This is a genomic window from Aeromonas sp. s12 (genome assembly GCF_040907925.1).
In the GTDB taxonomy this organism is placed as follows: Bacteria; Pseudomonadota; Gammaproteobacteria; order Enterobacterales; family Aeromonadaceae; genus Aeromonas; species Aeromonas veronii.
In genome coordinates this window covers 1-53,266 of record NZ_JBFOCT010000036.1, presented here as the reverse complement: position 1 = coordinate 53,266, position 53,266 = coordinate 1, and the positions used below count along the sequence as shown (strand labels likewise).

Genomic DNA, 53,266 nt, shown 5'->3' with positions numbered 1-53,266 from the left:
TGCCTGAGATCAGGCAAGTGGCTTCGCAGAAAAAATAGGCAACCCCTGGTGAATTCTTCCCAAACGCTGGATCTGGTTCGTGTCGCTGTCCCGGTACCGTTACGCCGTCACTTCGACTATCTCTCTCCCCTGCCGTTACCTGCCCCCGGTTGCCGGGTCGAGATCCCTTTCGGTCCCCAGACCCTGGTCGGGCTGGTGGTGGATCATCCGGCCGACAGCCAGGTGCCCCGCAACAAGCTCAAGCCCATCAAACGGGTATTGGACACGGCTCCGGTGCTGGGGCCGGATATTCTGGCGCTGATGAACTGGAGCGCCAGCTACTACCAGCATCCGCTGGGGGAAGTGCTGCCCCATGCCCTGCCGGTGTTGGTGCGCAAGGGGGAGCCAGCCGCCTATCGGGAGCTGGAGTTCTGGTTTGCCACCGAGGCGGGCATGGCCATCGACCTTAACGAGCTCAAGCGGGCGGCCAAGCAGCAGCAAGCGCTCGCCCTGCTGCGCAAAGGACCGCAGACCCCCTCCGCCCTCAAGCAGGAGGAGATCCAGAGCGCCGCTCTCACCGCGCTGGAGAAGAAGGGGCTGCTGGAGAAGCGCTCGCTGGAGCCAAGCCATGACGGCGACTGGGCCGCCCGTTTTGAACCGGGGGAGGGGCTGCGCCTCAATGGCGAGCAGGCGCTGGCTGTCTCTGCCGTTACCAGCCAGAGCGACAAGTTCGGTGCCTTCCTGCTGGATGGCATTACCGGCTCCGGCAAAACCGAGGTGTATTTAAGCATCCTTGAGCCCTTGCTCAAGGCGGACAAGCAGGCGCTGGTGATGGTTCCGGAGATCGGTCTCACCCCGCAGACCATCAACCGCTTCCGGCGCCGCTTCAACGTGCCGGTGGTAGCGATGAACTCCGCCATGAACGATCGGGAACGGCTCGACGCCTGGCTCGCCTGCCGCGACGGCGGCGCCGCCATCCTGATCGGCACCCGCTCGGCGGTGTTCACCCCGTTTCACAACCTCGGCATCATCATCATCGACGAAGAGCACGACGGCTCTTTCAAGCAGCAGGACGGTTTTCGCTACCACGCGCGGGATCTGGCGGTGATGCGGGCTCATCGTGCCGGTATCCCCATTTTGCTTGGCTCGGCTACCCCGTCGCTGGAGACGCTGCACAACGCCCGCACCGGTAAGTATCACCATCTCACCCTGACTCGGCGTGCCGGTAACGCCCAGACCGCCCGTCAGGTGATCCTCGATATCAAAAACGTGCGGTTGCAGGCCGGGCTTTCCCCCCAGCTGGAGCAGCTGATGGCAGAGCATCTGGCGGCGGGCAATCAGGTGATGCTGTTTCTCAACCGCCGTGGCTATGCCCCGGCTCTGATCTGTCACCAATGTGGCTGGAGCGCCGCTTGTGAGCGTTGTGATGCCTGGTACACCTGGCATCAGGCCGGACGACGGCTGCACTGCCATCATTGCGACAGCGTGCGCCCCTTGCCCCACCACTGCCCCGAGTGTGGCAGCAACGAGCTGATCGGGTCGGGAGTGGGCACCGAACAGCTGGAACAGCTGCTCACCACGGTGTTCCCGCAATATCCGGTGGTGCGCATCGATCGGGACAACACCCGCCGCAAGGGGGAGCTGGAGACTCACCTCGGCGACATCAAGGCGGGCAAGTACAAGATCCTGATCGGCACCCAGATGCTGGCCAAGGGCCACCACTTCCCGGACGTGACGCTAGTGGGTCTGCTGGATGTGGATGGTGCCCTGTTCAGCGCCGATTTTCGCGCCGCCGAGAAGCTTGCCCAGCTCTACACCCAGGTGGCGGGTCGCGCCGGTCGCGCCAGCAAACCCGGGCTGGTGGTGCTGCAGAGCCACCATCCGGAGCACGCCCTGCTGCAGGATCTGACCCAGAATGGCTACGGCCACTTCGCCGACACGGCGCTGAAAGAGCGCCGCCTGCTGGGGTTGCCGCCGTTCAGCTATCAGGGACTGTTTCGGGCCGAGGCCAACGGCCGTGACGAGGTGCAGCTGTTCCTCGCCCGCCTCGCCGATACCCTGCGCAGCGCCCGTTATCCCCATGTTCAGGTGCTCGGGCCCATCAGCGGCTTTATGGAGCGCAAGGCGGGCAAGTTCCGCATGCAGTTGCTGGTGCAGGGGCCCAACCGGGCGCCACTGGCCCAGCTGCTGGATTGGGCGGTGAAGGAGCTGGAGGGGTGGCCCGAGACCAAGCGGGTACGCTGGAGCCTCGATATCGACCCCACCGAGCTGAACTGAGTCAGATTCCGGTCGCTGACGGGCTTCGTCAGCGACCGGGTTTGCCATGCGGGTGCCGGGTTCAGACCCGCAGATCGATCTGCTGCACCCAGCCGCCCTTGCCCTGTTCGGTTACATAGAGACCGGACTGGCGCAGCACCCCCTGATTGCCGCTCTCCCCCAGATGGTTGAAGGGGGTGTCGAGGGGATGGAGCAGGATGGCGCCGATCCCCAGCTCCACCAGAGCGATGGGGGATTGCTCCGGCTGCCAGAACTGCAGCGCCGAGAACTGGCTATCCCGCTCGTCCAGCACCCCGTTGCCATCCTCATCCAGGGTCGCCAGCTCGCCAAAACCGTTGCCGGAGCGGGCCCCGAACAGCTCGCCGCCGTCATCTATGGTGCCGTTGCCGTTGCGATCCAGCGCCACGAAGCCGCTGCCTTCACTCAGGCCCGGCAGGCTGTCCTCTTTGCCATCCTGATCGATGTCGAACTTGACCCGGGCGTCGGTCAGGCCGGCTATCTTGCCGTCCAGGCTGAGCACCAGCGGATCCTTGAGGGCATTGAGGGTGGTGCGCCGCTGGCTCACCTCCAGCTGGCGCCAGTCGAGCACAAAGCCGAGATCGAGCTGAATAGTCTGACCATCCCGAGTCGCTACGCTGGCCGATGCCACCACGTTGAGCTGCTCCTGTTGCAGCAGGGTGTCTGTCACCTCCACCAGTTGATCCGGCTCGGCGGCCTGAGCTGCTGCTTCTCCTTGGGTCACCCCTTCGCCCCCCTCTTCGGTGGGCTTGATCGGCTTGGGCAGCTCGATTTCGTGGCCCAGCATCGCCTCAATCATCAGCTTGATCAGCCGCTGGCGGTTATCCAGCCCATCGTCGGGAATGCCATCCTGCTCTTTGCCGACTTCCGCTGCGGGCGGGGCGGGAGGTGTTGCCGCTTGCTGGCTGGCGGCTGATTGCCTCGCGGTTTGCAGCGTCAGGGCGCTGGTGAGGGTCAGAGTGCTGCTGCGTTCGCCGGCCACTGCCGTGTTGTTGCCCTCCGGTGGATTGACGGCGGGTGGCACTGGCCCGAGGTTGCGCACCTTGCGGCTCTGGGCCTGTTGTTGCCGGTATTGCACCTCCCCCTGGAGGTCGTAGTGATCGATGCGCATACATTCGCCCTCGGCGCTATACATCTGGTCAGTTATCGACCGGTTAGTGAGCAGGGCTTAACACCAAATCGGACTAATCAGGGAGGTGGTTAGTACTAGGTTGCAAGGTGGTGGCGTGGCAGGATGGCAAGAGACTGGATGGTGGCGCTGTAGTTGAACATTTTCAGGTAACGCGGCGCACTCTGGCTGACAAGCGGCATCGGTGAGGATAGGGAGAATTACATGAGAAATTGTCTGGTGATGGACGTGGCGGGCTATGGTGGATTCCTGTCTGGCGCCCCTTGCATCAATGATGTTGAGGGCTTCACTCATGCGTAATTGTCTGGTGATGGGAGCGGCGGGCTATATAGGCTCCTATCTGGTGCCCCACCTGCAAACCCTGGGCTACAAGGTGATTGCCGGGGCGCGCCGTCCCTGCCGCTTGCCTGAGGGAGTCGAGTTTCGCCTCGCCGACAGCCTCAAGCCCATCACTTTGCTGCCTGCGCTGGCGGGCATAGATACCGTTTTCTATCTGGTGCATGCCATGGGGGCGGGGGCCGATTTTCACCGGCTGGAGCAGCAGGGGGTGAAGAACTTTGCTGCCGCCGCCCGCGCCGCCGGGGTGCGCCGCATCATCTATCTCGGGGCAATCCAGCCGGAGCATTGCAACAGTCGCCATCTCAACTCCCGCCGCCACTGTGGCGAGCTGTTTCGCGAATCCGGTGTGCCTACGGTGGAGCTGCGTGCCGGCATCATTGTCGGGCCCGGCTCGGCGGCGTTCGAGGTGATGCGGGATCTGGTGTTCAACCTGCCGCTGATGGTGACACCCAAATGGGTGCGCTCGCGTACGCCGCCGATTGCGCTTTCCAACTTGCTGCACTATCTGGGTGGGCTGGTGGAAGCCGACGAGGTGGATGGCCGCATCTTCAATGCGGTCGGCCCAGAACTGCTCAGCTATCAACAGCAGTTGCAGAAGTTCGCCGCCCATATCGGCAAGCGTTGCCCTATCATTCCCATCCCGTTTTTGAGTCCGCGTCTCTCCGCCTGGTGGCTGCAGTTTGTCACCTCGGTGCCGCAGCCGGTGGCCAAGGCGCTGGTGGGCGGTCTCAAGCACGATATTCCGGCCGATGACGGCCCGCTGCGTGCCCTGCTGCCACAGACCCTGCTCAGCTTCGACGAGGCGCTGGCGGAGAGTCTGGCGCTGGAGCAGAAGCTGGGTGCCGAGCAGCAGGGGCAGGAGACGCCGCTCGGCCTGCGCTGGCGCCATCCCGAATATGGTTTCTACGACCGCACCGCCAGCGGCGATGCCATCTGCCTCGCCTCGCCCGAGGTGGTGTGGCAGGTGTTGCAGCAGCTGGGGGGTGAGCAGCGCTACTTCTACATGAACCAGCTGTGGGTGGTGCGCGAATGGATGGATCATCTGATCGGCGGCCCGGCCCGCACTCGTGGTCGCACCAATCCGGATCGCTTCGTGAAGGGTGACATGCTCGACTCTTGGCAGATCCTCGGGGTGGATGAGGGGCGCAGGCTCGATCTCTTGTTCAACATGAAGGCCCCGGGCGTCGGGCGGCTGGAGTTCAACATCCTGCCGGAGGAATCTGGCCTGACCCGCATCCGGGTCACAGCTCACTGGCACCCGCAGGGCGCCTGGGGGTTGGCCTACTGGCTCGCCATGTTGCCGTTCCACCTCTTCATTTTTCAGGGGATGACCGAGGCCATCGCCCGTCAGGCTGAGGCGAGGGCAGGTATCCCGGTGATGGATTAACCCCTATTCACACCATCCCCGCTGATAGAGTGCCCCGTTCGGGGCACTTTTTATGCGGCGGCCATGCCCGGTTATGGCAGATAGTGGTAGGCGTCTCATGGCAAAGGCTGGCATCATGCCGCGGTCTTGTTTACCGCGGATAGATAATCAGTCAGAAAAAGAAGGGATTATGAAGAAAAAACCGTCAATTTTGGGGGGCGCCTGCATCATTGCCAGCGTCTGCGTGGGAGCTGGCATGCTCGGTCTGCCGAGTTCGGGGGCGGGGGCCTGGACCCTCTGGTCGGTGCTGGCGCTGACCGTCACCATGGTGATGATGACCCTCTCCGGCTGGATGCTGCTGGAATCCTTCCAGCACCACGACATGCGGGTCTCCTTCAATACCGTGACTCGCGAGCTGCTGGGGGAGAAGCTCAATCTCCTCAACAACCTCTCGGTCTACTTTGTTGGCGGCATTCTGCTCTACGCCTATATCACCTCCTCCGGTGCCATCCTGCAGGGCATTCTGGGGATCGACAGCAAGCTCGCGTCCGTGCTGTTCGTGGCGCTCTTCTCTGCGGTGGTGTGGCACTCGACTCGCGCTGTTGACCGTATTTCGGTGGTACTGATCGCCTTCATGATCCTCAGTTTCGCCCTCGGGGTGGCCGGGCTGCTCGGCAGTATCAAGCTGCCGACCCTGCTCGATCTGGCGGGCAGCGAGAGTCGCTACGCCCCCTATGCCATGGCGATGCTGCCGGTGGCGCTCACCTCGTTTGGTTATCACCACTCTGTTGCCTCCCTGCGTGCCTACTACCAGAACGAGCAGCAGGCCAGATGGGCCATTCTGGGGGGAACCCTGATCGCGCTGGCGCTCTACGTACTCTGGCTGTTGGGGATCTTCGGCAACCTGCCCCGTCAGGATTTTGCTCCCGTGATTGCCAAGGGGGGTGACGTGAGTGTGCTGCTTTCCGCGCTTTCAGGGGTGATCGAATCGGAGAAGGTGGCCAGCGCCATCAACGGCTTCTCCATGGCGGCCATTCTCTCCTCCTTTATCGGGGTGGGGCTCGGGGTGTTCGACTATCTGGCTGATCTGTTCAAGTTCGACAACAGCCGCGCCGGTCGCTGCAAGACCTGGGCGGTCACCTTCCTGCCGCCGTTGGTGCTCTCCCTGCTCTTCCCGTTCGGCTTCCTGCTGGCCATCGGCTATGCCGGTGCCGCCGCCACCATCTGGACCTGCATCATCCCGGCATTGCTGGTGCTGCGCACCCGGGCGCGGGCCGAGCGGGGCGAAGTGACACCCCACTTCGTCACCCCCGGCGGCAAGCTGATGGCCTGGCTGCTGATCCTGTTCGGATTGGCGACCGCGCTGTTCCACTTCCTGTCGATGGCAAATCTGTTGCCGGTCTATCTGGGCAACTGAGTCAGGTCTACAACTCTGACAGAAAGGGCGGTAAGGCCAACTTGCCGCCCTTTTTGCGCCATTTTTACCCCACGCAGCAGGATCTATAACTAAAGTGGTATGTGTGGGTGGGGTAAGGTGCTGAAATAACTGGTCTGATCTGGCTGATGGCAGCATGATCTGCTGGGCATGTCCACCGCTTTCTTTTATGATCCCCGCCCTTCTGCGTGCCCCCTGTCGGCACCTCATTTGCACCAACCACATCGGGGTCCCCCATGTCCGATCTGCGTCAAGAAGCACTCGATTACCACGCCCAGCCCGTACCGGGCAAAATTGCCATCGCCCTGACCAAGCCTGCCGAAACCGCCCGTGATCTGGCGCTGGCCTACAGCCCGGGTGTTGCCGAGCCGGTGCGCGAGATCGCCGCCAACCCGGCCGATGCCTACCGCTATACCGGCAAGGGCAACCTGGTGGCCGTCATCTCCAACGGCACTGCCATTCTGGGTCTGGGCAATTTGGGGCCGCTGGCCTCCAAGCCGGTGATGGAGGGCAAGGCCCTGTTGTTCAAGCGCTTCGCCGGTATCGACGCCATCGACATCGAGGTGAAGCACGAGACCAGCCAGCAGTTTATCGACACGGTGGCGGCTATCGCCGATACCTTCGGTGGCATCAATCTGGAAGATATCAAGGCGCCGGAGTGTTTCGAGATTGAAGAGGCGCTGATCGCGCGCTGCGACATTCCGGTGTTCCACGATGACCAGCACGGCACCGCCATCGTCACCGCCGCCGGGCTGCTCAACGCGCTGGAAGTGCAGGGCAAGCAGATCAGTGACAGCCGCATCGTCTGCATGGGGGCGGGGGCTGCCGCCACCGCCTGCATGGATCTGCTGATCAAGTGTGGCGCCAGAGCACACAACATCTTCATGCTGGATCGTCAGGGTGTTATCCACACCGGCCGCAGCGATCTCAACAAGTACAAGCAGCGCTTCGCCAACGAGACTCCGCTGCGCACCCTGATGGATGTCATCGAAGGGGCTGATGTATTTGTCGGCGTCTCCGGCCCCGATGTGCTGCCCGCCGAAGCGGTCGCCCTGATGGCGCCCAACCCGGTGATCTTCGCCTGCTCCAACCCGGACCCGGAGATCAAGCCTGTGCTGGCCCACGCCGTACGCAGCGACCTCATCATGGGCACCGGCCGCTCCGACTACCCGAACCAGATCAACAACGTGCTCTGCTTCCCCTTCATCTTCCGCGGCGCCCTCGACGCCCGAGCCAGCCGCATCAACGATGCTATGAAGATTGCTGCGGTCGAGGCGATCCGTGCGCTGGCCAAGGAGCCGGTGCCCGCCGAGGTGCTGACCGCCGCCGGGGTGAGCGAGCTCGCCTTCGGCAAGGATTACGTCATTCCCAAGCCGATGGATGCCCGTCTGCTGCCGCGCGTAGCCCGCGCCGTGGCGCTGGCAGCGGTGGCCTCCGGCGTTGCCCGCATCGAGCTGCCCGCGGACTACATGCTGTAATCCGGCGTTGCAAACGGCCCCATAGCGGGGCCGTTTTTATTTCTGCTTCTGGCGACAGCCAGAGACGCCAGCCGGGCGACAGGTTGGGGCATATGGAGGCAAATCGGGTGCAAAGGTGGTCAAACAGCGCTCTCCTCTGACACAATATTGCCACTATGACGCTAACGAGAATCAAGATGCAGCAGCCTGTCAGCGGCCGTTTGGCCCACGCCCTCTCCTTCTTGCGCCATGATGGCCGCCACTTTGCCCAGTTTGTCTGGGGCCGTTTCCAGCAGGACAGATTGACGGTTACCGCCGGTTATCTGGCCTATGTCACCCTGCTTTCACTGGTGCCGATGATCGCCGTGGTCTTTGGCATGATGTCCGCCTTCCCGGTGTTCCAGAGCCTCAAACAGGCGATGGAGCAGTTCGTCTACCACAACTTCGTGCCGACCGCGGGCGATATGCTCAAGGAGTACATCGACGGCTTCGTCGCCAATGCCACCAACACCACGGCTGTGGGGATTGGGGCGCTGGTGGTGGTGGCGCTGATGCTGATCTCCGCCATCGACAAGAACCTCAACTACATCTGGCGCTCGACCCAGGGCCGCCCGCTGGCGCAGGCCTTTGCCATGTACTGGATGATCCTCACCCTGGGGCCCGTGCTTATCGGGGCCAGTATCGCCATCTCCTCCTACATCTTCTCGCTGCGGCTGTTTGGCGCCGAGAGCCTGTTCGGCATCGGCTATCTGCTGTTGCGCGGCTTGCCGTTCCTCTTCTCGGTGCTCACCTTCCTGCTGGTCTATACCGTGGTGCCGAACTGCAAGGTGCGGCTGATCCACGCCTTTATCGGTGCGCTGGTAGCGGCGACCCTGTTCGAGCTGGCCAAGCGCGGTTTTGCCATCTACATAACCAACTTCCCCTCCTATCAGGCAATCTACGGCGCGCTGGCCACCATCCCGATCCTGTTTGTCTGGGTCTATCTCAGCTGGCTGGTGGTGCTGCTGGGGGCTGAAACCACGGCCTGCCTCGGTGAATATGAGAAACCGGCGAGTGAGGAGCTTGGCTAAGCCATCGCCTTGGCCACCGGTTTATTGGTAGCATCGACGACCGCCCCTGTGAGGGGGCGGTCGTTCTGTTTTCAAAGGAGAGGGATGTGATTGCATTGATTCAGCGGGTCAGCGAGGCCAGCGTGACTGTCGAGGGGGAGGTGACCGGCGCCATCGGTCAGGGATTGCTGGTACTGCTCGGGGTAGAGCAGGGGGATGACGAGGCCAAGGCCGACAAGTTGCTGCATCGGGTCAGTGGTTATCGCATCTTTCCGGATCAGGAGGGCAAGATGAACCTCAATGTCAGCCAGATCGGCGGCAGTCTGCTGGTTGTCTCCCAATTCACGCTGGCGGCGGATACCAAGCGAGGGATGCGTCCCAGCTTCTCCTGCGGTGCTCACCCGAGCGAGGCCGAGCGCCTCTATGACTACTTCGTGGCCAAGGCCGCCGCCAGCGGCATCCCGACCGAAACCGGCCGTTTTGCCGCCGACATGAAGGTGGCGCTGGTCAACGAGGGACCGACGACCTTCTGGCTACAGGTCTGAGGATATTTCGTCCCGCGGTGTGACGTGGACGATCACGTTGATAAGCCCCGCAACCGGATAGGGGGTGGCGGGGCCAATCCACTGTTCTATCAGTGTCAGGGCGTGGGTTAGCTCCAGTTCGGTGCGCGGCAGCAGGTTGATCACCAGAGTGCCGCAGAGGCGGGGAGCCAGCGCCCGGTAGAGCCGCTCCTGAAACAGCAGCAGCGGGTTGCCATCCTGACTGAAGAGATCGAGCAGGATGAGGTCGTACTGCTGCTCGCTCTGCTCGAGAAAGGCGAGGGCATCGGCCTGATGGAGTGCCGGAGCGGCGCGTTCATCGCTCTCCTGATGCTGGAAAAACTGCTGATAAACGGTCAGCACCTCGTCGTCGAGGTCGACGCACTCGTGGCGAGCATCGGGCCAGCGTTGGCAGAGATGGCGAGTGAGATCGCCGCCACCCAGCCCCAGTTCGAGGATCTGCTCAGCCCGCTCCGGCAGCAGGCAGGCGATGAGCCGCTGATGGGGCAGACAGAGGGTCGCGGGGTCGGCGAGCGACATGGCGGATTGCACCACGCCGTCTATCTCCAGCCAGCGGTGCTGGTCATTTTCCTGTACCGTGAGGCGGCGCTGGGGTTTGACGCTGAGGTGCAACAAGTGATCGGCTTGGTACGCTTGCAGATTGAAGTCCATGAATTTGCACGGCAAGATGGTTTCCGACCAGTGTAACTCAAGGATGAAACTATGTACCGGGTAGTCACCCCTCAGACAGTCGCCGAGCTGGATGCCTACTACCAGTTGCGCTGGGAACTTCTGCGTAAACCCTTCAATCTGCCCGTCGGTTCCGAGCGGGACGAATACGACACGGTCGCCATTCACCGACTGATGCTGGCACCCGATGGTACCCCTATTGCGGTGGGGCGCCTCTTTATCGGCGGCGACGAGGCGCAGATCCGCTTTATGGCGCTGCGGCCCGAATATCGCGGCCAAGGGCTGGGCGCCCGAATGGTGGAGGATCTCGAGGAGCTGGCCCGCAGCGAGAAGGTGAAACGGCTGGTGATGAACGCCCGTCAGGAGGCGGTGGAGTTCTATCGCAAGTGCGGCTTTCTCGAAGTGGGGGGCGGCCCCGTCTCCTTTGGCCGGATTCCCCATCGCCAGATGATCAAATCCCTGAGCCCGTTGCAGACTATCCAGTATCGGCCGGAGTGGTGTCAGGATCTCACCACCCGCTGGTCGCGCGGGGTACCCATCAGCGAGAAGATGGGGATGCACATCAGCCACTACGACGGCCAGACCTTCCACCTCAAGGCCAATCTGGCGGCCAATTTCAACGTGCATGGCAGCATGTTCGCCGGCAGTGTCTACAGCCAGTGCGTGCTGGCGGGCTGGGGGCTGATCTGGCTGCAGCTTAAAGAGGAGGGGCTGGTGGGCGAGCCGGTGCTGGCCGAGAGCACCATCAAATATCATGGCCCGGTCGATGAGGAGCCGGAGGCGCGAGTGGCCCGCGAGGGGATGCCCGCCGTGCTGCAGCCGCTCAAACGGGGGGAGCCTGCCACCTTCAGCCTCAAGATCCAGCTGTTCAGCGGCGGCAAGCTGGCGGCGGAGTTCTGCGGTCACTACGTGGTGCAGCCGCCTCGCCGTCCGGGCCAGTAATCGCGTCGTTTCCCCATCAAACAACAAGGCCTCATCATGAGGCCTTGTCTGTTTTTACCCTTGTTGGCTATCGCTTGTCTGCCCGGCTTGGGTCTGCACTTGGGCCTGGTTTTGGGCTTTCGGTGCGGGAGCCGGTCGCCAGAGCGGGGCGCTGTTGCCTTGCGGCGGATAGCGTACTCCTACTTCCCAGCCGCAGGCGTCCTGCTTCTGCGGGAAGCTCCAGGCCAGTGTGGGTTCCGTCAACGGCCCGCGCCACTGGCCGAGCAGCTCGGCGCAGCGGTTGCCGTTGAGGATCCCCAGATCGAGCTGCCATTGCTCGTTGACCAGATCGATCCCCCCTTGCAGCGCCAGCAGATGGGTGATGGTGGAGGCGCCAGCCTGCTCGATCTGCAGTTGCCCCTTGTCGATCTTGCCCTGCAGCTTGATGCGGTAGAAGGGGGTGTCGCCCTCCTGCATCGCCTGCCACAGCTGATCCGGCGTCAGGGTGGGTGGGGTCGCCCCCTTGAACCACTCATCCAGCAGCGGGTCTATCTTCACCTTGTCCCAGAACGGCTCGTCGGCATCGAGGGCAAAGCTGCCTTGCAGGGTCTGGCGCCACTCGCCCGCCGTTTTGCCATGTTCGGCTTGCAGGTCGGCACTCACGTCCGCCTTGCCGGCGAAGGAGACCGGAGAGTGGAATATCTTGCCCCACTGCACCAGATCCAGCTTGGTCGCCTGCAGTTGCAGGCGGCTGCTCTGGCCCGGTTCGCGGCCCCACTGGCCACTCAGGCTGAAGGTGCCCTCATCCGGCAGCGAGCTGGTGAGTTTGCCCAACTGCCACGAGCTGGGGGTCAGTTCCCCATCCAGCTCGCCGTTGCGGGCGCTGAGGCCATCCCACACCAGCTCGAACCACTTGCTCTCGATACGGGCACGGCCGAGCAACGGGCCGGGCTGGTTATCGCGTAGGGCGAGATCGCTCAGATAGAGCTGCCAGCCGGTCAGCGACAGGGGCAGGGTATCGTCGAAGGAGAGCACCTTGAGCCTGTCGAACGCCAGCTTGCGGATATCGACCTGCTGCGGGCGCCAGCTCTGCCAATCCTGCCACCACCCCTGTGGCAGGCTGATATCCATGCCGCTCAGCGCCACGTCTTTCAGGGTCAGCTTCTGCTGCTGGCTATCGAGGGAGAGCTCGACATTGAACTCCCCTTCATAGGCCTTGCCCTGCAGTTCGCCGTCGATCTGCTGGGGCGAGAAGGCGAGCTTGCCCTTGATCTCCTCCAGCTGGAACAGGCCACGACCCATGTCGCCCAAGGTGCCGCTCAGATAGCCGGTGGGCTGGTTGCCCGCCTGCCAGTTGAAGGCGGTGAGCTGGCCGCTGAAGTTGTTGAAGGAGAGCTCCTGATTGATGTCGTTGAGGCTGACGCCGTCCAGCTGACCGCGATCCAGCGACACGCTTTGCAACGGGAAGCGCTGCGGGAAGCCTTGCTGTGTCAGATCCCCCAGCTCCACCCGCATGCCGCGCGCCTTGAGATCGTGCAGTTGCAGGGTTCGAGCGGGCCAGTCCAGCACCATGCCGGTCTCCAGCAGACCGTCGAACAGGTTGGTCACCAGCTTGTCGGTGCGCAGCACTTCTCCTTCAAGCTTTCCTTGCAGGCTGAGACGGGCGAAGGTGAACTGCGGAGTCTCCAGCTGGCCGATATTGAGGCTCAGGTTGGCCTGTGGTTGCCGTTTCGGGTCGATCAGCTCCCAGTCACTCAGGGTGGCATTGAGGCCGCGCAGGGTCAGCTCGGGGCTCTCCAGACTGAGCCGGTCTATGGTGCTGTCACTGATGGTGAGGGAGTGCACCGGCAGGTTCGGCAGCTGGTTGGGCAGCGGCAGCTTGATGGCGGGACGAATGAGATCGAGATGGGCGATGCGCACGTCGCGGCTCAGCCAGTCGATGCTCTCGATCTCCAGATAGATCTTGTCGAGGGAGACCGCATCGCCATAGCGTACCTGCTCTGCCAGCAGGGTGTAGGGGTGCAGCGGGTTGAATACCAGCCGTCCTATGGTGACCGGCACACCGGTCTGCTGGCTGATCCAGCTGGCGATGGGGCCTTTGGCTCGCTCGGCGTCGAACAGGCCGAGGGCAACCCAGACAAACAGCAGCAGGAAGGCGAAGGTGTAGAGCAGGCCGCGTAGCCAGGAATTCATGGTTGCTTTCCTCCTGTTTTGGGATGTGTTGTCAGGCGTTTGAGTAGTGGTCTCGCAGACCGAGCCAACGGCGAATCAAGGGTTCGACATGACTCGGGTGCCTATCCATGAGGAAGCGCGCCATCTTCTGCACCTGTGGAATAAGCGGCTGATCCCGCACCAGATCGGCGATCTTGAGATCAGCCAGACCGGTCTGGCGGGTGCCGAGCAGTTCCCCCGGGCCGCGCAGTTCCAGATCGCGCTGGGCGATGAGGAAGCCGTCGTTGGTCTCCCGCAGCACCCCGAGCCGGCTCTGGGCCGTCTTGGACAAGGGGGCATGATAGAGCAGCACGCAGTGAGAGGCTACCGCACCCCGGCCAACCCGGCCGCGCAGCTGGTGCAGCTGCGCCAGCCCGAGCCGTTCCGGGTTTTCGATGATCATCAGGCTGGCGTTGGGCACATCCACCCCCACCTCGATGACGGTGGTGGCGACCAGCAGTTGCAGTATGCCCGCCTTGAACTCCTCCATCACCCGCTGTTTCTCCACCGGCCGCATCCGGCCGTGCACCAGCCCGATATGCAGACCGGGCAGCAGGTTCTGCAGCTCGGCGGCGGTATCCTCGGCGGCCTGGCACTCCAGCACCTCCGACTCCTCGATCAGGGTGCAGACCCAGTAGGCCTGCTTGCCCTCGGTGCAGGCGAGCTTGACCCGCTCGATCACATCGCCGCGACGGCTGTCGGGCAGCGCCACCGTGGTGATGGGGGTGCGGCCCGGCGGCAGTTCGTCGATGATCGAGGTGTCGAGGTCGGCATAGGCGGTCATCGCCAGGGTGCGGGGGATGGGGGTGGCGGTCATGATGAGTTGATGGGGATGCACCCCTTCCCGCTCCCCTTTCTCGCGCAGGGCGAGGCGCTGATGCACCCCGAATCTGTGCTGTTCATCGATGATGACCAGCGCCAGGCGCTGGAACACCACCTGCTCCTGAAAGATGGCGTGGGTGCCCACCACCATCTTGACGCTGCCATCGGCGATGGCGGCCAGCGACTCTTCCCGCGCCTTGCCTTTCTGTTTGCCCGCCAGCCAGCCGACTCCAATGCCGAGCGGCTCCAGCCACTTGGCAAAGTTGATGGCGTGCTGTTCCGCCAGCAGCTCGGTCGGCGCCATCAGCCCCACCTGACAGCCGTTGCCGATGGCCTGCAGGGCCGCCAGCGCCGCGACCAGCGTCTTGCCGGAGCCCACATCCCCCTGCACCAGCCGCATCATGGGGTGGCTCTGTTGCAGATCCTTACTTATCTCGGCCACCACCCGGCTCTGGGCACCGGTGGGCTTGAACGGTAGGGCGCCGAGCAGCTGTTCGACCAGCTCGGGCGCCGGTTTGAGGGCGCGAGCCAGCTGGGTTTGTGCCTGAGCACGAACCTTCAAGACCGAGAGGTTGTGAGCCAGCAGCTCCTCCAGTACCAGCCGCTGCTGGGCCGGATGCTGGCCGCTTTCCAGCAGCGGCAGCGCTACCGAGGGGGGCGGGCGATGCAGCAATTTCAGGGCGGCGGCCAGCTCAATCTGGTGGGGATAGAGGCCGGCGGGCAGCAGCTCCTCCACGCCATAGAGGTCGAGCTGGGCCAGCGCCTGATCGGTGAGGTTGCGCAGGGTGAGCTGGCGCAGCCCTTCGGTAGTCGGGTAGACGGGGGTGAGCGCCTCTTCGGTCTGACCGGCCTGCTCTTCGCCGAGCAGCTTGTACTCGGGGTGGGCCATCTCCAGCCCGTATTTGCCGGGGCGCACCTCGCCAAAGCAGCGGATCAGACGGCCCGCCGCCAGACTGTTTTTCTGGGCGGCGGTGAAGTTGAAAAAGCGCAGGGTGAGGGTGCCGGTGCCATCGCTGATGCGACAGACCATCATGCGGCGGCGCCCCATCACCAGCTGAGTGTCCTGGATTTCGCCCTCGACAGCGCCGTGCAGCCCGGGCGGCAGATCGCCGATGGGCCACACCTGGGTGCGGTCCTCGTAGCGCAGGGGGAGGTGGAACAGCAGATCCTGTACCGTGGCCAGTCCCAGCCGCTCGAGCTTCTCCTGCATCTTGCTGCCGACACCCTTGAGGCTATCGAGAGGAATTTTATCCAATTTCATCAATTAGATGCCCGAAAACACTGTAAATATGTCCAGATGATAGGGGTTGTTGAGGGGCCGATGCAAGCCGAGTTGCTGCTGGCAGGGCCGTCAAGGCGGGGGAAACGGCGGATATAACAAAGGCCTGCCGAAAGCGGGAGGCCTTTGTGCGGCTGCCAACAGGCAAGGTGCAGGCGCATGGCGCCCAAGGTCAGATGATGCGTTTAAGCAGCAGATGGGCCTTGACCCGGTGGATCCGTCCCAGCAGCTTGCGCACCTGTTCCGGGTAGTCCTGGATCTGTTCCACCTGATCGAAGTGGCTGATCCGCTTGGTGTTGGTCAGGATGTTCTCCCGCTCCGCATTGAACTGGGGACGCAGCAGGTGGCGACGATCGTGTACCAGCAGGCCGTTCTCCAGATCCAGCGCCCAGGCGCGGGGGTTGAGGTTGTTGCCGGTGAGCAGGGCCCACTCGTCATCCACGAAGATCCCTTTGAGATGGTAGGAGTTGCGCTCGCAACACCAGAGCATCAGGTTGAGGCGGCCGTCGTCAATGTGACGCTGGTTGCGCTCGGCAAACTTGCGCAGGTTGGTCTCGTAGAGATAGGGTAGGCCACCGATAGTGGAGAACTTCTCTTCCGGCGGAATGAAGAAGTCGTTGGCGGTCTTGTCGCCCACTACGATGGTGACTTTGCAACCGCGCTGCAGCAGATCCTCGATATCCTTGCTCAACTCCTTGGGCGGGTTGAAGTAAGGGGTGCAGATGAAGATCTCCCGCTCGGTGGCGCGCACCAGATTGCGGATCATCAGGTTGAGCTGATTGTTGCGCTTGCCCAGACCCACCATGGGGGTGACGGCCACTTCCTGAGTGTTGACCGGCATGGTGCTGAAGCGGTACTGGCTCTGGCGCAGGTTCTGCTTGAAGCGGCGGATCGGCCCCTTCAGCTGCTTGGCGCTGGGGATATCGCTGTGATCCAGTCGCTGCACCGCATCGCTCTTCACGAACAGGTCATCCACATAGTTGACCATGCTGCGGGCCAGCTCCGGGCTGGTGATCTGGTGATAGCGATCGAAGCGGTAGCGATCCTGCTGGTGCAGGTAGATGTCGTTGAGGCTGGCGCCGGAGTAGAGCACCACATCATCAAAGATGAAGCCCTTGAGGTGGAGCACACCGAGTAGCTCGCGCCCCTTGACCGGCACGCCGTAGATTTCGATCTGGTGCTCGTGTTCGGCAGCCATGGCCTGATACATCAGGTGGTTGCCGCCCTGCTTGCCTTTGCCGATCAGGCCGCGCTGGGCACGGTGGAAGTCGACGAACAGCTTGATGTCGAGGGCCGGATTGCGCTGCTTGGCGGCGTAGAGGGCGGAGAGGATCTCCCGGCCTGCTTCGTCATCCTGCAGATAGAGCGCGACCAGATAGATGCGCCGGGTGGCACTGGCGATAAGCGCAAGAATGCGGCGTTTGAAATCCTGGGCGCTGTAGAGCACTTCAAACTGATCCGCTGCGACGGCGATCTGGGGCAGGCGCGCCAGCAGTTGTCGATAATGGGCCGATGAATGCATAGATAAACCTGAAATCACGGGGTTAAGCGTTCCACTCGGAGCGATGAATAGGCGATTCTAGCAATCTCGCCCTCTCAGCCAAAGAAAGAATCATCAGAAAGATGAAAAAGGCCTCACGAGTGAGGCCTTTTTGTCAGTATTTCGCCCTTGTCAGAGGAAGCTATAGATGATCATCGCCATCACGCCGCCGGTGGTGCCGATGATGGTTTCCATCACGGTCCAGGTCTGCAGGGTTTGCTTCTCGGTCAGGCCGAGGTAGCGGTTGGCCAGCCAGAAACCGGAGTCGTTGACGTGGGAGAGCACGATGGCACCGCCGCCGATGGCGATGGTGACGGCCGCCAGCTGGGCTCCGTTCAGGCCGAGGGGTTCCAGCATCGGCAGCACCAGACCACAGGCGGTCAGCATGGCGACGGTGGCAGAACCCTGAATCACCCGTACCGCGGCGGCCAGAATGAAGGCCAGCGCGACGATGGGCAGACCGGAGTCGGCCAGCATGTTGCCCAGCGCGGCGCCTACGCCGGAATCAACCAGCACCTGCTTGAACACGCCACCGGCACCGGTCACCAGGATGATGACACCGGCGGGCTGGATGGCGCTGTTGCAGACGCTCATCACCTCGTCACGGGACATGCCGCGGCGAATACCCAGCAGGTAGAAGGCGGCCAGACAGGCGACCATGATGGCGGTGAAGGGGTGACCGATGAACTCCAGCCAGTTGTGCAGGGTAGAGCCCGCCTCGACGAAGCGGCCGACGATAGTCTTGAGGCCGATCAGCAGCAGTGGCAGACCGATGAGACCCATGGCCAGCCCGAAAGAGGGCAGGGATTTGCTGTCATCGTGGATACTGTTCTGGGCATCGGCAGGCAGCGGCACATCGACGATCTTGCTGATGAAGTCACCAAACAGCGGGCCAGCAAGGATCAGCGCCGGTACGGCAGCAATCAGACCGAACAGGATCATGTAGCCGAAGTCGGCACCCAGCTGGGATGCCACCAGGATCGGGCCCGGCGCCGGGATAAGGAAGGCTTGGCAAGTGGCGATACCGGCCAGCAGAGCGATACCGATCTTCACCACGCTGCCGCCACCACGACGGACGATGGCGAAGGCGACGCCGATCAGCAGCACCACGGCCACGTCAAAGAAGAGCGGCAGGGCGCAGACAAAGCCGGTCAGGGCCATGGCCCAGTTGGCGCGCTTGACGCCGAACTTGCCGAGCAGGGTGTGGGCTACCCGGTCGAGGGCTCCGGTCACTTCCATCACCTTGCCGAACATGGCGCCCAGCGCCACCACTACCGCGACGAAACCGAGGGTGCCACCCATCCCTTTCTGGATGGTGTTGGCGATGTCGGCCGGGTTCATGCCAGCGGCAAGACCCGCCACCATGGAGACCAGGATCAGGGCTACCACGGCGTGGAGCCGGGCCTTCATCACCAGGAAGAGCAGCAGCACAATCGAGCCGGCGGCTGTCATGATCAGGGAGAGGTCAGACATTGTTATGCGTTCCTTTTTCCAAGTTCAGTCGTGACACCTTGCCGATCCGTCGGCAAACCATATCTTTATGATTTATTTAGATTTATGGCAAGGGCTCAACATCATATGCCCAGGTGACTATGGGTTTGCTCAGTCTGTGGCAGACTTCACATTTTTAATCGTTACCGGTAACATGTTACCGGTAACGTGTTAGATTAGAACCCATCAACAGCTGGTTTTTTGAAAAGTGGGACAGAGGTCAAATTATGGCGGGTAAGTGCATTATCGTGATGGGTGTGTGTGGTAGCGGCAAATCCAGCGTGGGTCTGAAAGTGGCCGAAGCGCTGGGCGCCAAGTTCATCGATGGTGATGACCTGCACCCCAAGGCCAACATCCAGAAGATGGCTGGCGGCAACCCCCTCAACGATGAGGATCGTGCCCCCTGGCTGGAGCGGATCCGCGACGCCGCCTACAGTCTCGAGCAGAAGAACGAGACCGGCATCATTGTCTGTTCCGCCCTCAAAAAGAAGTACCGCGACCAGATCCGCGAAGGCAACGAGTCGGTCAGCTTCATCTTCCTCGATGGCAGCCAGCCGCTGATCCTCGAGCGGATGCGTGCCCGCAAAGGCCATTTCATGCGTGAAAGCATGGTACAAAGTCAGTTCGATACTCTGGAGCGCCCGGATGGCGAAGCCGGTGTATTCCACATTGATATAGACGGCACCTTCGAACAGGTGGTTGACCGCGCCGTCACAGCATTGGAGCAAGCCCAATGATTCATCAGGTAATTTCCGACGTCACCGCCCGCATCCGCGAGCGCAGTGTCGCCCGTCGTCAGGCATTTCTGGCCCGCATCCAGCGTCAGGCAGAGCAGGGCAAGACCCGCGCCGCGCTGGCCTGCGGCAACCTGGCCCACGCCGTGGCCGCCTGCAGCAGTGACGAGAAGGGTCGCATTCTCGATATGACCCGCGCCAACGTCGGCATCGTCACCGCCTACAACGATATGTTGAGCGCACACCAGCCCTATCAGGGCTATCCGGATCAGATCAAGACGGTGCTGGCCGAGCTGGGCCACAGTGCCCAGGTCGCTGGCGGCGTGCCCGCCATGTGCGACGGTGTGACTCAGGGTCAGCCGGGGATGGACATGTCCCTCTTCTCCCGCGACCTGATCGCCCAGGCGACCGCGCTCTCTCTTTCTCACAATACCTTCGACGCCACCCTGCTGCTCGGTATCTGCGACAAGATCGCTCCGGGTCAGATCATGGGGGCCCTCTCCCACGCTCACCTGCCGACTGCATTTGTTCCTGCTGGCCCGATGGCGAGCGGCATCAGCAATGACGAGAAGGTGAAGGTGCGCCAGAAGTACGCCGCCGGTGAAGTGGGCCGTGATGCTCTGCTGGAGATGGAGTGCGGCGCCTACCATGCGGCGGGCACCTGCACCTTCTACGGCACCGCCAACACCAACCAGCTGGTGTTCGAGGCCATGGGCCTGATGCTGCCGGGCTCCGCCTTTGTGCACCCGCATAGCGAGCTGCGCCGCGCCCTGACCGCCGAAGCGGCCCGCCGCATCAGCGCCATGATCCCGGGTTCCCCGGCCTATCGCCCGCTGAGCGAGGTGCTGGACGAGCGCTCGCTGGTCAACGGTCTGGTGGCCCTGCTCGCCTCCGGCGGCAGTACCAACCACAGTATCCACATGGTGGCGCTGGCCCGCGCCGCCGGTCTGGTGCTGACCTGGGATGACATCAGCGATCTCTCCGACGTGGTGCCGCTGCTGGTTCGCATGTACCCGAACGGCCCGGCCGACGTAAACGCCTTCGAACAGGCAGGCGGCGTGCCCGGCCTGATGCGCCGTCTGGCGCAAGAGGGGCTGATCCACATGGACGCTACTCCGGTCTTTGGCGAGATGCAGGATTACCTCAGTCGTCCGGCACTGGTCGATGGCCAGCTGGTATGGCAGCCGGTGGGCGAGAGCGGCGATGCGAGCGTGTTGTCACCTTCCGGAAGCGTATTCCAGGCCACTGGCGGCACCAAGCTGCTGGCGGGCAATCTGGGCCGCGCCGTGGTCAAGGTCTCCGCCGTGGCTCCCGAGTATCGGGTTATCGAAGCGCCAGCGCGGGTCTTCTCCTCCCAGCATGCGGTGGAAGCGGCCTACAAGGCGGGCGATCTCAATCAGGATGCCGTTATCGTGGTGCGCCACAATGGTCCGGCCGCCAACGGCATGCCGGAGCTGCACAAGCTGATGCCGGTGCTCGGCAACCTGCAGAAGGCGGGTTACAAGGTGGCGCTGGTCACCGATGGCCGTCTCTCCGGCGCCTCCGGCAAGATCCCGGCCGCCATCCACGTCACCCCGGAAGCGCTGCACGGCGGGGCCATTGGCCTGCTTGCTGACGGCGATCTGCTACGGGTTGACGCGGTAAACGGCAGCCTCGACTGCCTGACCGATTTGAGTGGCCGTACCCAGGCCGAGATTGACCTCACTCTGGAACAAGAGGGGTGGGGCCGTGAACTGTTCAGCGTGATGCGTCGCGCGGTATCGAGCGCCGAGTGTGGCGCTACCATCTTTGACTAAGGAAGAGCTATGCAGAACTGGAAAGTGACCCCGGCCGAGGTGTTTGCCGCCTCCCCGCTGGTACCCGTGATGGTTATCAACGAGCTGGATCAGGCCCTGCCGATGGCCAAGGCGCTGCTCGACGGCGGCATCTCTGTCTTCGAAATCACCTTGCGCACCCCGGTGGCGCTCGATGCCATCGCCCTCATCGCCAAGGCGATGCCGGATGCCATGGTCGGTGCCGGTACCGTGCTCAACTGCGAGCAGTTTGACGCCGCCGTCGCTGCCGGTGCCCGTTTCGTCATCTCCCCGGGGATGACCCCGGTCCTGCTGGCCCACGCGGCCAAGAGCACTGCGCCGCTGATCCCGGGCGTGGCTACCCCGTCTGAAGTGATGCAGGCGCTGGAAGCGGGCTACGACCACCTGAAGTTCTTCCCGGCCGAAGCGAACGGCGGTACCAAGGCGCTCTCCGCCATCGCGGCGCCGCTGCCCCAGGTGAAGTTCTGCCCGACCGGCGGTATCGGCCCGAAAAACGTGGCTGACTATCTGGCGCTCAAATGCGTGGCCACCGTCGGCGGCTCCTGGATGCTGCCGGCCGATGCGGTCAAGAGCGGCAACTGGGAAGAGTTGACCCGCCTCTCCCGCGAAGCGGTTGAGCTGGTTAAACGTTAAGCCTCCGTTGTGCAGAAAACCAAACAGGCCACCCTCGGGTGGCCTGTTTGTTATCGGCGTGACTTAAGTGGGTGAGGGAAGGGATTACCCCAGACTCTCCCCGACATAGAGGGAGAAGCCGATATCCTTGCGGGTGTCGGGTTGGGATTGGCCGTTGAGACGTGCCAGCAGCAGGGTGGCCGCCTCCCGACCTATCGCTTCCCGCGGGGTGGCGATACTGGCCAGTTTGGGGGTCATGGCGTGGCCGATGTCGAGGGCGTTGCAACCGGCGATGGCGATCTGCTGGGGTACCGGGATCCACTTGGCCTGACACTGCAGCAGGGCGCCCACCGCCAGGTCATCGTTGGTGCAGAACAGGCCGTCGAGGTCGGGATAGCGCACCAGCGCCTGATCCAGCAGCTCGCCCCCCAGAGTGAAGCTGGAGGATTGTTCGGTCAGCAGATGCTGGCCGGTGAGGCCGAAGTCGGTCATCGCCTGATAGTAACCCTCCATCCGCAGCTGGGTGCGCACGTCGAGCCGCGCTCCCAGATAGACCACCTTGCGTCGGCCCCGGTGCAGCATCTCTGTTACCATGGCCCGGGCCGCGGCTCTATGGTCCATGCCGACCACCATGTCGATGGGGGTTTGTGGCAGATCCATGGTCTCCACCACCGGAATGCCAGCGGTGGCGATCATCTTGCGGGTGCGCTCGGTGTGCTGGCTGTCGGAGAGGATCAGCCCATCCACGTGATAGGAGAGCAGGGACGCTACCTGCTCCTCTTCTCGCTCCGGGCTGTAGCCGTAGTGGGCCAGCAAGGTCTGGTAACCGGCCGGTCGGGTTACCGACTCGATGCCATGAATCACTGCCGAGAAGACCTGGTTGGAGAGGGAGGGGATCAGGATGCCGATCGCCTTGCTGGTCGCGTTGGAGAGAATATCCGGCGCCCGGTTGGGGATATAACCCAGCTCTTCCACCACAGCCGCGATCCGCTCGCGGGTCCCCTCCGCCACGGTCTGCGGGTCGCGCAGATAGCGGCTGACAGTCATCTTGGTCACGCCGGTCTGGTCGGCGATATCTTGCAGGGTGGGGCGGCGCTTGCGGGTGGGGCTCATAGGGGTGTCCAGCGTGGATGTTACATGTAACATTACCGTTTTTGGCGGATAAAGTCAGCATATGAAGCCGTTTTTGCAGGAGTTTTCCGATGATCAGAGGCAAGCAGTTCGTGGATGTCCGGTTCGAGCAACAGGATGTGGAGGGGGAACAGTTCTCGGAGTGCCGCTTTATCGGCTGCAACTTCTCCTGGCTGGATTTGAGCGATAGCCGCTTCATCGACTGCAGCTTCTACGATCGGGAGAGTGAACGGGGCTGCCTGTTGCAGGGTTGCGAGCTGCGCGAGGCCAGCTTCCTGCGCTGCGATCTCACCATGGCCGACTGCAGCCGCAGCCAGTGTCTGGGGCTGGAGATGCGCGACTGTCAGGCGGTCGGCATCAACTTCGGCCACGCCAGCTTCGCCAACCAGATCACCGCCAAAAGCTACTTCTGCGAGGCCCATCTGACCAGCAACAACTTCAGCTACGCCAGCTTCGAGGGCTGCCTGCTGGAGAAGTGCGAGCTGACCGGCAACCGTTGGCAGGGGGCCAATCTGTTCGGCGCTTCGCTGGCGGGTTCCGATCTCAGCGGCTCCGAGTTTGGCCAGATTGACTGGACCAGCTTCAAGCTGCAGGGCTGCGATCTGCGCCAGTGCGATCTGCCGGGGCTGGATCTGCGCCGGGTCGATCTGCAAGGGGTGCAGATCAACGAGGATCAGCAGCAGACCTTGCTGGAGCAGATCGGTCTGGTTGTCTTCCCCTGAGCCGAGCGAAAAATTAGGTAATTTTTCATCAAATTAAGCCGACAGTGGGGAGGGCGCTCCTGAAACGACAAAAGCCTGCGTGATGCAGGCTTTTGCTAGTGAGCGTGTGATGCGCTTGTCGGCCGGGTTGACTCAACCCTTGGCTAGCCATTTGGTCGGGTTGATCGCCTCGCCCTGATAGCGAATTTCGAAGTAGAGGCCCGGTCTGTCCTGACCGCCGCTGTCACCGACCAGTGCTACCGGTTCACCCTGTTCCACATTCTGGCCAACCTGACGCAGCAGCGACTGATTGTGACCGTAGAGGCTCATATAGCCTTTACCGTGGTCGATCACCAGCAGCATACCGAAGCCGTCGAGCCAGTCGGCGTAGACCACTTGTCCCGGTGCAACCGCCTTGACCTGGGTACCTTCGCTGGCGCCGATCAGGGTGCCTTTCCACTTGAGCTGGGCGGTGCGCGGCGAACCGTAGGAGATGAGGATCGGCCCCTGTACCGGCCAGCGCAGGCTGCCATTGGTCTTGAGACCGCTGTAATGACCGGCACTGCTGATGCCCGAGCCGCGCTCCGGTTTGCTGCTGGCCACCTCTTCGACCGGTTCTGCCGGTTTGACGGTTTTATTCTGCTGGGCGGCGAGTCGTTGTTGCTCGGCGCGGCGCTGTTCGGCCAGCTTGCGCTGACGCTCCTGCTCCGCTTTCAGCTTGGCCAACCGCTCCCGCTCGGCCCGTTCACGGCGCTCCTGCTCTTCACGCTTGCGACGCAGCTCTTCCAGCCGGGCTTTCAGCGCTTTCTCCGCCTTGACCAGCTTGGTGAGCTTCTGCTCGTCATCCTGTACCGATTGCTGCAACTGGTTGCGCACCTTGGCCCGGCTCTGCTGGCTGGCCAGCAGGGTCTGGTGATGCTCCTGCTGTTCGGCAAGCAGGGTCTGCAGTCTGGTCTCGGTCTCTTTGGTGGCCTGCTGGTTTTTCGCCAGCTTGTCACGGGTGGCGCGCAGGGCGTCGATGGCCTCGATGCGGGCCTTGTTGAGGTAGTCGTAGTAGTCGAGGGAGCGGCTCAGTTTGGCCGGATCCTGCTGATTGAGCAGCAGTTTGAGGTAGTCGTGGTTGCCCGCCTGAAAGGCGCTTTCCGCCTGCTTGGCCAGCAACTGCTTCTGATGTTTGGCTTGAACTTCCAGCGCCAGCTTGTCTTTTTGCAGGGTCGCCAGCGTCTGCTGGTTCTGCTTCAACTGCTGCCTAGTCTGGTTGAGTTTGGCGGCGGCGGCCGAGATGGCCTGCTCGTCAGCCTTGAGCTGGGTATTGAGCTTGGCAAGCTCCTGCTTGCTGAGCTTGATGGTCTTCTGTTGCTCTTTGATCTGGGACTGCATGGTCCCCAGCTGCTGATTGGCGGCCAAAGCCGATGTGCTGGCGCCAAATGACAGGCAAAAAAACAGCGCGCCGGCCAACAGGCCGACGCGACTGGTTTTCTGTGAAATAACTTCGCATCCCCGCATGGGGAAGGATTATTTCAGAATCATCAGGGGCTTGCCAGTCATTTCCGGCGGCACCGGCAGACCCATCAGGGTCAGCATGGTGGGGGCCAGATCGGACAGTTTGCCACCTTCAACTACCTCGGCTTTGCGACCGAAATAGATGAGCGGAACCGGCAGATTGGTGTGGGCGGTGTGGGCCTGACCAGTCTCTTCGTCCAGCATCTTCTCGGCGTTACCGTGGTCGGCAGTGATCAGGCACTCGCCACCCACTTCGGCCAGGGCGTCGGTCACGCGACCGATGCAGTGGTCAACGGCTTCACACGCTTTGACGGCGGCATCGAACACACCGGTGTGACCAACCATGTCGCCATTCGGGTAGTTACAGATGATGACGTCGTACTTGCCGCTCTTGATGGCCGCAACCAGCTTGTCGGTCAGCTCTTCGGAGCTCATTTCCGGCTGCAGGTCATAGGTCGCCACTTTCGGGCTGGCCACGATCTCGCGATCTTCGCCGGTGAAGCAGGACTCTTCGCCACCGTTGAAGAAGAAGGTGACGTGAGCATACTTCTCTGTTTCGGAGATGCGCAGCTGGGTTTTGCCCTGCTTGGCCAGCCACTCACCCAGGGTGTTGACCAGAGCGGTCGGCGGGTAGGCACAGGCAGTTTTGATGTCGGCCGCGTATTCGGTCAGCATCACGAAGTTCAGCTTTGGCTCGACTGCACGGGCGAAGCCGGTGAAGTCGGTGTCAACGAAGGCGCGGGTGATTTCACGGGCACGGTCGGCACGGAAGTTCATGAAAATCAGCGCATCGCCATCTTCCATCGGTGCCGCTTCACCGATGCGAGTGGCTTTGACGAACTCGTCGTTCTCGTCGCGAGCATAGGCGGCAGCCAGTGCTTCGGTGGCGCTCTCGGCGGTGAACTCGCCCTTGCCCTGGGTCATCAGGTCATAGGCTTGCTGCACGCGATCCCAGCGGTTGTCACGGTCCATGGCGAAGTAACGACCGATCATGGAAGCGAAACGACCCTTGCCCAGCTTGGCGAACAGGGCGTCGAACAGCTCGATGGAGGACTGGGCGGAGCGTGGCGGAACGTCGCGGCCATCCAGGAAGGCGTGCAGGTAGATCTTCTCGGCGCCACGCTTGGCAGCCATTTCGATCATGCCCATGATGTGCTCTTCGTGGCTGTGTACGCCACCCGGGGACATCAGGCCCATGATGTGAACGGCTTTGCCGTTGGTCACGGCAGCGTCAACAGCCTTGGCCAGCTCGACGTTCTGGAAGAATTCGCCATCCTGGATGTCTTTGGAGATGCGGGTCAGCTCCTGATAGACGATGCGACCGGCACCGATGTTGACGTGGCCCACTTCGGAGTTGCCCATCTGGCCATCCGGCAGACCGACGTCCAGACCGGAGCCGGAGATCAGGGTGCTGGTGTAGTCACGGGCCAGACGGTCGAGGTTGGGAGTCTTGGCGGCAGCGACGGCGTTGTGCTCTTGCTTGGTGCTGTAGCCCCAACCGTCCATGATGACCAGAACCAAAGGTTTCTTAGCTGTTGACATAAGACTATGTCCTCTCGGATTGGAAAAAATGCGGGAAATGAAACTAGCGTAATATTACTACATCTGCCGAAATAGTCACCTGATAGCCAAGGGGCGCTCCCGCGGCCCCGCAAGCCACGCCTTTCCTGCCATGCTCGCTGCCCAATGATGATGGGAGCCTGCTCGCGCTTTGCCGCCAAGATGGCTGATCTTATCAATACCCCCATGTATACTCGGGCCCTTGTCTTGGTCCCTGGATAGTAGAAGATGCAAGAGTATTTGGATTTTGCGGCCCGTAACCCGCTGCTGACCGCAGCCTGGTTGGGTCTGGCTGGCACCCTGGTTTACACCACTGTGCGTGCCCGTTTGTCACCGGTAAAAACCGTCAACAATCACACCGCGACCCTGCTGATCAACCGCGAGAATGCCACCGTGGTGGATATTCGCAGTCAGGAAGAGTACGCCAAGGGCCATCTGGCCGGTGCCCAGCACCTGCCGCTGACCCAGATCCAGAGCAATAATCTGGGCCCGGTTGAAAAGCATAAAGATGCCCCCATCATAGTGGTGTGCGAGTCGGGAATGACTGCGGGCGGCGCGGGCCGTCAGCTGAGCAAAGCTGGCTTCAAGCAGGTTTACGTGCTCGGCGGTGGCATGGCCCAATGGCGTGCAGAAAATCTGCCGGTAACCAAGAAACGCTGATTTAAGCAGGGCCTGAGCCCACTTATCCATATAACAAGGAATCAAACGAAATGGCTGACGAGATCAACAACCAGGAAGTACAACCGGAATTCCACATCCAGCGTGTTTACACCAAGGATGTCTCTTTCGAAGCGCCGAACACCCCGCACATCTTCCAGAAAGAGTGGCAGCCGGACGTCAAGCTGGATATGGATACCAAGACCAACATCCTGGCTGAGAGCGTGTACGAGGTTGTCCTGACCCTGACCGTAACCTGCAAACTGGAAACCGAAACTGCCTTCCTGTGCGAAGTACAGCAAGCCGGTATCTTCACCATCGGCAACCTGCCGGAGCCGCAACTGGCCCACTGCCTGGCTGCCTTCTGCCCGAACATCCTGTTCCCGTATGCCCGCGAAGCCGTGGCCAACATGGTGAGCAAGGGTTCCTTCCCGCAGCTGAACCTGGCACCGGTCAACTTCGATGCCCTGTTTGCCCAGCACATGGCGCAAGCACAGGCCCAGCAGGCGACTGCGGAAGCCTGATAATGGCTGACCAGATCGCTATCTCGGTCTTGGGGGCGGGGTCTTATGGCTCCGCCCTTGCCATTTCTCTGGCGCGCAACGGTCATCCGACCCTGCTGTGGGGTCACGACCCCGCTCATGTCGCCGAGCTGGAACAAGACCGCTGCAACAAGGCATTTTTGCCTGATGTCCCTTTTCCCGCCGATCTGCAGCTGACTGCGGATCTGCAACGTGCGGTACAGGCTGCCCCCGTGCTGCTGCTGGTCGTGCCGAGCCATGTATTTGGCGATGTGCTGACCCGGATCAAACCCTTCCTGCGCCCCGATACCCGTATCGCTTGGGCCACCAAGGGTCTGGAGCCGGACAGTGGCCGTCTGCTGCAGGACGTGGCCCGTGAAGTGCTGGGTGACGAGATACCGCTGGCGGTGATCTCTGGTCCCACCTTCGCCAAGGAGCTGGCTGCCGGTTTGCCGACCGCCATCTCGGTCGCCTCGACTCACGACGAGTTCGCCGACGATCTCTCCCACCTGCTGCACTGTGGCCGCTCATTCCGGGTCTATACCAATCCGGATTTCGTCGGTCTGCAGCTGGGTGGGGCGGTGAAGAACGTCATCGCCATCGGTGCCGGTCTCTCCGACGGGCTCGGGTTTGGCGCCAATGCCAGAACCGCGCTCATCACCCGGGGTCTGGTGGAGATGCAGCGTCTGGGTGCGGCGCTGGGTGCCGATGCCAAAACCTTTATGGGGATGGCGGGGCTCGGGGATCTGGTGCTCACATGTACCGACAACCAGTCGCGCAACCGTCGCTTCGGGCTGGCCCTCGGGGCTGGCAAGGATGTGAACACCGCCATGACCGAGATCGGTCAGGTGGTGGAGGGGTATCGCAACACCAAAGAGGTGCATCTGCTGGCGGCCCGCTGCGGCGTCGAGATGCCCATCTGCGAGCAGATCTTCAAGGTGCTCTACGAGGGTAAAAACCCGAAAGAGGCGGCCATCGCCCTGCTGTCGCGAGACAAGAAGGACGAGTAATCTGCCGATTGCCCATGCAAAAGGCCCCGCCAGATGGCGGGGCCTTTTCTTTGCTGCAAGGGCTGCAAATCAGTAGTAAGAGTGGTCGCCGCGCTGGTGCTCGGTGGCGTCTTTCACACCGTTGAGCTCACCCGGGAACTTCTCCAGCAGCTGCTTCTCGATCCCCTCTTTCAGGGTGTAATCGACCATGGAGCAACCGTTGCAACCACCGCCAAACTGCAGGATGGCCAGTTTGTCTTCAGTCAGCTCGACCAAGGTGACCTTGCCACCGTGACCGGCCAGCATAGGGTTCACTTCGGACATCAACACGTACTCGATGCGCTCGATTAGCGGCGCGTCGTCGGCCACTTTACGCATCTTGGCGTTCGGTGCTTTCAGGGTGAGCTGGGAGCCCATCTGATCGGTCACGAAGTCGATGGTGGCATCCACCAGGAAGGGGGCGCTCAGGGGATCGACCATGCAGTCGAAGCCGCTGAAGGGCAGGTGTTGATCTTCCGGGTCCACGGCATCGGGCGGGCAATACGATACGCCACACTCGGCATTCTGGGTTCCCGGATTGACCACAAACACCCGGATATTGGTGCCATCAGGCTGTTTTTCCAGCAGTTTACGGAAATGGGCCTGGGCGGCGTCGGAAATGCTGATCATCACTATCCTCATAAACCTGAGTGTACGACTAGGGTATTCATGATAACGCGGTTATTAATGCTTGGGTAGCATGCCGATGGCTACTTGTTGTGCCGCAGGGTTCGACAGATTGCCCATACTTCTACCTTTGTGATGCCGCTCTCATGGAGCAAACGGCTGAGCTGCCCAGCGGTGGCGCCTGTGGTCACGACGTCATCGAGCAGGGCGACATGGCGATAGTGGTGGGGGCGGATCCGGAATGCCCCGCGCAGATTGCGCCGTCGCTGCCCGGCGCTCAAGGTTGTTTGTTGCGGGGTCGCCTTGATGCGTTGCAACAGAGTGTTGTCGCAGAGAATACCGGTGAACTCGCCAAGGGCTTGTGCGATCTCCTCCGCCTGATTGAACCCACGCCGCCACTGCCGCCACCAGTGCAGGGGAACCGGAATGATCGCCTCCGGCGGCTCGCGGCTATCCAGATGATCGGCCAAGAGGCGTGCCAGTAGCGGCGCCAGCAGGATCTGGCCGGAATATTTAAGCCGGGGGATCAGCATGGGGTAGGGGGCTCGGTAGTCGCCAATCACCTGCAACCGCTCCCAAGGGGGAGGTCTGCGCTGGCAGCGACCACAGACCGGTATGTTCTCTTCTATATAGTCAGCCAGCGGTGCGGCGCAGAGGTGGCATCTCGGCTGTGACTGGTGCAGCGCCTGCCGACACCAGCTGCAGAGCAGGGGCTCGTGGTCGCAAGGCTGATGGCAGAGCAGGCAGCTCCCTTGCCAGTCGCCGTGGCTGCCGAGCAGCGGGCTTGCTTTAGCGAGCAGTCGCTTTAACATGCTGACCCCAAGAGCATGAACAGGGATCTTGAGTCTAGATGAGCATATCGGTAGAGCAGTTTGGCCAGGGGCCCGATCTGGTGCTGTTGCACGGTTGGGGGATGAATGGTGCGGTCTGGCATGGCGTTGCCCAACAGTTGGCGTCCCACTATCGGGTTCATCTGGTGGATTTGCCCGGCTTTGGCAATAGCCTGCTGGATGACGAGGTGGATTACAGCCTGCCCTGGCTTGCCGAGCAGGTGGTCGCGATCTTGCCGCAGAAGTGTCATCTGCTTGGCTGGTCGCTCGGCGGTCTGGTGGCAAGCCAGTTGGCGCTGACGCATCCCGATCGGTTGCACTCTCTGATCACCATGGCCAGCTCCCCCTGTTTCATGGCCCGTGATGAGTGGCCGGGGATCGCCCCCAAGGTACTGACCGGCTTCAACCAGATGTTGGCGGGGGATTTTCGCCAGACCATAGAGCGCTTTCTGGCGATCCAGGCCATGGGCAGCGAACATGCCCGGGATGATATCCGTCAGTTGCGCCACTGGCTGGCCGAGCGCCCGGCGCCCCAGTTTGCCGCACTCGAGGCCGGGCTGACGCTGTTGGCCGACATTGACCTGCGCGAACAGCTGCGGGAGCTGGATCTGCCCTGGTTGCGGATCTATGGCCGACTGGATTCATTGGTGCCCAAGGCGGCCATTCCCCTGCTGGATGATCTCTACCCTGCCAGCCGCAGCGTGACCCTCAATAAGGCCTCACACGCACCTTTTATCTCCCACCCTGACGAATTCATTGAAATCGTTCGAGATTTTGTTGGCTAAAAAACAGCCGGCAAGCTTCATTAATCCTCTGGTCTGGCGGATAATTAAGCTGTGACCAGAGGAGTAACATCATGCGTATTGATTCTGCTTTCAACAGCGGGGTTCAGGCATTTCAGCGAGCCGAGCAGATTGCCGACAAGGCATCCAATCAGATCGCCCGCCTCAACACCCCCAGCGGGGATCAGGTGCAAGTGACCGATGAGCTTGTCAATCTCAAGGTGGCCGAGCAGCAGGCTGGTGCTTCTGCCAAGGTAGTGCAGACCGCCAGCGAGATGATGGGAACCCTGATCGACATCCGGGTGTGAGATGAACATCAATGTCAGTCTGCCTCCCCTTATCCCGACACAGCTGCAACCCCAGGTGGAAGCGGCGAGGACGGATAATCGCCGGGCAGAACTGATCCCGCAGGCCCGGGCGGGCCAAGCCTCCGTTGCAGAATCCGAAGTCGGCTCCCAGAAAGAGAAATCCAAAGCCGGTCAGGCCTCCAGCAATCAGACCTCCCAAAACAGCCGTGAAACCGGGCAATTAGCGCCGACGACACTGCCAGACAATCGCTTTGTCGAGGCAACCGGTGAGGATGGGCAGCGCAAGCAGCAAGATCCCAAACAACAGGAGCAGCAACAGCGGCAAGAGCAGCAGGTTCAGGATCTTGTCGAGCGTGACAAGGAGGTGCGCACTCACGAGCAGGCGCACCAGTCTGCGGGTGGAGAGTACGCCAGCTCGCCCACCTATCAGTTTACGCAAGGGCCGGATGGCAAGCGTTATGCGACGGGTGGCGAAGTCCAGATCGATACCAGTGTCGTACCCGGTGACCCTGCCGCTACCATCGCCAAGATGCAGCAGATCCGCTCTGCAGCGCTGGCGCCTGCCGAGCCTTCCGCGCAGGATTTGGCCGTTGCACGCAGCGCCGCCGCGAGTGAAGCCAAGGCGCGCAAAGAGCTGATGGCCGAGCAGAGCGCGAAGTCGGGCGGTGTGCTGAGTGCCTATATGGACAAGCGCAACAGCGTCATCGCTGGCCACTATCGACAGGCTGTCAGCCCGGCTTCTACCCAGTCCCTCAGTCTGCATATCTGAATCACCCTCGCCAAACTTTCAGCTCCTTTGCCTGTTTTGCAACTAACCTGAAGATCAGGCCCATTCCAATTTCACAGGAGCTGTCATGCATTTCGATGAAGTCAAAGCGGAAGATTTCACCACCTTCTCCCGTGTACCGCCTCCCCACCTGCAGATGGAGCAGTTTCTGATGCAGCTCGGGGGAGGGGGAACTGAAGGAACCAGTTTCAAGAAGAAAGTGATGCTGGCGGCTGGCTGGAGCCACACCGGCGTTGTCTCTTACGGCAAGTATCCGCAAGAGGCCTGCAAGGCATTCAATCGACTGCGGGAGGTGCTGGCCCAGCATGGAGAGCCCGAGAGCATACTTGCTGCCCTGACGCAGTGATCCTGAGCTTCGCGTGTAAAAAAGCCCCTTGTGGGGCTTTTTGCATTCAGAGGTGTTCTGGAAGGTGTCGCTACTTTTTCGCTTTGGAGAGCGCTGCCGCGAAAGCGTTGCCCATGGCACCACCAATAGGGGGGCTTTGGCGCGGCTCATTTCTTGGTTTGGTGTTGCCAGCACTGCTGTTGCGCGCTTCAGCCGGCTTGCGGGCGGGTTGCCCTGCCTTTTCGTCGAGACGCATGGTCAGACTGATCCGCTTGCGCGGGGCGTCCACTTCCAGCACCTTGACCCGGACAATGTCGCCCGCCTTGACCACCTCACGGGGATCCTTGACGAAACGGTCGGTCAGGGAGGAGATGTGCACCAGACCGTCCTGATGAACACCGATATCGACGAAGGCGCCGAAGTTGGTGACGTTGGTGACCACCCCTTCCAGTACCATCTCTGGCACCAGGTCGCTGATCTGCTCCACACCTTCCTTGAAGGTCGCGGTTTTGAACTCGGGGCGCGGGTCGCGACCCGGCTTGTCCAGCTCGCCGATGATGTCGGTGACGGTAGGTACGCCGAATTGCTCATCGGTGTAATCGGCCGGTTTCAGGCTGCGCAGCAGGCTGCTGTTGCCGAGCAGGCTCTCCACGGTCTGCTCCAGCTTGGCGAGGATCCGCTCCACCACCGGATAGGACTCCGGGTGTACCGCTGAGCTGTCGAGGGGATTGCTGCCGCCGCGAATGCGTAGGAAGCCGGCGCACTGTTCGAAGGCTTTGGGGCCGAGTCGGCTCACTTTCAGCAACTGCTGACGGCTCTTGAATGCGCCGTGCTCATCCCGGTAGGCGACGATGTTCTGGGCCAGCGTCTGGGAGAGGCCGGAAACCCGGTTGAGCAGGGCGACCGAGGCGGTGTTCACATCCACCCCGACCGCGTTTACGCAATCCTCGACCACCGCATCCAGCCGGCGGGCCAGCTGGCTCTGGCCGACGTCGTGCTGATACTGGCCCACCCCGATACTCTTGGGGTCGATTTTGACCAGTTCGGCCAGCGGGTCTTGCAGGCGGCGGGCGATGGAGACGGCGCCACGGATCGAGACGTCGAGATCCGGGAACTCCTGGGAGGCGAGTTCGGAGGCGGAGTAGACCGAGGCTCCTGCTTCGCTCACCACTATCTTCTGCGCCTTGGCGGCGGGGTAGCGCTCGAACAGGTCGCTCACCAGCCGGTCGGTCTCCCGCGAGGCGGTGCCGTTGCCGATGCTGATGAGCTCGACCTTGTGTTTCTGACACAGCTCGCTCAGGGTCTTGAGGCTCTGATCAATCTGGCGTTTCGGTTCGAACGGATAGATGGTGGCGTGATCGACCAGCTTGCCGGTGGCATCCACCACGGCAACCTTGACCCCGGTGCGGATGCCCGGATCCAGCCCCATGGTGCAGCGCATGCCGGCCGGGGCCGCCATCAGCAGATCCTTGAGGTTCATGGCGAACACCTTGATCGCCTCCTCCTCTGCCGACTCGCGGATACGGCCGATCAGCTCTGTCTCCATCTGAAGCGACAACTTGATCTTCCAGGTCCAGCTCACCACCCCTTGCAGCCATTTGTCGGCCGGGCGGTTCTGCAGATTGAGCTTGAGGTGGTGGGCAATGATCCCTTCGCAGGGGCTGGCACTCTCATCGTCACCGGTGACCAGCGCCAGATTGAGGATCCCTTCATTGCGGCCGCGCAGCATGGCCAGCACCCGGTGGGAGGGGGCCTTGTGCAGGGGTTCGTCGTGTTCGAAATAGTCCTTGAACTTTGCCCCTTCCTGCTCCTTGCCTGCCACCACGCGGGCGCGCAGGGTGGCATTTTGCCACAGGTAGTCGCGCAGCTTCTCCAGCAGGTCGGCCTGCTCGGCGAAGCGCTCCATCAGGATATAGCGGGCGCCGTCGAGGGCCGCCTTGCTGTCGGCAATGCCCTGTTCGGGATTGAGGAAGGTGGCTGCAGCTTGCTCGGGATCCTGCATCGGGTCGCTGAGCAGCAGGTTGGCAAGCGGCTCCAACCCGGCTTCGATCGCCATCTGCCCCTTGGTGCGGCGCTTGGGCTTGTAGGGGAGGTAGAGATCTTCCAGTCGGGTCTTACTGTCGGCGCCGTTCAATTCGCGCATCAGCTCGGGGGTCAGCTTGCCCTGCTCTTCGATGGAGCGAATGATCACCTGACGGCGATCTTCCAGCTCACGCAGATAGCCGAGGCGGCTCTCCAGAGTACGTAGCTGGCTGTCGTCCAGACCGCCGGTCACCTCTTTACGGTAACGGGCGATAAAGGGCACGGTCGAGCCTTCATCCAGCAGGCGCACCGCGGCCTGCACCTGCTCGGGGCGAGCATTGAGCTCACCGGCAATCTGTCTCTCTATGGTTTGCATCATGATGTTGTTGAGGGCCTCTGTGGTCGAGTCCGCGCCATCAGGCGCCAAGTGTGAGCACTATATGGGGTCGTGTTGCGGGATGCCACCCTGCGCCGGGGTCTGCACCCGTCAGACTGATAAAGTCGCAGGGGAGGGCGTTTATCTTGCCATTGCACCTGTGACTCAGGTTGTGCCTGTGGCAAGCAGTCCGGCTATTTGGGGTAGCTGATCTCGTTGATATACCAGCAGACGTCACCAACTGGCGTACGGACGATGGCCTCATCACCGACCTCTTTCTTGAGCAGGGCGCGGGCCATGGGGGAGTCGATGGAGATGTAATCCTTGCGCTCGAAGATCTCGTCATAGCCGACGATGCGAAAGCGCTTGGTCTCGCCCTCATCGTTTTCCACCTCGACCCAGGCGCCGAAGAAGACCTTGCCCTCCTGCGCGGGGGCATAGTCGACGATCCCCAGCTCTTCGAGGCATTTGCGCAGGTAGCGCACCCGCCGGTCGATCTCCCGCAGCCGCTTCTTGTTGTACTGGTAGTCGGCATTTTCGCTGCGATCCCCCAGGCTGGCGGCCCATGCCACCTTCCTGGTGACCTCGGGGCGCTCCTGGCGCCAGAGGAAATCGAGCTCTTCTTTCAGCTTGTTGTAGCCTTCGCGAGTGATCAGCTTTGTCTTCATGGTGATCCGGACCTGGTCAAAGAGGGGTATTCATCGCTAACTGCTCGGGAATATTAGCTTTTGTCCTCTTGCTGTCGAGGGAAATCGTGATGGCTCGGCTGGCGCCATTCAGGGAGTAGCTGGCCAGCGCAGTGACTTGATGGCCGTCACGCTCTCGGGATGGGTAATAACCGGTAACATATTTGTGCTTTGCTCCCGCTATATCCCCCCCTAGTATTGGGGGCAGCTAAAGAATGAAGAGGCAAAGCAATGAGTCAGCAGCAATACAAGGTCCTGGTCGTGGACGATGACCTGAAATTACGTTCCCTGTTGGAACGCTATCTCACCGAGCAGGGATTCGTAGTGCGCGGCGTGGCTAATGGCGAGCAGGCCGATCGCTTGCTGACTCGTGAAAACTTCAGCCTGATGGTGCTCGACCTGATGCTGCCGGGGGAGGATGGACTCTCCATCTGCCGCCGTCTGCGCGAGGCTGGCAACCAGATCCCGGTGCTGATGCTCACCGCCAAGGGGGATGAAGTGGATCGCATCGTCGGGCTCGAGATGGGGGCTGATGACTATCTGCCCAAACCGTTCAACCCCCGCGAACTGCTGGCGCGGATCCGTGCCGTGCTGCGCCGCCATACCGTCGAGCTGCCGGGGGCACCCTCTGCTGCAGAGAAAGTGGTTAACTTCGGTGCCTTCCAGCTCAATCTGGCGACCCGCGAGCTGAGCCGGGATGGTGAGCCGATGGCGCTCACCAGCGGTGAATTTGCGGTGCTCAAGGTATTGGTCAGCCATCCGCGCGAGCCGCTCTCCCGCGACAAGCTGATGAATCTGGCCCGTGGCCGCGAATACACCGCCACCGAGCGCAGCATCGACGTGCAGGTCTCTCGCCTGCGCCGCCTGCTGGAGCAGGATCCGGCCCAGCCCCGCTATCTGCAGACCGTCTGGGGTCTGGGGTATGTGTTCGTGCCAGATGGTGACGGTGCATGAAAAAGGTCGGCAGCATGTTCTCGCGCATGCTCTGGTTTCTGGCTGCCGTTCTGGTGGTCTATCAAGCAGTCTCCTACGTCACCTTCTATAACTATCTGCTGGCGCCAACCGTCAAGCAGATCAGTCACTTGCTGGCCAATCAGGTCAAGCTGATCTTTCCGGTCAACACTGAACAACTGGCGCTGAGCGAAGATGCCGAGGCGCTGGTCTATGTGACGACCGGTACCGATATCTATACCCAGAGCGAGGCGGTGCAGCATGGCTTCAACGAGGCCAAGCCGTACCCCTATCTGGAGGAGAACATCAGTCGCGAACTGGGTGGCCCGGCCAAGGTGCGGGTCGAGATCCAGGATCACTACATCATCTGGATCCAGCCGCCGCAGGCCAGCAAAATCTGGGTGCGGATCCCGCTGACCGAGATTGAAGATGACGATATCGAACCCCTCATCATCTATCTGAGCGTGCTGCTGGTGATCACTCTGTTTGCGGCCTGGCGCTTTGCCCGGCAGCTGGTGCGCCCGCTCGAGGATCTCGAAGCAGGCGCTGTTGCGGTGGCCAGAGGCCATTTCCCAGAGGCGCTGGGGGAGCTGGGATCACGGGAAGTGCGGCGACTGACCCGCACCTTCAACCATATGTCCCACTCCATCAAGAGCCTGATCGAGGAGCGTAACCTGATGATGGCGGGGGTTTCCCACGATCTGCGTACCCCGCTGACCCGCATCCGGCTGGCGACCGAGATGATGTCCTCCGGTGACGAGTACCTCAAGGAGAGCATCAACGCCGACATCGATGAGTCCAATGCCATCATCGATCAGTTCATCGATTACATCCGCCCGGATGAAGGCCAGGATTTGGAACCGATCGATCTGACCCAGCTGGTGCACGATACCTTGCTGATCTACTCGGAGCAGGGGCTGGAGGTCGATCTGGCGCTGCCGCAAGAGGCGGTGCGGGTGGCCTGCAATCCGGTCAGTATCCGGCGGGTGTTGAACAACCTCTCAAGCAACTCGCAGCGCTATGGGGCGAGCCGCTTGCATGCCGAGCTCAAGGACGATGGGCACTGGGTACGCCTGCGCCTCTCCGATGATGGCCCCGGTATTCCAGAGCAGGACTACTCCCGGGTGCTCAAGCCGTTTACTCAGGGTAATGTGGCGCGGACCGTCGGCGGTAGTGGCTTGGGGTTGGCTATCGTGGCCAAGATAGTCGCCCAGCACCATGGCACTATCCGGTTGGGAAGTTCGGATCTCGGCGGCCTGCTGGTCGAGATGCGGCTGCCGAAACATCAGCCACAGGAGTGGATGGATTGAGAGAAGGGCGTATCCGTGGATACGCCCTTCTACATGGTCAGCTCTTGGTTTCGACTGATGCTCGATAGCGTTTGCCGTACTTGAGCTGCTGGATCAACAGGGCGGCAACGATGAGCGCCAACCCGATGGGGGTGGCCGGATGGATGGCTTCGCCGATCAGCAGATTGAGCAGCACCAGTGAGGCAAACGGCGAGATGAAAATGAGGTTGCTGATGGGGGCCGTGTTGGTGGCATGGCGCAGCGCCATCAGCCAGAGCACGAAACCGAAGCCCATTTCGAACAGTCCCACATAGATGGCACCAGCCCATCCCTGCCAGGCGGTCATGGCAAAATCGGAGAGCAACCAGGTTGCAACGACGATAAAAGGCAGGCTGATCATAAAGCCGAGCAACAGGCTGACGATGGGATCGCCCTGATTGCGGGTGTTGAGGATCCAGTAGCTGGCCCAGATGAGGGTCGAGACCAGCGCCAGCGTCACGCCGAGGGGGCTGTCGAACTGGAGGCCGAATACATCCCCTCTGGTGGCGATCACCAGCGCGCCAAAATACCCCAGCACGATAGCGACGCCATCACGCCGACGCAGCTTCTGGCCGAGGAAGGGGACGGCCAGCAGACTGAGGGTAATGGCCCAGGTGTAGTTGAGGGTCTGTGCCTGCTGGGCAGGCAACAGGTCATAGGCCCTGAATAGCAACAGGTAATAGAGAAAGGGGTTCAGCACGCCCAGAGTCAGGTAGTAGAAAGGGCTGGCCTTGATGTAGCTCCTCAGCAGCGGCAGTTTGCCCTGTTTGGCGACGACGGCTGTCAGCGTGAGAGTCGAGGTGAAGGCGGCCACAAGCAACAGTTGCACAGGTTCGAAATAGGCGAGGGAGATCTTGAAGGCTGTGGCGACCGTCGACCAGAGGGCAACGGCGCAAAGGCCATACTGATAGGCTTTCTTTTGATCTTTGAGCATGGGATGTCGTTCCACTGACAGAGGCAAGCGCACAGTCTACCAGTCTGCTTGTAACATTGTCGTTACCTTGGTGTTGGCTGCAGAGTGCGTTGCCGCAGGCGAGATCCATCTGTCACATAAAACTGCGCATAATCTGTTCGCTCTCCCTTGCGCAAATTTGAAAAATCCGTATAATCCCCTCCGCTTACCCATGAGGTAAGCCAGACGATATGTCTGCTGCTGAGTTTCCTGTTTACAGGAGCCAGCCATACAGTCCTCCCGATATGGGGGGAAACGTGAAAAATCACACCTCTGGCGGGAGAAATCTCGGTCGGGCGGTGTTGATTTATGTTCTTTTATCTATTGGAGCTCTGTCAATGCAGAACCAAAGAATCCGTATCCGCCTGAAGGCTTTTGATCATCGCCTGATTGATCAATCCACTGCGGAAATCGTTGAAACTGCTAAGCGCACTGGCGCGCAGGTTCGCGGTCCTATTCCGCTGCCGACTCGCAAAGAGCGCTTCACCGTCCTGATCTCCCCGCACGTCAACAAAGATGCGCGTGATCAGTACGAGATCCGCACTCACAAGCGTCTGGTAGACATCGTTGAGCCGACTGACAAGACCGTTGACGCCCTGATGCGTCTGGATCTGGCAGCTGGTGTAGACGTCCAGATCAGCCTGGGTTAATTACGGAAAGAGGTTGATAACAATGACAATCGGTCTTGTAGGTCGCAAAGTGGGTATGACTCGCATCTTCACTGAAGATGGCGTTTCTATCCCGGTGACTGTTATCGAAGTTGAAGCTAACCGTGTAACTCAGGTCAAATCTGTAGAAACCGACGGCTACAACGCTATTCAGGTTACCACTGGCGCCAAGAAAGCCAGCCGTGTGACCAAGCCGGAAGCTGGCCACTTCGCCAAAGCTGGTGTAGAAGCCGGTCGCGGTCTGTGGGAATTCCGCCTGAACAACGGTGAAACTTTCACTGTTGGTAGCGAGCTGAAAGTAGATCTTCTCGCTGACGTTAAGCTGGTAGACGTTACCGGCACATCCAAAGGTAAGGGCTTTGCTGGTACTGTTAAGCGCCACAACTTCCGCACCCAGGATATGACCCACGGTAACTCCTTGTCTCACCGCGTTCCGGGTTCTATCGGTCAGAACCAGACTCCGGGTCGTGTATTCAAGGGCAAAAAGATGGCTGGTCACATGGGTGCTGAGCGTGTAACGACTCAGAACCTGGAACTGGTTCGTGTTGACGCTGAACGCAACCTGCTGCTCATCAAAGGTGCAGTACCGGGTGCAACCAACGGCAACGTGATCGTCAAACCTGCCGTCAAAGCGTAACGTCTGAGGAGATAGTAATGGAATTGGTAATGAAAGACGCCAAGAGCGCTCTTGAAGTTTCCGAGACTACCTTCGGGCGCGAATTCAACGAAGCTCTGGTTCACCAGGTCGTCGTTGCATATGCCGCTGGTGCCCGTCAGGGTACTCGTGCGCAGCTGACTCGCTCTGAAGTGTCTGGTGGCGGCAAAAAGCCGTGGCGTCAGAAGGGTACTGGTCGTGCCCGTGCTGGCTCCATCCGTTCGCCCATCTGGCGTTCCGGTGGTGTGACTTTTGCTGCTAAGCCGCAAGATCACAGCCAGAAAGTAAACAAGAAGATGTACCGCGGCGCTATCCGTAGCATTCTGTCCGAGCTGGTACGTCAAGAGCGCCTGATCGTTGTTGAGAAGTTCGGCATCGAAGCTCCGAAGACCAAAGAACTGATCGCCAAGCTGAAAGAAATGGAACTGACTGACGTTCTGATCGTGACTGCTGAAGTCGATGAGAACCTGTTCCTGGCTGCTCGCAACCTGTACAAAGTTGACGTGCGTGACGTTGCCGGTATCGACCCGGTCAGCCTGATCGCTTTCGACAAGGTTCTGATGACTGCTGACGCAGTTAAGCAAATCGAGGAGATGCTGGCATGATCCGTGAAGAGCGTCTGCTGAAAGTTCTGAAGGCTCCGCACATCTCTGAAAAGAGCACCATGGTTGCAGAAAAGCAGAACACTATCGTGTTCAAAGTTGCTGTTGATGCTACCAAGGCGGAAGTCAAAGCTGCAGTTGCGAAACTGTTCGAGGTCGAAGTTGAGACCGTCCGTACCCTGAACATGAAGGGTAAGACCAAGCGCGCAGGTGCACGCGTAGGCCGTCGTTCCGATTGGAAAAAGGCTTATGTGACCCTGAAAGCTGGTCAGGACATCGACTTCATGGGCGCAGCCGAGTAAGAGGAGTTCTCAAAAATGGCAATCGTTAAGTGCAAGCCTACTTCTCCGGGCCGCCGCCACGTCGTCAAGATCGTCAATCAAGAGCTGTACAAGGGCAAGCCCTTCGCCGCTCTGCTGGACAGCAAAAGCAAGTCCGGTGGTCGTAACAACAACGGCCGTATCACTACCCGTCATATCGGTGGTGGTCACAAGCAGCACTACCGTATCGTCGACTTCAAGCGCGACAAAGACGGTATCCCGGCTAAAGTAGAGCGCCTGGAATACGATCCGAACCGTACCGCTAACATCGCTCTGGTGTTGTATGCAGACGGTGAGCGTCGTTACATCCTGGCTCCGAAAGGCCTGAAAGCTGGTGACGCGATCGCTTCTGGTGCTGATGCAGCCATCAAGGTAGGTAACGCCCTGCCGATGCGCAACATCCCGGTTGGTTCTACCGTTCACGCTGTAGAGATGAAGCCTGGTAAAGGTGCCCAGCTGGCTCGTTCCGCTGGTACTTTCATCCAGATCCTGGCTCGTGAAGGTAACTATGTAACTCTGCGTCTGCGTTCCGGCGAAGTACGTAAAGTTCTGGCCGAGTGCCGCGCTACCATCGGTGAAGTCGGTAACTCCGAGCACATGTTGCGTCAACTGGGTAAAGCCGGTGCAAACCGCTGGCGTGGTATTCGTCCGACCGTTCGCGGTATGGCGATGAACCCGGTTGACCACCCGCACGGTGGTGGTGAGGGTCGTAACAAGGGCATGCAGCCTGTGTCCCCATGGGGCCAGAAGGCTAAAGGCTTCAAGACCCGTAAGAACAAGCGTACCGACAAGTACATCGTACGTCGTCGTAACAAGTAATTGTTAACATAGAGGAATCACCATGCCACGTTCTCTCAAGAAGGGTCCATTTATTGACCTGCACTTGCTGAAGAAGGTAGAGAAAGCGGTGGAAAGCGGGGATAAAAAGCCGGTTAAAACCTGGTCCCGTCGTTCAATGATCATCCCGAACATGATCGGTTTGACCATCGCTGTCCATAATGGTCGTCAGCACGTTCCGGTTTTCGTTACCGAAGAAATGATCGGTCACAAACTGGGTGAATTCGCACCGACTCGTACTTATCGCGGCCATGCTGCTGATAAGAAGGCTAAGAAGCGCTAAGGGATAAATGATGGAAGCTATCGCTAAACACCGTTATGCCCGTACTTCTGCCCAGAAAGCTCGTCTGGTAGCCGATCAAGTACGTGGTCTGTCCGTAGACAAGGCTCTGAATATCCTGACCTTCAGCCCGAAAAAGGCTGCAGTGCTGGTTAAGAAAGTGCTGGAATCTGCCATTGCAAACGCTGAGCACAACGAAGGCGCCGATATCGACGCGCTGCGTGTTGCTACTATCATGGTCGACGAAGGTCCCTCCATGAAGCGCATCCGTCCGCGTGCCAAAGGTCGTGCGGATCGTATCCTCAAGCGTACCGCTCACATCACTGTAGTGGTATCCGACGCTAAGGCTGGGAGATAAGCAATGGGTCAGAAAGTACATCCTAATGGCATTCGCCTGGGTATTACCAAGCCTTGGAATTCTACCTGGTTCGCGAACACCAAAGACTTCGCTGACAACCTGTACAGCGATTTTCAAGTACGCCAGTTCCTGACCAAGGAACTGAAAAACGCGTCCTTGTCCAAGATCACCATTGAGCGTCCGGCCAAGAGCATCCGTGTGACCATTCACACCGCTCGTCCGGGTGTTGTCATCGGTAAGAAAGGCGAAGACGTTGAGAAACTGCGCAAAGCTGTAGCCACTATTGCTGGCGTGCCTGCTCAGATCAACATTTCCGAAGTCCGCAAGCCGGAGCTGGATGGCAAACTCGTTGCCGACAGCATCACTTCCCAGCTGGAGCGTCGTGTAATGTTCCGTCGTGCTATGAAGCGCGCCGTACAGAACGCAATGCGCCTGGGTGCCAAGGGCATCAAAGTGGAAGTTTCCGGTCGTCTGGGCGGCGCTGAAATCGCGCGTACCGAATGGTACCGTGAAGGTCGTGTGCCGTTGCACACCCTGCGTGCCGACATCGACTACGCAACTTCTGAAGCCCACACCACTTACGGTGTGATCGGCGTTAAAGTTTGGATCTTCAAGGGCGAAGTTCTGGGCGGTCTGGCTGCTGTTAACGCTGCCGCTGCTCAAGAGCAAGCTCCTGCAAAGCCCAAGCGTGACAACAAGCGCCGCGCTGCTAAGTAAGGAGATTCGGTAAATGTTGCAACCTAAGCGTACTAAATTCCGCAAGACCCACAAGGGTCGTAACCGCGGTCTGGCCACCTCTGGTAACGAAGTATCCTTCGGTACCTTTGGCCTGAAGGCGACATCCCGTGGTCAACTGACTGCTCGTCAAATCGAAGCAGCCCGTCGTGCCATGACCCGTCACGTTAAGCGTCAAGGTAAGATCTGGATCCGTGTGTTCCCGGACAAGCCCATCACCGAAAAGCCCCTCGAAGTTCGTATGGGTAAAGGTAAGGGTAACGTGGAATACTGGGTTTGCCCGATCCAGCCTGGCAAGGTTCTGTACGAGATGGACGGTGTACCTGAGGCTCTGGCGCGTGAAGCGTTTGCCCTGGCCGCAGCTAAGCTGTCTGTTCAGACCACTTTCGTAATTAAGACGGTGATGTGATGAAAGCCCAAGATCTGCGTCAAAAGAGCGTCGAAGAACTGAACCAGGAGCTGCTGGGCCTGCTGCGCGAGCAATTCAACATGCGCATGCAAGCGTCCACCGGCCAGCTGGCTCAGACTCACACTCTGAAACAAGTGCGTCGTGACGTCGCACGTATCAAGACTGTACTGACTGAGAAGGCAGGTGCGTAATGACTGACAAGATCCGTACTCTGCAAGGTCGTGTAATCAGCGACAAGATGGACAAGTCCATCACTGTTGCTATCGAGCGCAAGGTAAAGCACCCGATCTACGGTAAGATCATCAAGCGCACTACCAAGCTGCACGTGCATGACGAAAACAACGAGTGCAAAGCTGGCGACCTCGTGGAAATCCGCGAATGCCGCCCGCTGTCCAAGACCAAGTCCTGGACCCTGGTTGCCGTTGTAGAAAAGGCCTAATCGGTACTTTGTAGTCCAAGCGGCCCCTTTCAGGGGCCGTTTGTTTTTTAGGCTACCTTTTCTGAAAATCCTGTGTTATAGTTTCGCGCCTTTTGAAGGCAGCCAGATCCCATTAGGGATAAGAAGTAAACAAAGCGGAGCACTAAGATGATCCAGATGCAAAGTATGCTGGGTGTTGCCGACAACTCCGGCGCTCGCAGTGTAATGTGTATTAAGGTTCTGGGTGGCTCGCACCGCCGTTACGCCGGCATCGGCGACATCATCAAGGTTTCCATCAAGGAAGCCATTCCTCGCGGTAAAGTGAAGAAAGGTGATGTGTATAACGCGGTGGTCGTACGCACCCGTAAAGGCGTTCGTCGTCCGGACGGCTCTGTCATCCGTTTCGACAACAATGCGGCTGTGTTGCTTAACAACAACCAACAGCCAATCGGTACTCGTATTTTTGGCCCGGTGACCCGTGAACTGCGTAATGAGAAGTTCATGAAGATTGTGTCCCTGGCACCCGAAGTACTGTAAGGAGTCGAACGATGGCAGCTAAAATCCGTCGCGAAGACGAAGTGATTGTTCTTACCGGCAAAGACAAGGGCAAGCGTGGCAAAGTCACTCAAGTCCTGATTGCAAAAGGTAAGGTAATCGTGGAAGGCATCAACCAGGTGAAGAAACACCAGAAGCCGGTACCCGCACTGGGTCAGGCTGGCGGTATCGTCACCAAAGAAGCCCCCATCGATGTATCAAACGTAGCGCTGTTCAACTCTGCCACTGGCAAAGCTGACCGCGTTGGTTTCCGGATTGAAGACGGCAAAAAAGTCCGTTTCTTCAAATCCACCGGCGAACTTGTGAAGTAATTGGAGTTTAACGATGGCGAAACTGCATGATTACTACAAATCCGATGTAGTAAATGAACTGTCCAAGCAGTTCGGTTACAAGACTATCATGCAAGTCCCTCGGATCGAGAAAATCACCCTGAACATGGGTGTTGGTGAAGCGATCTCTGACAAGAAATTGCTGGAAAATGCTGCTGCCGATATGGCTGCCATTTCCGGTCAGAAGCCGCTGATCACCAAAGCTCGCAAATCTGTTGCGGGCTTCAAGATTCGTGAAGGCTACCCGATAGGTTGTAAAGTAACCCTGCGTGGCGAGCGTATGTGGGAGTTCCTGGAACGGCTGATCTGCATCTCCGTACCGCGTATCCGTGACTTCCGTGGCCTGAACGCTAAAGCGTTCGATGGTCGTGGTAACTACTCCATGGGCGTGCGTGAGCAGATCATCTTCCCGGAAATCGACTATGACAAAGTCGATCGCGTCCGTGGTCTGGATATCACCATCACCACTTCCGCGAATACCGATGAAGAAGGCCGTGCTCTGCTGGCTGCCTTTAACTTCCCATTCCGCAAGTAAGGTTAGGGTTATGGCTAAAACATCCATGAAAGCGCGCGAAGCAAAGCGTGCCAAGCTGGTAGCCAAGTACGCGACCAAGCGTGCCGAGCTGAAAGCTATCATCGTTGACATGAACGCTTCTGAAGAAGCGCGTTGGGATGCTGTACTGCAACTGCAACAGCTGCCCCGTGATTCCAGTCCGTCCCGCCAGCGTAACCGTTGCAATATTACTGGTCGTCCGCACGGTTTCCTGCGCAAGTTTGGCCTGTCTCGCATCAAGGTGCGTGAGCATGCCATGAAGGGCGAAATTCCGGGCCTGAAGAAGGCTTCTTGGTAACGAATCTCGGGAGTTAGACTTATGAGCATGCAAGATCCGATCGCGGATATGCTGACCCGCATCCGTAACGGTCAGGCGGCGAGCAAAGTTGCGGTTTCCATGCCTTCTTCCAAGCTGAAAGTGGCTATCGCCAAAGTGCTGAAAGAAGAAGGTTACATCGCTGGCTACTCCGTAGCTGGTGACGTGAAGCCGGAACTGGAAATTGAACTGAAATATTTCCAGGGCAAGCCAGTTGTAGAACTGATCCAACGCGTAAGCCGTCCAGGCCTGCGTATTTACAAGCGCACTACTGATCTGCCGAAAGTTATGGGCGGTCTCGGTGTTGCTATCGTGTCCACGTCTAAAGGTGTGATGACTGACCGTGCTGCTCGCAAAGCAAGCATGGGCGGTGAGATCATCTGCTACGTCGCTTAATAGGAGGTAGGAAATGTCTCGTGTTGCTAAGGCACCCGTCACTATTCCTGCTGGCGTAGAGGTGACTCTGAACGGCCAGGAACTGACCATCAAAGGTGGTAAAGGTTCTCTGGTTCGCTCTATTCACGCCGGTGTAGAAGTGACCAAAGAAGACAATGTACTGAAGTTCGCCCCGCGCGGCAGCATCGCTGGTGCTGACGCTCAGGCCGGTACTGCCCGTGCATTGGTCAACAACATGGTAATCGGTGTTACCCAAGGCTTCGAGCGCAAGCTGCAGCTGGTTGGTGTAGGTTATAAAGCCTCCATCAAGGGCAATGCTGTTGCGCTGGCTCTGGGCTTCTCTCACCCGGTAGAGCATGCGCTGCCGGCTGGTGTGACCGCTGAGTGCCCGACTGCTACAGAAATCGTTCTGCGTGGCGTCGACAAGCAGCTGGTTGGCCAAGTCGCCGCCGATATCCGTGCTTACCGCGCTCCGGAGCCCTACAAGGGCAAGGGTGTACGCTATGCCAACGAGCAAGTGCGTACTAAAGAAGCTAAGAAGAAGTAAGGTAACACTATGGACAAGAAAGCAGCTCGTCTCCGTCGTGCTACTCGTGCTCGGAAAAAGATGCAGGAACTGGGAGCTACCCGTCTGGTTGTTCACCGTACCCCGCGTCATATCTATGCGCAGGTTATTGCAGCCAACGGTTCCGAAGTTCTGGCCTCTGCTTCCACAGTAGAGAAAGCCATCAGTGAAGCTCTGAAATACACCGGTAACGCAGATGCTGCTACCGCTGTAGGTAAGGCTATCGCTGAGCGTGCTATTGCCAAAGGCGTTCAGAACGTATCTTTCGATCGTTCCGGTTTCAAGTATCACGGTCGCATCGCTGCCCTGGCAGCTGCCGCACGTGACGCTGGTCTTCAGTTCTAAGCTAGGAGTCGAAGATGGCTAAAGTCGAATCTCAAGCCGGCGAACTGCAAGAAAAGCTCATTGCAGTAAACCGTGTTTCGAAAACTGTTAAAGGTGGTCGTATCATGTCCTTCACCGCGTTGACCGTGGTGGGTGATGGTAACGGCCGTGTAGGTTACGGTTACGGTAAAGCCCGTGAAGTTCCGGCTGCTATTCAAAAAGCAATGGAACAGGCTAAGCGTAACCTGAACAAGGTTGAGCTGAACAACGGCACTCTGCACCACCCGGTGCGTGGTGTTCACTCTGGCTCCACCGTGTTCATGAAGCCGGCCTCCCAAGGTACTGGTATCATTGCAGGCGGCGCCATGCGTGCTGTTCTGGAAGTTGCCGGTATCCACAACGTGCTGGCCAAGACCTACGGTTCCACCAACCCAATCAACGTTGTTCGCGCTACTGTAGACGCTCTGGTTCACGGTCAATCGCCGGAACAGATCGCTGCCAAGCGTGGTCTGCGCGTTGAAGAAATTCTGGGGTAATGCGACATGGCTAACACTGTAAAAGTAACTCAAACTCGCAGCTCTATCGGCCGTCTGCCAAAGCACAAGGCGACTCTGCGTGGTCTGGGTCTGCGTCGCATTGGTCACACCGTTGAGCTGGAAGATACTCCTTGCGTACGCGGCATGATCAACCAGGTTTATTACATGGTTAAGGTGGAGGGCTAAGCATGCGTCTGAACACTCTGTCTCCGGCCGCTGGTTCCAAGCCTGAAAAACAACGTCGTGGTCGTGGTATCGGCTCCGGCCTGGGCAAGACTGGTGGTCGTGGTGTTAAAGGCCAAACCTCTCGTTCCGGTGGCGGCAAAGTTCGCAACGGTTTCGAAGGCGGCCAGATGCCTTTGAAAATCCGTCTGCCGAAGTTCGGTTTCTTCTCTCGCAAATCTTTGGTTTCTGCCGAAGTGCGTCTGAACGAAATCGCCCTGGTAGAAGGTGATGTGGTCGACCTGAGCACTCTGAAGCAAGCCGGTGTTGTTACTAAGAACATCGTGTTCGCTAAAGTTGTTCTGTCAGGCAACATTGACCGTGCTGTGACCGTTCGTGGTCTGTCCGTCACCAAAGGTGCACGTGCAGCCATCGAGGCCGCTGGCGGTAAAATCGAGGAATAATCAGTACAATGGCTAAGAAACCAGGATTGGATGTTAAAGCACAGGGTGGTCTGAGTGAACTGAAGAGCCGTCTGCTCTTCGTTCTCGGGGCGATTATCGTTTTCCGTGCAGGCTCTTATGTGCCGATTCCTGGTATTGACGCCGCCGTACTGGCCGAGTTGTTCCAGCAACAGAAGGGCACCATCATTGAGATGTTCAACATGTTCAGTGGTGGTGCACTCTCGCGTGCTTCTATTCTTGCGTTGGGGATCATGCCGTACATTTCGGCGTCGATCATTATCCAGCTGCTGACAGTGGTTCACCCCGCTCTTGCTGAACTCAAGAAAGAAGGTGAATCCGGCCGTCGCAAGATTAGCCAATATACCCGTTGGGGCACGCTGGTTTTGGGAACTTTCCAGGCCATTGGTATTGCAACCGGTCTGCCGAATATGATGCATGGACTCGTGACTAATCCGGGTCTGGGCTTCTATTTCACAGCGGTTGTGAGTCTGGTCACCGGTACCATGTTTTTGATGTGGTTGGGTGAGCAGATAACCGAGCGTGGGATTGGTAATGGTATCTCGTTGATTATTTTCACAGGTATCGTTGCTGGTCTGCCGCATGCCATTGGCGCTACGGCCGAACAGGCACGTCAAGGGGAATTGCACATCCTGCTGTTGTTGTTGCTGGGCTTGATTGTTTTCGCAGTGACTTACTTTGTGGTGTTCGTGGAGCGTGGTCAGCGTCGTATCGTCGTTAACTATGCCAAGCGTCAACAAGGCCGCCAGGTATTTGCCGCGCAAAGCACACACCTGCCGTTGAAAGTGAATATGGCTGGTGTGATTCCTGCGATTTTCGCATCCAGTATCATCCTCTTCCCGGGGACCATTACCTCCTGGTTTGGTCAGGGTGAGGGTAAAGTAGCTGATATCCTGCAACAGGTCTCTATGGTCCTGCAGCCGGGTCAACCGCTTTACGAGATGCTGTATGCAGCAGCCATTATCTTCTTCTGTTTCTTCTATACCGCGCTGGTGTTCAACCCCCGCGAGACAGCAGATAATCTGAAGAAGAGTGGAGCCTTTATCCCGGGGATTCGCCCGGGCGAGCAGACAGCACGTTACATCGATAAGGTTATGACTCGCCTGACATTGGCAGGTGCGCTTTATATAACCTTTATCTGTCTGGTACCCCAGTTCTTGATGACTGCCTGGAACGTACAGTTCTACTTCGGTGGCACTTCGCTGCTGATTATCGTGGTAGTTATCATGGACTTCATGGCTCAGGTACAAACCCATATGATGTCTCATCAATATGGCGACGTCCTGAGGAAGGCCAACCTGAAGGGCTACGGCCGCTAAAGGTCGGCGTAGTTACGGAGTTAAGCAATGAAAGTTCGTGCTTCCGTTAAGGCAATCTGCCGTAACTGCAAAATCATCAAGCGTCACGGTGTGGTGCGTGTGATTTGCAGCGAGCCAAAGCATAAACAGCGCCAAGGCTAATTTTTTACGGTTAGTACTTGCAACAAATAGTTGTGCTGGCTAATATAGCCAGCCAACTTTTGTTGTGTATTGGTTGACCGCCACGTATCCGCTCACGGGCTTTGTGGTGGTCGTAATCTACTATATGTAGGAGTGAATAGTGGCCCGTATCGCTGGCATTAACATTCCTGACCATAAGCATGCAGTCATCGCTTTGACTGCTATTTATGGCGTCGGTCGTACCCGCTCCAAGGCCATCTGTGCCGCAGCCGGTATCGCTGAGAATGTGAAAATTAAAGACCTGGACGAAGCTCAGATCGAGAGTCTGCGTGAACAAGTAGGTAAATTCACCGTTGAAGGTGACCTGCGTCGTCAGATTTCCATGAACATCAAGCGATTGATGGATCTGGGTTGCTACCGTGGTTTGCGTCACCGTCGTAGCCTGCCTGTTCGTGGTCAACGTACCAAGACCAACGCTCGTACCCGTAAGGGTCCGCGCAAGGCTATCAAGAAGTAACGGGAAGGTAGAAAATGGCTAAAACTCCGACTCGTGCTCGCAAGCGCGTTAAAAAGCAAGTGAGCGACGGTATTGCGCACGTTCATGCATCTTTCAACAACACAATCGTGACCATTACTGACCGTCAGGGCAATGCTCTGTCTTGGGCTACTTCTGGTGGTTCCGGTTTCCGTGGTTCTCGTAAGTCCACCCCGTTCGCTGCTCAGGTAGCTGCCGAGCGCGCTGGTGAGATGGCCAAAGAATATGGCGTCAAGAACCTGGAAGTCATGGTCAAAGGTCCGGGTCCCGGTCGTGAGTCTTCCATCCGCGCCCTGAACGCGGCTGGTTTCCGCATCACTAACATTACTGATGTGACTCCGATCCCGCACAACGGTTGTCGTCCTCCCAAGAAGCGCCGCGTATAACGCTGTAGCTACTTGGTCTAGGATTGTTGGAGAAAGAAGATGGCAAGATATATCGGTCCTAAGCTTAAGCTTAGCCGTCGTGAGGGCACCGACCTCTTCCTGAAGTCAGGTGTTCGTGCGATTGATTCTAAGTGCAAGATTGACACCGCCCCTGGTCAGCACGGTGCGCGCAAAGCGCGTCTGTCCGACTACGGTGTTCAGCTGCGCGAGAAACAAAAAGTTCGTCGTATCTACGGCGTATTGGAAAAACAGTTCCGCAACTACTACCGCGATGCTGCCCGTCAAAAGGGTAACACCGGTGAAAACCTGTTGCAGCTGCTGGAAGGTCGTTTGGACAACGTTGTTTACCGTATGGGCTTCGGCGCTACCCGTGCTGAATCTCGTCAGCTGGTGAGCCACAAGGCCATCATGGTTAACGGTCGCGTTGTGAACATTCCTTCTTTCCAGGTTTCCCCTGAGGACGTGATCTGCGTTCGTGAGAAGGCTAAGAAGCAAGCGCGTATCAAAGCTTCCCTGGAAGTTGCTGGTCAGCGTGAGAAGCCGACTTGGGTAGAGGTTGACGCCGCTAAAATGGAAGGTGCTTTCAAGCGTCTGCCAGAGCGTTCCGACCTGTCTGCCGACATTAACGAACAGCTGATCGTCGAGCTTTACTCCAAGTAAAGCTAGCTTCTAAAGAGAGGACACAATGCTGGGTTCTGTAACAGATTTTCTTAAACCGCGGCTAGTTGACATCGAGCAAGTTAGCCCGACTCATGCGAAAGTGACTCTTGAGCCACTCGAGCGTGGCTTTGGTCACACGCTGGGCAACGCCCTGCGTCGTATTTTGCTGTCATCTATGCCCGGTTGTGCAGTTACTGAAGTCGAAATTGACGGGGTACTGCATGAGTACAGCAGCAAAGAAGGTGTACAGGAAGACATTCTTGAAATCCTGCTCAACCTGAAAGGTATCGCTGTGAAGCTGGAAGGCAAGGACGAGGTAACTCTGTCCCTGACCAAGTCTGGAACAGGCCCCGTTACCGCTGGTGATATCACTCACGGTGATGAAGTCGAGATCGTAAACCCGGAGCATGTAATCTGCCACCTGACTGGTGCCAATGCTGAAATCAGCATGCGCCTGAAAGTTCAGCGCGGTCGTGGTTATGTGCCTGCTTCTGCTCGTGTTCACAACGATGACGAAGAGCGCCCGATTGGTCGCCTGCTGCTGGACTCCGCGTTCAGCCCCATCGTTCGTATTGCCTACAATGTTGAGGCAGCACGTGTGGAACAGCGTACCGACTTGGACAAGCTGGTCATCGACATGGAGACCAATGGTACCCTGGATCCTGAAGAAGCCATCCGTCGTTCTGCCACTATTCTGGCCGAGCAACTGGAAGCTTTCGTGGATCTGCGCGATGTCAGCGTGCCCGAGAAGAAAGAAGAGAAACCCGAGTTTGATCCGATTCTGCTACGTCCTGTCGATGATTTGGAGCTGACAGTTCGTTCTGCGAACTGTCTGAAGGCAGAAGCTATCCACTATATTGGTGATCTGGTACAGCGTACCGAAGTTGAGTTGCTTAAGACTCCTAACCTCGGTAAGAAGTCCCTGACTGAGATCAAGGACGTGTTGGCCTCCCGTGGTCTGTCTCTTGGCATGCGCCTTGAGAACTGGCCGCCCGCCAGCATCGCTGACGAGTAATCCAGATTACGGGTTTCACAGATTTAGTTAGAAGGATAAGGTCATGCGCCATCGTTTGAGTGGTCGTCAACTGAACCGGAACAGCAGCCATCGTCAGGCAATGTTCCGCAACATGGCCAGCTCCCTGGTTCGTCATGAGATCATCAAGACGACTCTGCCTAAGGCAAAAGAGCTGCGTCGTGTAGTTGAACCGCTGATCACCCTTGCCAAGACTGATAGCGTTGCTAATCGTCGCCTGGCATTTGCCCGTACTCGCGATAACGCGATCGTGGCTAAGCTGTTCAATGAACTGGGCCCGCGCTACCTGGAGCGCGCCGGCGGTTATACTCGCATTCTGAAATGCGGTTTCCGTGCAGGCGACAACGCCCCTATGGCTTATATTGAGCTGGTAGACCGCCCGGCCGCTGCTGAAGCAGCTGCTGAGTGATAAAGAAAAAGCCGGGCTTGTCCCGGCTTTTCTTTTAATCCATTCTGATACTGCCTCAACTGCCTCAACTGCCTCAACTGCCTCAACTGCCTCAACTGCCTCAACTGCCTCAACTGCCTCAACTGCCTCAACTGCCTCAACTGCCTCAACTCATCATTCACCTCTTATTCTTCTATAGAAGTAAGCGCTGTTCCCAAGCCCTGCAGAACGGTGAATAGTTGGCTCACTTGGCGTGAACATCGTCAGCCAGCTTGATATCGCCCTACATATATCCATTTGCCCATTTGCGGGCGTTTTCCTTTGTAAGGTCTCAGTCGCAAGTCCATCTTGGCCTCCATGTTTTCGGCCATTCTAGCAACCAGAAGGGTGTTTCTGTGGATAAGTTTGTATAAAAGCTGTGGTTGGATATGAATAACTAAGAAAGTGCCCTTTTTTGCAATTTTATTGCAGATAAGGGGTTGCCAGAAAGAATCTGTTCCCTATAATGCGCCTCCATCGACAGGGCAAGCGGCAACGCAGAAAGC

62 protein-coding genes and 1 pseudogene are annotated in these 53,266 nt (G+C 59.3%); 48 read left to right on the top strand and 15 right to left on the bottom strand.

Translation table 11 applies throughout. The features are described 5' to 3' along the window. Positions 1-48: 48 nt before the first annotated feature. On the top strand, positions 49-2,256 hold the full coding sequence (gene priA / locus AB5Y67_RS18605) for a primosomal protein N' (RefSeq protein ID WP_150389943.1): 2,208 nt from the start codon (positions 49-51) through the stop codon (positions 2,254-2,256). 61 nt (positions 2,257-2,317) lie between these two features. Here the strand turns inward: priA and AB5Y67_RS18600 are convergent, their stop codons facing one another. Further along, positions 2,318-3,409: a hypothetical protein gene (locus AB5Y67_RS18600; RefSeq protein ID WP_190973194.1), complete on the bottom strand. Its 1,092-nt coding sequence runs from the start codon at positions 3,407-3,409 to the stop codon at positions 2,318-2,320. A gap of 286 nt (positions 3,410-3,695) precedes the next feature. Between AB5Y67_RS18600 and AB5Y67_RS18595 the strand changes: the two genes are divergently transcribed. The 5 genes from AB5Y67_RS18595 (at position 3,696) to dtd (ending at position 9,594) form a co-directional block, all read left to right on the top strand. Further along, on the top strand, positions 3,696-5,129 hold the full coding sequence (locus AB5Y67_RS18595; protein WP_199427781.1) for a DUF2867 domain-containing protein: 1,434 nt from the start codon (positions 3,696-3,698) through the stop codon (positions 5,127-5,129). Positions 5,130-5,298: 169 nt separating this feature from the next. Then, complete coding sequence (locus AB5Y67_RS18590; RefSeq protein WP_005355439.1) at positions 5,299-6,525, top strand: aromatic amino acid transporter; 1,227 nt, start codon at positions 5,299-5,301, stop codon at positions 6,523-6,525. Between the two features lie 254 nt (positions 6,526-6,779). Then, on the top strand, positions 6,780-8,021 hold the full coding sequence (locus AB5Y67_RS18585) for a malic enzyme-like NAD(P)-binding protein (RefSeq protein WP_199427780.1): 1,242 nt from the start codon (positions 6,780-6,782) through the stop codon (positions 8,019-8,021). A 176-nt stretch (positions 8,022-8,197) separates the two neighbouring features. Beyond that, a complete protein-coding gene (locus AB5Y67_RS18580; protein ID WP_005340664.1) occupies positions 8,198-9,070 on the top strand; it encodes a virulence factor BrkB family protein in 873 nt (290 codons plus the stop codon). Positions 9,071-9,156: 86 nt separating this feature from the next. Beyond that, positions 9,157-9,594: a D-aminoacyl-tRNA deacylase gene (gene dtd, locus AB5Y67_RS18575; protein ID WP_005356887.1), complete on the top strand. Its 438-nt coding sequence runs from the start codon at positions 9,157-9,159 to the stop codon at positions 9,592-9,594. Here the strand turns inward: dtd and AB5Y67_RS18570 are convergent. Continuing rightward, positions 9,583-10,263: a spermidine synthase gene (locus AB5Y67_RS18570; RefSeq protein WP_199427813.1), complete on the bottom strand. Its 681-nt coding sequence runs from the start codon at positions 10,261-10,263 to the stop codon at positions 9,583-9,585. The genes dtd and AB5Y67_RS18570 overlap by 12 nt on opposite strands. A gap of 51 nt (positions 10,264-10,314) precedes the next feature. On the opposite strand from AB5Y67_RS18570, the gene AB5Y67_RS18565 reads away from it, so the two are divergent. Next, positions 10,315-11,223 (top strand): bifunctional GNAT family N-acetyltransferase/hotdog fold thioesterase, encoded by a 909-nt coding sequence (locus AB5Y67_RS18565; RefSeq protein ID WP_167573733.1) that lies wholly within the window; start codon positions 10,315-10,317, stop codon positions 11,221-11,223. A gap of 54 nt (positions 11,224-11,277) precedes the next feature. On the opposite strand, the gene AB5Y67_RS18560 is transcribed toward AB5Y67_RS18565, so the two are convergent. The 4 genes from AB5Y67_RS18560 to gntU all read right to left on the bottom strand — a co-directional run bounded on the left by AB5Y67_RS18560 (position 11,278) and on the right by gntU (position 18,527). Then, positions 11,278-13,395, bottom strand: coding sequence for an AsmA-like C-terminal region-containing protein (locus AB5Y67_RS18560; RefSeq protein ID WP_199427779.1), 2,118 nt, complete (start codon positions 13,393-13,395; stop codon positions 11,278-11,280). A gap of 31 nt (positions 13,396-13,426) precedes the next feature. Beyond that, complete coding sequence (gene recG, locus AB5Y67_RS18555; RefSeq protein ID WP_199427778.1) at positions 13,427-15,496, bottom strand: ATP-dependent DNA helicase RecG; 2,070 nt, start codon at positions 15,494-15,496, stop codon at positions 13,427-13,429. A gap of 190 nt (positions 15,497-15,686) precedes the next feature. Next, the gene (gene pssA / locus AB5Y67_RS18550; protein ID WP_005342654.1) at positions 15,687-17,036 is read right to left on the bottom strand and encodes a CDP-diacylglycerol--serine O-phosphatidyltransferase; all 1,350 of its coding nucleotides are present in this window, start codon (positions 17,034-17,036) and stop codon (positions 15,687-15,689) included. Between the two features lie 150 nt (positions 17,037-17,186). Beyond that, a complete protein-coding gene (gntU, locus tag AB5Y67_RS18545) occupies positions 17,187-18,527 on the bottom strand; it encodes a gluconate transporter (protein ID WP_199427777.1) in 1,341 nt (446 codons plus the stop codon). Positions 18,528-18,772: 245 nt separating this feature from the next. On the opposite strand from gntU, the gene AB5Y67_RS18540 reads away from it, so the two are divergent. Genes AB5Y67_RS18540 through AB5Y67_RS18530 form a run of 3 tightly spaced genes read left to right on the top strand, consistent with a single transcriptional unit; the run spans position 18,773 to position 21,726 of the window. Continuing rightward, positions 18,773-19,282, top strand: coding sequence for a gluconokinase (locus AB5Y67_RS18540; protein ID WP_005340649.1), 510 nt, complete (start codon positions 18,773-18,775; stop codon positions 19,280-19,282). After that, positions 19,279-21,075, top strand: coding sequence for a phosphogluconate dehydratase (edd, locus tag AB5Y67_RS18535; RefSeq protein WP_199427776.1), 1,797 nt, complete (start codon positions 19,279-19,281; stop codon positions 21,073-21,075). The genes AB5Y67_RS18540 and edd overlap by 4 nt, the downstream gene beginning before the upstream one ends. 9 nt (positions 21,076-21,084) lie before the next feature. Beyond that, the gene (locus AB5Y67_RS18530) at positions 21,085-21,726 is read left to right on the top strand and encodes a bifunctional 4-hydroxy-2-oxoglutarate aldolase/2-dehydro-3-deoxy-phosphogluconate aldolase (protein WP_323893322.1); all 642 of its coding nucleotides are present in this window, start codon (positions 21,085-21,087) and stop codon (positions 21,724-21,726) included. 84 nt (positions 21,727-21,810) lie between these two features. On the opposite strand, the gene AB5Y67_RS18525 is transcribed toward AB5Y67_RS18530, so the two are convergent. Continuing rightward, positions 21,811-22,818: a substrate-binding domain-containing protein gene (locus tag AB5Y67_RS18525; protein WP_199427774.1), complete on the bottom strand. Its 1,008-nt coding sequence runs from the start codon at positions 22,816-22,818 to the stop codon at positions 21,811-21,813. 89 nt (positions 22,819-22,907) lie between these two features. Between AB5Y67_RS18525 and AB5Y67_RS18520 the strand changes: the two genes are divergently transcribed. Continuing rightward, on the top strand, positions 22,908-23,558 hold the full coding sequence (locus AB5Y67_RS18520) for a Qnr family pentapeptide repeat protein (RefSeq protein ID WP_123172161.1): 651 nt from the start codon (positions 22,908-22,910) through the stop codon (positions 23,556-23,558). Positions 23,559-23,690: 132 nt separating this feature from the next. Here AB5Y67_RS18520 and envC read toward each other — a convergent pair whose 3' ends face one another. Both envC and gpmM read right to left on the bottom strand, forming a co-directional pair. Continuing rightward, a complete protein-coding gene (envC, locus tag AB5Y67_RS18515; protein WP_123172162.1) occupies positions 23,691-25,043 on the bottom strand; it encodes a murein hydrolase activator EnvC in 1,353 nt (450 codons plus the stop codon). 9 nt (positions 25,044-25,052) lie between these two features. Further along, entirely contained in the window at positions 25,053-26,582 is a 1,530-nt protein-coding gene (gene gpmM, locus AB5Y67_RS18510; RefSeq protein WP_005356867.1) for a 2,3-bisphosphoglycerate-independent phosphoglycerate mutase, read from the bottom strand. Positions 26,583-26,828: 246 nt separating this feature from the next. Here gpmM and AB5Y67_RS18505 point away from each other — a divergent pair, with 246 nt between their 5' ends. From AB5Y67_RS18505 to gpsA, 3 genes are read left to right on the top strand one after another with little or no spacing between them, the layout of a single operon-like run. Then, the gene (locus AB5Y67_RS18505) at positions 26,829-27,260 is read left to right on the top strand and encodes a rhodanese-like domain-containing protein (RefSeq protein WP_005340640.1); all 432 of its coding nucleotides are present in this window, start codon (positions 26,829-26,831) and stop codon (positions 27,258-27,260) included. Positions 27,261-27,310: 50 nt separating this feature from the next. Beyond that, positions 27,311-27,781 (top strand): protein-export chaperone SecB, encoded by a 471-nt coding sequence (gene secB / locus AB5Y67_RS18500; protein WP_042054222.1) that lies wholly within the window; start codon positions 27,311-27,313, stop codon positions 27,779-27,781. Between the two features lie 2 nt (positions 27,782-27,783). Continuing rightward, positions 27,784-28,788 (top strand): NAD(P)H-dependent glycerol-3-phosphate dehydrogenase, encoded by a 1,005-nt coding sequence (gene gpsA / locus AB5Y67_RS18495; protein ID WP_005356865.1) that lies wholly within the window; start codon positions 27,784-27,786, stop codon positions 28,786-28,788. 69 nt (positions 28,789-28,857) lie between these two features. Here gpsA and nfuA read toward each other — a convergent pair whose 3' ends face one another. Both nfuA and AB5Y67_RS18485 read right to left on the bottom strand, forming a co-directional pair. Continuing rightward, entirely contained in the window at positions 28,858-29,436 is a 579-nt protein-coding gene (gene nfuA / locus AB5Y67_RS18490; RefSeq protein ID WP_005340636.1) for a Fe-S biogenesis protein NfuA, read from the bottom strand. Positions 29,437-29,516: 80 nt separating this feature from the next. Beyond that, on the bottom strand, positions 29,517-30,245 hold the full coding sequence (locus AB5Y67_RS18485; protein WP_064339170.1) for a ComF family protein: 729 nt from the start codon (positions 30,243-30,245) through the stop codon (positions 29,517-29,519). Between the two features lie 38 nt (positions 30,246-30,283). Between AB5Y67_RS18485 and bioH the strand changes: the two genes are divergently transcribed. From bioH to AB5Y67_RS18465, 4 genes are all read left to right on the top strand, one after another. After that, positions 30,284-31,048, top strand: coding sequence for a pimeloyl-ACP methyl ester esterase BioH (gene bioH, locus AB5Y67_RS18480; RefSeq protein ID WP_199427772.1), 765 nt, complete (start codon positions 30,284-30,286; stop codon positions 31,046-31,048). A 71-nt stretch (positions 31,049-31,119) separates the two neighbouring features. Then, entirely contained in the window at positions 31,120-31,353 is a 234-nt protein-coding gene (locus AB5Y67_RS18475) for a flagellar basal body rod C-terminal domain-containing protein (protein WP_064339172.1), read from the top strand. 1 nt (position 31,354) lies between these two features. Further along, a complete protein-coding gene (locus AB5Y67_RS18470) occupies positions 31,355-32,122 on the top strand; it encodes a putative metalloprotease CJM1_0395 family protein (protein WP_042081656.1) in 768 nt (255 codons plus the stop codon). Between the two features lie 85 nt (positions 32,123-32,207). Beyond that, positions 32,208-32,486 (top strand): hypothetical protein, encoded by a 279-nt coding sequence (locus tag AB5Y67_RS18465; protein ID WP_005355353.1) that lies wholly within the window; start codon positions 32,208-32,210, stop codon positions 32,484-32,486. Between the two features lie 70 nt (positions 32,487-32,556). Here AB5Y67_RS18465 and AB5Y67_RS18460 read toward each other — a convergent pair whose 3' ends face one another. Both AB5Y67_RS18460 and greB read right to left on the bottom strand, forming a co-directional pair. Continuing rightward, positions 32,557-34,866 (bottom strand): Tex family protein, encoded by a 2,310-nt coding sequence (locus AB5Y67_RS18460; protein WP_199427771.1) that lies wholly within the window; start codon positions 34,864-34,866, stop codon positions 32,557-32,559. A 191-nt stretch (positions 34,867-35,057) separates the two neighbouring features. Continuing rightward, a complete protein-coding gene (greB, locus tag AB5Y67_RS18455) occupies positions 35,058-35,531 on the bottom strand; it encodes a transcription elongation factor GreB (RefSeq protein WP_005340627.1) in 474 nt (157 codons plus the stop codon). 249 nt (positions 35,532-35,780) lie between these two features. On the opposite strand from greB, the gene ompR reads away from it, so the two are divergent. Continuing rightward, positions 35,781-36,503, top strand: coding sequence for a two-component system response regulator OmpR (gene ompR, locus AB5Y67_RS18450; RefSeq protein WP_005340625.1), 723 nt, complete (start codon positions 35,781-35,783; stop codon positions 36,501-36,503). After that, positions 36,500-37,810, top strand: coding sequence for a two-component system sensor histidine kinase EnvZ (envZ, locus tag AB5Y67_RS18445; RefSeq protein WP_021230784.1), 1,311 nt, complete (start codon positions 36,500-36,502; stop codon positions 37,808-37,810). Before ompR ends, envZ begins: the two co-directional genes overlap by 4 nt. 37 nt (positions 37,811-37,847) lie before the next feature. Here the strand turns inward: envZ and AB5Y67_RS18440 are convergent, their stop codons facing one another. Next, positions 37,848-38,762 (bottom strand): DMT family transporter, encoded by a 915-nt coding sequence (locus AB5Y67_RS18440; protein ID WP_199427770.1) that lies wholly within the window; start codon positions 38,760-38,762, stop codon positions 37,848-37,850. A gap of 356 nt (positions 38,763-39,118) precedes the next feature. Here AB5Y67_RS18440 and rpsJ point away from each other — a divergent pair, with 356 nt between their 5' ends. The 28 genes from rpsJ (at position 39,119) to rplQ (ending at position 52,742) form a co-directional block, all read left to right on the top strand. Beyond that, complete coding sequence (rpsJ, locus tag AB5Y67_RS18435) at positions 39,119-39,430, top strand: 30S ribosomal protein S10 (RefSeq protein WP_005307944.1); 312 nt, start codon at positions 39,119-39,121, stop codon at positions 39,428-39,430. A gap of 22 nt (positions 39,431-39,452) precedes the next feature. Further along, positions 39,453-40,085, top strand: coding sequence for a 50S ribosomal protein L3 (gene rplC / locus AB5Y67_RS18430; protein WP_005340620.1), 633 nt, complete (start codon positions 39,453-39,455; stop codon positions 40,083-40,085). Between the two features lie 17 nt (positions 40,086-40,102). After that, positions 40,103-40,708: a 50S ribosomal protein L4 gene (rplD, locus tag AB5Y67_RS18425; RefSeq protein WP_005340616.1), complete on the top strand. Its 606-nt coding sequence runs from the start codon at positions 40,103-40,105 to the stop codon at positions 40,706-40,708. Further along, complete coding sequence (gene rplW, locus AB5Y67_RS18420; protein ID WP_342690021.1) at positions 40,708-41,007, top strand: 50S ribosomal protein L23; 300 nt, start codon at positions 40,708-40,710, stop codon at positions 41,005-41,007. Before rplD ends, rplW begins: the two co-directional genes overlap by 1 nt. A gap of 15 nt (positions 41,008-41,022) precedes the next feature. Further along, complete coding sequence (gene rplB, locus AB5Y67_RS18415) at positions 41,023-41,844, top strand: 50S ribosomal protein L2 (protein ID WP_005340614.1); 822 nt, start codon at positions 41,023-41,025, stop codon at positions 41,842-41,844. 22 nt (positions 41,845-41,866) lie between these two features. After that, complete coding sequence (rpsS, locus tag AB5Y67_RS18410) at positions 41,867-42,145, top strand: 30S ribosomal protein S19 (protein ID WP_005307960.1); 279 nt, start codon at positions 41,867-41,869, stop codon at positions 42,143-42,145. Positions 42,146-42,155: 10 nt separating this feature from the next. Continuing rightward, a complete protein-coding gene (rplV, locus tag AB5Y67_RS18405) occupies positions 42,156-42,500 on the top strand; it encodes a 50S ribosomal protein L22 (protein WP_005319741.1) in 345 nt (114 codons plus the stop codon). 3 nt (positions 42,501-42,503) lie between these two features. Then, positions 42,504-43,217, top strand: a complete 714-nt coding sequence (gene rpsC / locus AB5Y67_RS18400; RefSeq protein ID WP_005307962.1) for a 30S ribosomal protein S3 — start codon at positions 42,504-42,506, stop codon at positions 43,215-43,217. Positions 43,218-43,230: 13 nt separating this feature from the next. Continuing rightward, on the top strand, positions 43,231-43,644 hold the full coding sequence (gene rplP, locus AB5Y67_RS18395; RefSeq protein ID WP_005340612.1) for a 50S ribosomal protein L16: 414 nt from the start codon (positions 43,231-43,233) through the stop codon (positions 43,642-43,644). Further along, positions 43,644-43,835 carry a 50S ribosomal protein L29 gene (rpmC, locus tag AB5Y67_RS18390; RefSeq protein ID WP_005307965.1) on the top strand — a complete coding sequence of 64 codons (192 nt, stop codon included), beginning with the start codon at positions 43,644-43,646 and terminating at the stop codon, positions 43,833-43,835. The genes rplP and rpmC overlap by 1 nt, the downstream gene beginning before the upstream one ends. Further along, positions 43,835-44,083, top strand: a complete 249-nt coding sequence (rpsQ, locus tag AB5Y67_RS18385; RefSeq protein ID WP_005307966.1) for a 30S ribosomal protein S17 — start codon at positions 43,835-43,837, stop codon at positions 44,081-44,083. Before rpmC ends, rpsQ begins: the two co-directional genes overlap by 1 nt. A gap of 147 nt (positions 44,084-44,230) precedes the next feature. Then, positions 44,231-44,599 carry a 50S ribosomal protein L14 gene (gene rplN / locus AB5Y67_RS18380; RefSeq protein WP_005307975.1) on the top strand — a complete coding sequence of 123 codons (369 nt, stop codon included), beginning with the start codon at positions 44,231-44,233 and terminating at the stop codon, positions 44,597-44,599. A gap of 11 nt (positions 44,600-44,610) precedes the next feature. Next, positions 44,611-44,928, top strand: coding sequence for a 50S ribosomal protein L24 (gene rplX, locus AB5Y67_RS18375; protein WP_005307977.1), 318 nt, complete (start codon positions 44,611-44,613; stop codon positions 44,926-44,928). A gap of 13 nt (positions 44,929-44,941) precedes the next feature. After that, positions 44,942-45,481 carry a 50S ribosomal protein L5 gene (gene rplE / locus AB5Y67_RS18370; RefSeq protein WP_005331162.1) on the top strand — a complete coding sequence of 180 codons (540 nt, stop codon included), beginning with the start codon at positions 44,942-44,944 and terminating at the stop codon, positions 45,479-45,481. A gap of 10 nt (positions 45,482-45,491) precedes the next feature. Then, complete coding sequence (gene rpsN, locus AB5Y67_RS18365; protein ID WP_005340609.1) at positions 45,492-45,797, top strand: 30S ribosomal protein S14; 306 nt, start codon at positions 45,492-45,494, stop codon at positions 45,795-45,797. Between the two features lie 21 nt (positions 45,798-45,818). Beyond that, on the top strand, positions 45,819-46,211 hold the full coding sequence (gene rpsH / locus AB5Y67_RS18360) for a 30S ribosomal protein S8 (RefSeq protein ID WP_005307980.1): 393 nt from the start codon (positions 45,819-45,821) through the stop codon (positions 46,209-46,211). A 13-nt stretch (positions 46,212-46,224) separates the two neighbouring features. After that, a complete protein-coding gene (gene rplF / locus AB5Y67_RS18355; protein WP_005340607.1) occupies positions 46,225-46,758 on the top strand; it encodes a 50S ribosomal protein L6 in 534 nt (177 codons plus the stop codon). Positions 46,759-46,767: 9 nt separating this feature from the next. After that, positions 46,768-47,121 (top strand): 50S ribosomal protein L18, encoded by a 354-nt coding sequence (rplR, locus tag AB5Y67_RS18350; RefSeq protein ID WP_005340606.1) that lies wholly within the window; start codon positions 46,768-46,770, stop codon positions 47,119-47,121. A 14-nt stretch (positions 47,122-47,135) separates the two neighbouring features. Then, positions 47,136-47,636 carry a 30S ribosomal protein S5 gene (gene rpsE, locus AB5Y67_RS18345; RefSeq protein WP_005340605.1) on the top strand — a complete coding sequence of 167 codons (501 nt, stop codon included), beginning with the start codon at positions 47,136-47,138 and terminating at the stop codon, positions 47,634-47,636. A gap of 6 nt (positions 47,637-47,642) precedes the next feature. Next, positions 47,643-47,822, top strand: a complete 180-nt coding sequence (gene rpmD, locus AB5Y67_RS18340; protein WP_005307985.1) for a 50S ribosomal protein L30 — start codon at positions 47,643-47,645, stop codon at positions 47,820-47,822. 2 nt (positions 47,823-47,824) lie between these two features. Then, positions 47,825-48,262: a 50S ribosomal protein L15 gene (gene rplO / locus AB5Y67_RS18335; protein WP_005340604.1), complete on the top strand. Its 438-nt coding sequence runs from the start codon at positions 47,825-47,827 to the stop codon at positions 48,260-48,262. Positions 48,263-48,270: 8 nt separating this feature from the next. Beyond that, positions 48,271-49,599, top strand: a complete 1,329-nt coding sequence (secY, locus tag AB5Y67_RS18330; protein WP_005340602.1) for a preprotein translocase subunit SecY — start codon at positions 48,271-48,273, stop codon at positions 49,597-49,599. A gap of 27 nt (positions 49,600-49,626) precedes the next feature. Continuing rightward, positions 49,627-49,740 (top strand): 50S ribosomal protein L36, encoded by a 114-nt coding sequence (rpmJ, locus tag AB5Y67_RS18325; protein ID WP_005319705.1) that lies wholly within the window; start codon positions 49,627-49,629, stop codon positions 49,738-49,740. A gap of 139 nt (positions 49,741-49,879) precedes the next feature. Next, positions 49,880-50,236: a 30S ribosomal protein S13 gene (gene rpsM, locus AB5Y67_RS18320; RefSeq protein ID WP_005307991.1), complete on the top strand. Its 357-nt coding sequence runs from the start codon at positions 49,880-49,882 to the stop codon at positions 50,234-50,236. Positions 50,237-50,250: 14 nt separating this feature from the next. Then, on the top strand, positions 50,251-50,640 hold the full coding sequence (rpsK, locus tag AB5Y67_RS18315) for a 30S ribosomal protein S11 (RefSeq protein ID WP_005307993.1): 390 nt from the start codon (positions 50,251-50,253) through the stop codon (positions 50,638-50,640). Positions 50,641-50,679: 39 nt separating this feature from the next. Continuing rightward, entirely contained in the window at positions 50,680-51,300 is a 621-nt protein-coding gene (gene rpsD / locus AB5Y67_RS18310; RefSeq protein ID WP_005340600.1) for a 30S ribosomal protein S4, read from the top strand. Positions 51,301-51,325: 25 nt separating this feature from the next. Further along, positions 51,326-52,315, top strand: a complete 990-nt coding sequence (gene rpoA, locus AB5Y67_RS18305; protein ID WP_005307997.1) for a DNA-directed RNA polymerase subunit alpha — start codon at positions 51,326-51,328, stop codon at positions 52,313-52,315. A gap of 43 nt (positions 52,316-52,358) precedes the next feature. Further along, on the top strand, positions 52,359-52,742 hold the full coding sequence (gene rplQ, locus AB5Y67_RS18300; protein WP_005307999.1) for a 50S ribosomal protein L17: 384 nt from the start codon (positions 52,359-52,361) through the stop codon (positions 52,740-52,742). Between the two features lie 266 nt (positions 52,743-53,008). Here rplQ and AB5Y67_RS18295 read toward each other — a convergent pair. Then, positions 53,009-53,092, bottom strand: a pseudogene (locus AB5Y67_RS18295) (gamma carbonic anhydrase family protein); the annotation flags it as partial. Positions 53,093-53,266: the final 174 nt, after the last annotated feature.

What these genes read in the sequence shown, in the direction of transcription:
- AB5Y67_RS18595 (WP_199427781.1), top strand. Translation starts at nt 3,696, where the DNA reads ATGCGTAATTGTCTGGTGATGGGAGCGGCGGGCTATATAGGCTCCTAT.
- rpsH (WP_005307980.1), top strand. Translation starts at nt 45,819, where the DNA reads ATGAGCATGCAAGATCCGATCGCGGATATGCTGACCCGCATCCGTAAC.
- AB5Y67_RS18565 (WP_167573733.1), top strand. Translation starts at nt 10,315, where the DNA reads ATGTACCGGGTAGTCACCCCTCAGACAGTCGCCGAGCTGGATGCCTAC.
- gntU (WP_199427777.1), bottom strand. Translation starts at nt 18,527, where the DNA reads ATGTCTGACCTCTCCCTGATCATGACAGCCGCCGGCTCGATTGTGCTG.
- secB (WP_042054222.1), top strand. Translation starts at nt 27,311, where the DNA reads ATGGCTGACGAGATCAACAACCAGGAAGTACAACCGGAATTCCACATC.
- rpsJ (WP_005307944.1), top strand. Translation starts at nt 39,119, where the DNA reads ATGCAGAACCAAAGAATCCGTATCCGCCTGAAGGCTTTTGATCATCGC.
- rplD (WP_005340616.1), top strand. Translation starts at nt 40,103, where the DNA reads ATGGAATTGGTAATGAAAGACGCCAAGAGCGCTCTTGAAGTTTCCGAG.
- edd (WP_199427776.1), top strand. Translation starts at nt 19,279, where the DNA reads ATGATTCATCAGGTAATTTCCGACGTCACCGCCCGCATCCGCGAGCGC.
- AB5Y67_RS18440 (WP_199427770.1), bottom strand. Translation starts at nt 38,762, where the DNA reads ATGCTCAAAGATCAAAAGAAAGCCTATCAGTATGGCCTTTGCGCCGTT.
- bioH (WP_199427772.1), top strand. Translation starts at nt 30,284, where the DNA reads ATGAGCATATCGGTAGAGCAGTTTGGCCAGGGGCCCGATCTGGTGCTG.
- rplO (WP_005340604.1), top strand. Translation starts at nt 47,825, where the DNA reads ATGCGTCTGAACACTCTGTCTCCGGCCGCTGGTTCCAAGCCTGAAAAA.
- AB5Y67_RS18585 (WP_199427780.1), top strand. Translation starts at nt 6,780, where the DNA reads ATGTCCGATCTGCGTCAAGAAGCACTCGATTACCACGCCCAGCCCGTA.
- rpoA (WP_005307997.1), top strand. Translation starts at nt 51,326, where the DNA reads ATGCTGGGTTCTGTAACAGATTTTCTTAAACCGCGGCTAGTTGACATC.
- rpsQ (WP_005307966.1), top strand. Translation starts at nt 43,835, where the DNA reads ATGACTGACAAGATCCGTACTCTGCAAGGTCGTGTAATCAGCGACAAG.
- rpmJ (WP_005319705.1), top strand. Translation starts at nt 49,627, where the DNA reads ATGAAAGTTCGTGCTTCCGTTAAGGCAATCTGCCGTAACTGCAAAATC.
- rpsS (WP_005307960.1), top strand. Translation starts at nt 41,867, where the DNA reads ATGCCACGTTCTCTCAAGAAGGGTCCATTTATTGACCTGCACTTGCTG.
- rplQ (WP_005307999.1), top strand. Translation starts at nt 52,359, where the DNA reads ATGCGCCATCGTTTGAGTGGTCGTCAACTGAACCGGAACAGCAGCCAT.
- rplV (WP_005319741.1), top strand. Translation starts at nt 42,156, where the DNA reads ATGGAAGCTATCGCTAAACACCGTTATGCCCGTACTTCTGCCCAGAAA.
- rplP (WP_005340612.1), top strand. Translation starts at nt 43,231, where the DNA reads ATGTTGCAACCTAAGCGTACTAAATTCCGCAAGACCCACAAGGGTCGT.
- nfuA (WP_005340636.1), bottom strand. Translation starts at nt 29,436, where the DNA reads ATGATCAGCATTTCCGACGCCGCCCAGGCCCATTTCCGTAAACTGCTG.
- secY (WP_005340602.1), top strand. Translation starts at nt 48,271, where the DNA reads ATGGCTAAGAAACCAGGATTGGATGTTAAAGCACAGGGTGGTCTGAGT.
- AB5Y67_RS18485 (WP_064339170.1), bottom strand. Translation starts at nt 30,245, where the DNA reads ATGTTAAAGCGACTGCTCGCTAAAGCAAGCCCGCTGCTCGGCAGCCAC.
- rpsE (WP_005340605.1), top strand. Translation starts at nt 47,136, where the DNA reads ATGGCTAAAGTCGAATCTCAAGCCGGCGAACTGCAAGAAAAGCTCATT.
- AB5Y67_RS18460 (WP_199427771.1), bottom strand. Translation starts at nt 34,866, where the DNA reads ATGATGCAAACCATAGAGAGACAGATTGCCGGTGAGCTCAATGCTCGC.
- gpsA (WP_005356865.1), top strand. Translation starts at nt 27,784, where the DNA reads ATGGCTGACCAGATCGCTATCTCGGTCTTGGGGGCGGGGTCTTATGGC.
- envZ (WP_021230784.1), top strand. Translation starts at nt 36,500, where the DNA reads ATGAAAAAGGTCGGCAGCATGTTCTCGCGCATGCTCTGGTTTCTGGCT.
- AB5Y67_RS18600 (WP_190973194.1), bottom strand. Translation starts at nt 3,409, where the DNA reads ATGTATAGCGCCGAGGGCGAATGTATGCGCATCGATCACTACGACCTC.
- recG (WP_199427778.1), bottom strand. Translation starts at nt 15,496, where the DNA reads ATGAAATTGGATAAAATTCCTCTCGATAGCCTCAAGGGTGTCGGCAGC.
- gpmM (WP_005356867.1), bottom strand. Translation starts at nt 26,582, where the DNA reads ATGTCAACAGCTAAGAAACCTTTGGTTCTGGTCATCATGGACGGTTGG.
- AB5Y67_RS18505 (WP_005340640.1), top strand. Translation starts at nt 26,829, where the DNA reads ATGCAAGAGTATTTGGATTTTGCGGCCCGTAACCCGCTGCTGACCGCA.
- rplX (WP_005307977.1), top strand. Translation starts at nt 44,611, where the DNA reads ATGGCAGCTAAAATCCGTCGCGAAGACGAAGTGATTGTTCTTACCGGC.
- rplN (WP_005307975.1), top strand. Translation starts at nt 44,231, where the DNA reads ATGATCCAGATGCAAAGTATGCTGGGTGTTGCCGACAACTCCGGCGCT.
- AB5Y67_RS18540 (WP_005340649.1), top strand. Translation starts at nt 18,773, where the DNA reads ATGGCGGGTAAGTGCATTATCGTGATGGGTGTGTGTGGTAGCGGCAAA.
- rpsC (WP_005307962.1), top strand. Translation starts at nt 42,504, where the DNA reads ATGGGTCAGAAAGTACATCCTAATGGCATTCGCCTGGGTATTACCAAG.
- AB5Y67_RS18475 (WP_064339172.1), top strand. Translation starts at nt 31,120, where the DNA reads ATGCGTATTGATTCTGCTTTCAACAGCGGGGTTCAGGCATTTCAGCGA.
- ompR (WP_005340625.1), top strand. Translation starts at nt 35,781, where the DNA reads ATGAGTCAGCAGCAATACAAGGTCCTGGTCGTGGACGATGACCTGAAA.
- rplE (WP_005331162.1), top strand. Translation starts at nt 44,942, where the DNA reads ATGGCGAAACTGCATGATTACTACAAATCCGATGTAGTAAATGAACTG.
- AB5Y67_RS18560 (WP_199427779.1), bottom strand. Translation starts at nt 13,395, where the DNA reads ATGAATTCCTGGCTACGCGGCCTGCTCTACACCTTCGCCTTCCTGCTG.
- rplC (WP_005340620.1), top strand. Translation starts at nt 39,453, where the DNA reads ATGACAATCGGTCTTGTAGGTCGCAAAGTGGGTATGACTCGCATCTTC.
- AB5Y67_RS18520 (WP_123172161.1), top strand. Translation starts at nt 22,908, where the DNA reads ATGATCAGAGGCAAGCAGTTCGTGGATGTCCGGTTCGAGCAACAGGAT.
- AB5Y67_RS18470 (WP_042081656.1), top strand. Translation starts at nt 31,355, where the DNA reads ATGAACATCAATGTCAGTCTGCCTCCCCTTATCCCGACACAGCTGCAA.
- envC (WP_123172162.1), bottom strand. Translation starts at nt 25,043, where the DNA reads ATGCGGGGATGCGAAGTTATTTCACAGAAAACCAGTCGCGTCGGCCTG.
- rpmC (WP_005307965.1), top strand. Translation starts at nt 43,644, where the DNA reads ATGAAAGCCCAAGATCTGCGTCAAAAGAGCGTCGAAGAACTGAACCAG.
- AB5Y67_RS18590 (WP_005355439.1), top strand. Translation starts at nt 5,299, where the DNA reads ATGAAGAAAAAACCGTCAATTTTGGGGGGCGCCTGCATCATTGCCAGC.
- AB5Y67_RS18465 (WP_005355353.1), top strand. Translation starts at nt 32,208, where the DNA reads ATGCATTTCGATGAAGTCAAAGCGGAAGATTTCACCACCTTCTCCCGT.
- rplF (WP_005340607.1), top strand. Translation starts at nt 46,225, where the DNA reads ATGTCTCGTGTTGCTAAGGCACCCGTCACTATTCCTGCTGGCGTAGAG.
- AB5Y67_RS18580 (WP_005340664.1), top strand. Translation starts at nt 8,198, where the DNA reads ATGCAGCAGCCTGTCAGCGGCCGTTTGGCCCACGCCCTCTCCTTCTTG.
- rpsD (WP_005340600.1), top strand. Translation starts at nt 50,680, where the DNA reads ATGGCAAGATATATCGGTCCTAAGCTTAAGCTTAGCCGTCGTGAGGGC.
- rpsK (WP_005307993.1), top strand. Translation starts at nt 50,251, where the DNA reads ATGGCTAAAACTCCGACTCGTGCTCGCAAGCGCGTTAAAAAGCAAGTG.
- rpmD (WP_005307985.1), top strand. Translation starts at nt 47,643, where the DNA reads ATGGCTAACACTGTAAAAGTAACTCAAACTCGCAGCTCTATCGGCCGT.
- rplR (WP_005340606.1), top strand. Translation starts at nt 46,768, where the DNA reads ATGGACAAGAAAGCAGCTCGTCTCCGTCGTGCTACTCGTGCTCGGAAA.
- pssA (WP_005342654.1), bottom strand. Translation starts at nt 17,036, where the DNA reads ATGCATTCATCGGCCCATTATCGACAACTGCTGGCGCGCCTGCCCCAG.
- rpsN (WP_005340609.1), top strand. Translation starts at nt 45,492, where the DNA reads ATGGCTAAAACATCCATGAAAGCGCGCGAAGCAAAGCGTGCCAAGCTG.
- AB5Y67_RS18570 (WP_199427813.1), bottom strand. Translation starts at nt 10,263, where the DNA reads ATGGACTTCAATCTGCAAGCGTACCAAGCCGATCACTTGTTGCACCTC.
- greB (WP_005340627.1), bottom strand. Translation starts at nt 35,531, where the DNA reads ATGAAGACAAAGCTGATCACTCGCGAAGGCTACAACAAGCTGAAAGAA.
- AB5Y67_RS18525 (WP_199427774.1), bottom strand. Translation starts at nt 22,818, where the DNA reads ATGAGCCCCACCCGCAAGCGCCGCCCCACCCTGCAAGATATCGCCGAC.
- rplB (WP_005340614.1), top strand. Translation starts at nt 41,023, where the DNA reads ATGGCAATCGTTAAGTGCAAGCCTACTTCTCCGGGCCGCCGCCACGTC.
- AB5Y67_RS18530 (WP_323893322.1), top strand. Translation starts at nt 21,085, where the DNA reads ATGCAGAACTGGAAAGTGACCCCGGCCGAGGTGTTTGCCGCCTCCCCG.